The sequence below is a fragment of the Cytobacillus dafuensis genome (assembly GCF_007995155.1).
GTDB lineage: Bacteria > Bacillota > Bacilli > Bacillales > Cytobacillaceae > Cytobacillus > Cytobacillus dafuensis.
The window spans coordinates 689,420-747,090 of sequence record NZ_CP042593.1 but is presented as its reverse complement, the minus strand read 5'-3'; the positions used below and the strand labels follow the sequence as shown (position 1 = coordinate 747,090).

Annotated in this window: 42 protein-coding genes, 3 rRNA genes and 3 riboswitches (2 of these 48 running past the window's edge); of the genes, 3 read left to right on the top strand and 42 right to left on the bottom strand. The window is 39.7% G+C overall.

The features are described from left to right. The 13 genes from purD to FSZ17_RS03715 all read right to left on the bottom strand — a co-directional run. Nucleotides 1-15, bottom strand: the start of a protein-coding gene (purD, locus tag FSZ17_RS03775; protein WP_057776928.1) for a phosphoribosylamine--glycine ligase. 1,260 nt of this gene lie to the left of the window's left edge; only the first 15 of its 1,275 coding nucleotides appear in the window; it begins with the start codon at nt 13-15; the stop codon falls past the left edge of the window. Nucleotides 16-308: 293 nt separating this feature from the next. After that, nucleotides 309-1,844: a bifunctional phosphoribosylaminoimidazolecarboxamide formyltransferase/IMP cyclohydrolase gene (purH, locus tag FSZ17_RS03770; RefSeq protein WP_057776929.1), complete on the bottom strand. Its 1,536-nt coding sequence runs from the start codon at nt 1,842-1,844 to the stop codon at nt 309-311. Nucleotides 1,845-1,874: 30 nt separating this feature from the next. Continuing rightward, on the bottom strand, nt 1,875-2,441 hold the full coding sequence (gene purN, locus FSZ17_RS03765; protein WP_057776930.1) for a phosphoribosylglycinamide formyltransferase: 567 nt from the start codon (nt 2,439-2,441) through the stop codon (nt 1,875-1,877). After that, entirely contained in the window at nt 2,438-3,463 is a 1,026-nt protein-coding gene (gene purM, locus FSZ17_RS03760) for a phosphoribosylformylglycinamidine cyclo-ligase (RefSeq protein ID WP_057776931.1), read from the bottom strand. The genes purN and purM overlap by 4 nt, the downstream gene beginning before the upstream one ends. A gap of 415 nt (nt 3,464-3,878) precedes the next feature. Continuing rightward, a complete protein-coding gene (gene purF / locus FSZ17_RS03755) occupies nt 3,879-5,294 on the bottom strand; it encodes an amidophosphoribosyltransferase (protein WP_057776932.1) in 1,416 nt (471 codons plus the stop codon). Beyond that, entirely contained in the window at nt 5,279-7,495 is a 2,217-nt protein-coding gene (gene purL, locus FSZ17_RS03750; RefSeq protein WP_057776933.1) for a phosphoribosylformylglycinamidine synthase subunit PurL, read from the bottom strand. Before purL ends, purF begins: the two co-directional genes overlap by 16 nt. Continuing rightward, nucleotides 7,479-8,165, bottom strand: a complete 687-nt coding sequence (purQ, locus tag FSZ17_RS03745) for a phosphoribosylformylglycinamidine synthase subunit PurQ (protein ID WP_057776934.1) — start codon at nt 8,163-8,165, stop codon at nt 7,479-7,481. Before purQ ends, purL begins: the two co-directional genes overlap by 17 nt. Further along, nucleotides 8,162-8,416 (bottom strand): phosphoribosylformylglycinamidine synthase subunit PurS, encoded by a 255-nt coding sequence (gene purS / locus FSZ17_RS03740; RefSeq protein ID WP_057776935.1) that lies wholly within the window; start codon nt 8,414-8,416, stop codon nt 8,162-8,164. The genes purQ and purS overlap by 4 nt, the downstream gene beginning before the upstream one ends. Next, nucleotides 8,404-9,129 carry a phosphoribosylaminoimidazolesuccinocarboxamide synthase gene (purC, locus tag FSZ17_RS03735; protein WP_057776936.1) on the bottom strand — a complete coding sequence of 242 codons (726 nt, stop codon included), beginning with the start codon at nt 9,127-9,129 and terminating at the stop codon, nt 8,404-8,406. Before purC ends, purS begins: the two co-directional genes overlap by 13 nt. A gap of 134 nt (nt 9,130-9,263) precedes the next feature. Next, nucleotides 9,264-10,556, bottom strand: coding sequence for an adenylosuccinate lyase (purB, locus tag FSZ17_RS03730; RefSeq protein ID WP_057776937.1), 1,293 nt, complete (start codon nt 10,554-10,556; stop codon nt 9,264-9,266). Nucleotides 10,557-10,559: 3 nt separating this feature from the next. Then, nucleotides 10,560-11,714, bottom strand: coding sequence for a 5-(carboxyamino)imidazole ribonucleotide synthase (gene purK / locus FSZ17_RS03725; RefSeq protein ID WP_185150664.1), 1,155 nt, complete (start codon nt 11,712-11,714; stop codon nt 10,560-10,562). Next, nucleotides 11,701-12,189, bottom strand: a complete 489-nt coding sequence (gene purE / locus FSZ17_RS03720; protein WP_057776938.1) for a 5-(carboxyamino)imidazole ribonucleotide mutase — start codon at nt 12,187-12,189, stop codon at nt 11,701-11,703. Before purE ends, purK begins: the two co-directional genes overlap by 14 nt. A gap of 150 nt (nt 12,190-12,339) precedes the next feature. Further along, a riboswitch (purine riboswitch) is annotated at nt 12,340-12,441 on the bottom strand. A gap of 94 nt (nt 12,442-12,535) precedes the next feature. Further along, complete coding sequence (locus FSZ17_RS03715; protein WP_057776939.1) at nt 12,536-12,739, bottom strand: NETI motif-containing protein; 204 nt, start codon at nt 12,737-12,739, stop codon at nt 12,536-12,538. Between the two features lie 407 nt (nt 12,740-13,146). Here FSZ17_RS03715 and FSZ17_RS03710 point away from each other — a divergent pair, with 407 nt between their 5' ends. Next, a complete protein-coding gene (locus tag FSZ17_RS03710) occupies nt 13,147-13,446 on the top strand; it encodes a hypothetical protein (RefSeq protein ID WP_057776940.1) in 300 nt (99 codons plus the stop codon). A gap of 590 nt (nt 13,447-14,036) precedes the next feature. On the opposite strand, the gene rrf is transcribed toward FSZ17_RS03710, so the two are convergent. The 10 genes from rrf to FSZ17_RS03660 form a co-directional block, all read right to left on the bottom strand. Then, nucleotides 14,037-14,153, bottom strand: a 5S ribosomal RNA gene (gene rrf, locus FSZ17_RS03705). Between the two features lie 66 nt (nt 14,154-14,219). Beyond that, nucleotides 14,220-17,154, bottom strand: a 23S ribosomal RNA gene (locus FSZ17_RS03700). Between the two features lie 311 nt (nt 17,155-17,465). After that, a 16S ribosomal RNA gene (locus FSZ17_RS03695) occupies nt 17,466-19,016 on the bottom strand. Together the 16S, 23S and 5S rRNA genes form the textbook arrangement of a ribosomal RNA operon. A 386-nt stretch (nt 19,017-19,402) precedes the next feature. Then, nucleotides 19,403-20,728, bottom strand: coding sequence for an NCS2 family permease (locus FSZ17_RS03690; RefSeq protein WP_057776324.1), 1,326 nt, complete (start codon nt 20,726-20,728; stop codon nt 19,403-19,405). Nucleotides 20,729-20,873: 145 nt separating this feature from the next. Beyond that, nucleotides 20,874-20,975: riboswitch (purine riboswitch) on the bottom strand. Nucleotides 20,976-21,066: 91 nt separating this feature from the next. Beyond that, entirely contained in the window at nt 21,067-22,602 is a 1,536-nt protein-coding gene (gene guaA, locus FSZ17_RS03685) for a glutamine-hydrolyzing GMP synthase (protein WP_185150697.1), read from the bottom strand. Between the two features lie 361 nt (nt 22,603-22,963). Further along, a riboswitch (purine riboswitch) is annotated at nt 22,964-23,065 on the bottom strand. Between the two features lie 86 nt (nt 23,066-23,151). Continuing rightward, complete coding sequence (locus FSZ17_RS03680; protein WP_057776322.1) at nt 23,152-25,341, bottom strand: DUF4129 domain-containing transglutaminase family protein; 2,190 nt, start codon at nt 25,339-25,341, stop codon at nt 23,152-23,154. Beyond that, nucleotides 25,338-26,552, bottom strand: a complete 1,215-nt coding sequence (locus tag FSZ17_RS03675) for a DUF58 domain-containing protein (protein WP_057776321.1) — start codon at nt 26,550-26,552, stop codon at nt 25,338-25,340. Before FSZ17_RS03675 ends, FSZ17_RS03680 begins: the two co-directional genes overlap by 4 nt. Nucleotide 26,553: 1 nt before the next feature. Beyond that, a complete protein-coding gene (locus tag FSZ17_RS03670) occupies nt 26,554-27,510 on the bottom strand; it encodes an AAA family ATPase (protein ID WP_057776320.1) in 957 nt (318 codons plus the stop codon). Between the two features lie 296 nt (nt 27,511-27,806). Then, nucleotides 27,807-28,172, bottom strand: a complete 366-nt coding sequence (locus tag FSZ17_RS03665; RefSeq protein ID WP_057776319.1) for a DUF4064 domain-containing protein — start codon at nt 28,170-28,172, stop codon at nt 27,807-27,809. A 108-nt stretch (nt 28,173-28,280) separates the two neighbouring features. Further along, nucleotides 28,281-29,735 carry a vWA domain-containing protein gene (locus FSZ17_RS03660; RefSeq protein WP_057776318.1) on the bottom strand — a complete coding sequence of 485 codons (1,455 nt, stop codon included), beginning with the start codon at nt 29,733-29,735 and terminating at the stop codon, nt 28,281-28,283. A 326-nt stretch (nt 29,736-30,061) separates the two neighbouring features. Between FSZ17_RS03660 and FSZ17_RS03655 the strand changes: the two genes are divergently transcribed. Continuing rightward, nucleotides 30,062-32,005, top strand: coding sequence for a DUF2207 domain-containing protein (locus FSZ17_RS03655; protein ID WP_057776317.1), 1,944 nt, complete (start codon nt 30,062-30,064; stop codon nt 32,003-32,005). A gap of 117 nt (nt 32,006-32,122) precedes the next feature. Here the strand turns inward: FSZ17_RS03655 and FSZ17_RS03650 are convergent, their stop codons facing one another. The 5 genes from FSZ17_RS03650 to FSZ17_RS03625 all read right to left on the bottom strand — a co-directional run bounded on the left by FSZ17_RS03650 (nt 32,123) and on the right by FSZ17_RS03625 (nt 39,638). Beyond that, nucleotides 32,123-33,565 (bottom strand): vWA domain-containing protein, encoded by a 1,443-nt coding sequence (locus FSZ17_RS03650; protein ID WP_057776316.1) that lies wholly within the window; start codon nt 33,563-33,565, stop codon nt 32,123-32,125. Between the two features lie 50 nt (nt 33,566-33,615). Next, nucleotides 33,616-34,956 (bottom strand): vWA domain-containing protein, encoded by a 1,341-nt coding sequence (locus FSZ17_RS03645; RefSeq protein WP_228460275.1) that lies wholly within the window; start codon nt 34,954-34,956, stop codon nt 33,616-33,618. 535 nt (nt 34,957-35,491) lie between these two features. Continuing rightward, nucleotides 35,492-38,161 carry a pyruvate, phosphate dikinase gene (ppdK, locus tag FSZ17_RS03635; RefSeq protein WP_057776314.1) on the bottom strand — a complete coding sequence of 890 codons (2,670 nt, stop codon included), beginning with the start codon at nt 38,159-38,161 and terminating at the stop codon, nt 35,492-35,494. 2 nt (nt 38,162-38,163) lie between these two features. Further along, nucleotides 38,164-38,979 carry a pyruvate, water dikinase regulatory protein gene (locus tag FSZ17_RS03630; RefSeq protein ID WP_057776313.1) on the bottom strand — a complete coding sequence of 272 codons (816 nt, stop codon included), beginning with the start codon at nt 38,977-38,979 and terminating at the stop codon, nt 38,164-38,166. 23 nt (nt 38,980-39,002) lie between these two features. Next, nucleotides 39,003-39,638: a transcriptional regulator CcpN gene (locus FSZ17_RS03625; RefSeq protein ID WP_185150663.1), complete on the bottom strand. Its 636-nt coding sequence runs from the start codon at nt 39,636-39,638 to the stop codon at nt 39,003-39,005. A gap of 452 nt (nt 39,639-40,090) precedes the next feature. Between FSZ17_RS03625 and adhE the strand changes: the two genes are divergently transcribed. Beyond that, nucleotides 40,091-42,694 (top strand): bifunctional acetaldehyde-CoA/alcohol dehydrogenase, encoded by a 2,604-nt coding sequence (gene adhE, locus FSZ17_RS03620; RefSeq protein ID WP_057776312.1) that lies wholly within the window; start codon nt 40,091-40,093, stop codon nt 42,692-42,694. Nucleotides 42,695-42,928: 234 nt separating this feature from the next. On the opposite strand, the gene pflA is transcribed toward adhE, so the two are convergent. The 14 genes from pflA to FSZ17_RS03550 form a co-directional block, all read right to left on the bottom strand. Then, complete coding sequence (pflA, locus tag FSZ17_RS03615) at nt 42,929-43,657, bottom strand: pyruvate formate-lyase-activating protein (RefSeq protein ID WP_057776311.1); 729 nt, start codon at nt 43,655-43,657, stop codon at nt 42,929-42,931. Between the two features lie 94 nt (nt 43,658-43,751). Continuing rightward, complete coding sequence (gene pflB, locus FSZ17_RS03610) at nt 43,752-46,001, bottom strand: formate C-acetyltransferase (protein ID WP_057776310.1); 2,250 nt, start codon at nt 45,999-46,001, stop codon at nt 43,752-43,754. A 506-nt stretch (nt 46,002-46,507) separates the two neighbouring features. After that, a complete protein-coding gene (locus FSZ17_RS03605) occupies nt 46,508-46,717 on the bottom strand; it encodes a hypothetical protein (RefSeq protein WP_057776309.1) in 210 nt (69 codons plus the stop codon). Nucleotides 46,718-46,959: 242 nt separating this feature from the next. Then, nucleotides 46,960-47,520 (bottom strand): hypothetical protein, encoded by a 561-nt coding sequence (locus FSZ17_RS03600; RefSeq protein ID WP_228460274.1) that lies wholly within the window; start codon nt 47,518-47,520, stop codon nt 46,960-46,962. An 86-nt stretch (nt 47,521-47,606) separates the two neighbouring features. Further along, entirely contained in the window at nt 47,607-49,685 is a 2,079-nt protein-coding gene (locus FSZ17_RS03595) for a PrsW family glutamic-type intramembrane protease (protein ID WP_057776307.1), read from the bottom strand. 250 nt (nt 49,686-49,935) lie between these two features. Further along, complete coding sequence (locus FSZ17_RS03590) at nt 49,936-51,402, bottom strand: VWA domain-containing protein (protein ID WP_057776306.1); 1,467 nt, start codon at nt 51,400-51,402, stop codon at nt 49,936-49,938. Between the two features lie 137 nt (nt 51,403-51,539). Further along, a complete protein-coding gene (locus tag FSZ17_RS03585; RefSeq protein ID WP_057776305.1) occupies nt 51,540-52,256 on the bottom strand; it encodes a hypothetical protein in 717 nt (238 codons plus the stop codon). 15 nt (nt 52,257-52,271) lie between these two features. Next, nucleotides 52,272-53,126, bottom strand: a complete 855-nt coding sequence (locus tag FSZ17_RS03580; protein ID WP_057776304.1) for a hypothetical protein — start codon at nt 53,124-53,126, stop codon at nt 52,272-52,274. Between the two features lie 10 nt (nt 53,127-53,136). Then, nucleotides 53,137-54,480 (bottom strand): hypothetical protein, encoded by a 1,344-nt coding sequence (locus tag FSZ17_RS03575; RefSeq protein WP_057776303.1) that lies wholly within the window; start codon nt 54,478-54,480, stop codon nt 53,137-53,139. Between the two features lie 48 nt (nt 54,481-54,528). Continuing rightward, a complete protein-coding gene (locus FSZ17_RS03570) occupies nt 54,529-55,212 on the bottom strand; it encodes a hypothetical protein (RefSeq protein WP_057776302.1) in 684 nt (227 codons plus the stop codon). Further along, entirely contained in the window at nt 55,213-55,605 is a 393-nt protein-coding gene (locus tag FSZ17_RS03565; protein ID WP_057776301.1) for a TadE family protein, read from the bottom strand. It lies immediately after the preceding gene. 17 nt (nt 55,606-55,622) lie between these two features. Continuing rightward, entirely contained in the window at nt 55,623-57,017 is a 1,395-nt protein-coding gene (locus FSZ17_RS03560) for a VWA domain-containing protein (RefSeq protein WP_057776300.1), read from the bottom strand. Nucleotides 57,018-57,052: 35 nt separating this feature from the next. Continuing rightward, nucleotides 57,053-57,295, bottom strand: coding sequence for a hypothetical protein (locus tag FSZ17_RS03555; protein WP_057776299.1), 243 nt, complete (start codon nt 57,293-57,295; stop codon nt 57,053-57,055). Nucleotides 57,296-57,405: 110 nt separating this feature from the next. After that, a protein-coding gene (locus tag FSZ17_RS03550; protein ID WP_057776298.1) for a type II secretion system F family protein crosses the window boundary here: on the bottom strand, nt 57,406-57,671 show its 3' end. Its footprint extends 673 nt past the window's final position; only the last 266 of its 939 coding nucleotides appear in the window; the start codon falls outside the window, past its right edge; it ends in the stop codon at nt 57,406-57,408.

The window sequence follows — 57,671 nt, the reverse complement described above, 5'->3', positions numbered from 1 at the left end:
GACTAATACATTCATTTAAAACAACCTCCACAAGGTTTTTCTAAGCTAATAGGAAAGTTCAAATTTATTAACGTACTAAAGTGATGTCAATTTTCTATTAGATTCCCTGCAAACAATATCGCATAAGCAAAACTAAGGCATTCACCAAAAAGGAATTGGCGAATGCCAAGTTTTTCTAAGCTAATAGGAAATTTTAAGTTTATTAAAGTCTAAGGTAAAGTGTGTTTTTAATTAAATATCTGCTAATAAGATCGCATAAGAAAAACTAAGACATTCGCCAAAAAAGACTTGGCGAACGCCAAGTTTTTCTAATGTTTAAAATGTCTTACTCCTGTGAACACCATGGCAATTCCATATTCGTCAGCTTTTTTAATCGAATCCTCGTCACGAACAGAACCACCTGGCTGAATAATTGCCGTAATCCCCGCTTTTGCAGCTGCTTCTACCGTATCATCCATCGGGAAAAAGGCATCTGATGCCATCGCTGCTCCGACTGCCTTTTCTCCAGCTTGGTCAAGGGCAATTTTTGCTGCTCCCACACGGTTCATCTGGCCTGCTCCAATACCAAGAGTCATGTCTGCATTATTAACGACAATCGCATTAGATTTCACATGCTTAACCACTTTCCAACCAAGCTTTAGTGCTTCCCATTCTTCCTTAGTTGGCTCTCTTTTCGTTGGAATGGAAACTTCCGCATCTTCAAGCGTTAATTGATCGTATTGTTGGATAAGCAATCCGCCTTCAATTGAAGTTAGCTTTACTTCTTCTTTTTCCTGTACATGAAAAGGAATTGTTAATAGACGAAGATTCTTTTTGCCTGTCAAAATAGCTAAAGCTTCTTTTGAAAAAGATGGAGCAATAATAATTTCAAGGAAAATGTCATAAAGTTTTTGTGCTGTTGCATCATCTACTTCCCTATTTAGAGCAATAATTCCCCCAAAAATAGAAACTGGATCTGCCGCAAATGCTTTTGAGAAAGCATCGAAAATGGTTGCACCGCTTCCAACTCCGCATGGATTCATATGCTTAACAGCGACTGCCGCTGGCTCTGTGAATTCTTTAACGATTTGGAGAGCTGCATCTGCATCGTTAATATTATTGTAGGATAACTCTTTTCCGTGTAATTGTTCCGCGTTGGCAATCGAAAATTCCGAACCTAAAGGCTTGCGATAAAAAGCCGCTTTTTGATGAGGGTTTTCTCCATATCTTAATGATTGCTTTAGTTCATAAGTGACCGTTAGCTTTTCAGGAGCTTCCTCGTTTGCTAGCTTTGTCATATAGTCAGCGATCATGGCATCATAAGCAGCAGTATGGCGGAATACCTTTGCAGCAAGCTTGCGGCGAGTTTCCTTTTGTACCTCTCCTGCATCCTTTAATTGAGCTAAGACGATTTCATAATCAGCTGGATCGACTACAACTGTAACGTACTCATGATTTTTAGCAGAAGCACGCAGCATAGCTGGACCGCCAATATCGATATTTTCAATCGCATCCTCAGTCGTTACATCAGGTTTTGCTATCGTTTGCTGGAATGGGTATAAATTGACACAAACGACATGAATTGGCTGAATTTGATGCTCTTCCATTTGTTGTTGATGGGAGGACTCACCAAACTTTGCAAGCAATCCACCGTGAATCATCGGATTTAACGTCTTGACCCGCCCTTCCAAAATTTCTGGAAATCCTGTTACATCACTTACACCGATTACAGGTACATCACTTTCCTCTAATGCTTTTTTCGTACCGCCTGTGGAAATGATCTCAAAGCCGAGCTCATGTAATTGCTTGGCAAATTCTGTTACACCTTTTTTATCGGAAACACTGATGAGTGCACGCTTTTTCATCGAATATCCTCCCTATTTTATGAGCTGCTTTTATTTGGAAAATAATTTCTTCAGAACTGCAGGATATAGCTGATGCTCAATTTCATGAATTTTTTCTTGAAGGCTCTCTCTTGTTTCAGCTGAATCTATATCGACCTCTTGTTGAGCAATGATTGGGCCAGTATCCATACCCTCATCTACGAAATGAATGGTCACGCCACTCTTTTTCACATTAGCGTTTAGAGCTTGACCAATTGCATCCTTGCCTGGGAAGGCTGGAAGCAGTGAAGGGTGGATATTCACGATTCTCCCTTCAAACTCTTTAAGAAGTATTGGTCCAATAAGTCTCATATAGCCTGCTAGCACAATAAATTCAATCTTATTTTCTTTTAATTTTTTTAGGATTTCATTCTCATACTCTTCTTTTCCAGCATAATCCTTTGCTGAAAAAGTAAAATAAGGAATGTCTTCATTCGTCGCTCTCTCAATACAAAATGCATTTGGCTTGTCACATACTAATAGCTTTAAGTTAGCTTGAAGCTCACCCTTCTTCACTTCATCTATAATGGCCTGAAAATTTGAGCCGCTTCCGGAAGCAAATACTGCGATATTCTTCATTTTATTTCAATACCTTCCTGCTCGGCTACTGTCCCTAGAAGATATGCTTTCTCGCCGAGTTCGTTAAAATGATGAATAACCTCATCTGCCTCTGCCTTGTCAACAGCCACAACCATACCTGTTCCCATGTTGAAAATATTGTACATTTCTTTCCAGTCCAAATCCCCAATTGATTGCATAAGCTTAAATATTGCAGGCACTTCCCAATTTTTTTCAATAAGCTCAGCACCTAATCCATCCGGCAGCATACGCGGGATATTTTCAATAAAACCACCGCCTGTAATATGCGCCATTCCTTTAATTTTGAACTTTTCTAAGGCAGATAAAATTGATTTTACATAGATTCGAGTGGGGCGCAAAAGCTCCTCGCCTAAAGTGCAGCCTAATTCATCCACATAATCTGTTAAGGCCATATTGGCTTTCTCGAAAAATAGCTTTCTCACAAGGGAGTATCCATTGCTGTGAATCCCGCTTGACGCAAGACCAATTAAGGCATCTCCCGCCTTGATATCCGCACCAGTGATCATATTTTTTTTTTCACAGGCACCTACAGAAAATCCAGCAAGATCATATTCTTCCTCGCTGTACATGCCTGGCATTTCTGCCGTTTCCCCGCCAACAAGAGCGCAGCCTGCCTGCTCACAGCCATCTGCAATTCCTTTGACAATGGCTTCGATTCTAACAGGATCGGCTTTACCGCAAGCAATATAATCTAAAAAGTAAATTGGCTCAGCACCTTGAACGACAATATCATTCACACACATGGCAACCGCATCAATCCCGATCGTATCATGCTTATCCATCATAAAAGCCAGCATCAATTTTGTCCCAACACCATCTGTCCCAGATACTAAAACAGGCTCCTTTAAATTCAGAACAGATAAATCAAACATTCCACCAAAGCCGCCTAGGCCGCCAAGCACTCCAGGGCGAATCGTTTTCTCTACATGTTTCTTCATACGAGATACTGCTTCGTAGCCTGCTTCAATATTTACTCCGGCTTGTTTATAAGCATTTGCCATCCTTGTTCCTCCTAATATAGAAAAGCGCAAACGCCTTGCTCACCCCCGACAAGCATAAGACAGGCTGACTAGAAGGTTGTTCTTTAACCTTCTTGGTGGACTGACTTATGACCTCGAGGTCGACAAAAGCGCGACGTCCTGTCGCATTGTCGACACTAGTACGTCCTGTACGTCGGGGGGAGGCGCTGGAGCTAGACATTTCTCTAATTTGAAAAAAGTTAAACTTTCTATCTTTTAAAACAGGAATTTTAGTAAGACTATGTTAAACTTCCCTGTTGATTTCCGCTCCAATCAACAACAAATTAGCATTATTTATTTTCCGAGTACACAAATGTAAAACCATTTTACATAAAGTTACAATTACTTTTGAAAAGAAAAACGACATCTTACAATGCCGCTTTCTTTTATCATGTCATTAGCAAGTAGGGACTTGATTATCAATAGATGAAGGATAAATTTCTGTCGGGTATTTGCCTGTGAAGCAAGCAAGACATTGACCACAAGTATCTCCTACTTCTTTTCGTCCAATTGCCTTAACGGTACCCTCTACACTAAGGAAGGATAATGAATCGGCCCCGATCATTTGTCTTATTTCTTCAATTGAATAATTAGCTGCGATTAATTCCTCTTTTGTTGATGTGTCTATTCCATAGAAGCATGGATGTTGAATTGGAGGGGAGCTGATCAGAACATGAACTTCAGTTGCTCCTGCCTCTTTCAGCATGTTAACGATTCTACGACTAGTCGTGCCTCGTACAATCGAATCATCGACCATTACAACCCTTTTCCCTTCGACGACACCTCTTACCGGAGAGAGCTTCATTTTTACCCCTTGTTCCCGTAAAGATTGAGAAGGCTTAATAAAGGTTCTGCCGACATAACGGTTTTTAATTAAACCCATTTCATATGGAATACCTGCTGCTTCTGCATAGCCGATCGCAACAGAAGTACCCGAATCAGGGACACCTGTTACAACATCAGCTTCAATTGGAAATTCAAAGGCTAATTGTTTTCCTAAATTTTTACGAGCTGTATGAACATTAATCCCGTTAATATTGCTATCAGGGCGGGAGAAATAAATATATTCCATTGTGCACATGGCGATATTAGACGCCATAGCAAACATTTCTGAACGAACACCATTGTCGTCAATGATCAGTAACTCACCTGGCTCTACATCGCGGATAAATTGGGCACCAACAATATCAAAAGCGCATGTTTCAGACGCCACGACATAAGCATCACCAATTTTCCCTAAGGAAAGCGGCCTCATTCCATTTGGATCTAGGGCAACCATTAATTCTGTCTCTGTCATAACGAGAAAGGCATAAGCACCTTTTAGCATGGACAAAGCATATTTTACCCTGTCCTTGAAAGAGGCATATCCACCCCTTCTGATCAAATGGGCTAATACCTCTGTATCTGAGCTTGTTTGGAAAATGCTCCCTTGTCCTTCAAGCTGATTTCTTAAAGCAGTAGCATTGATTAGATTCCCATTATGGCAAAGTCCCATGCTTCCGCTTTGGAAATGGAACAGCAATGGCTGAACATTTTCATAGCCGCCGCCACCCGCTGTCGAATACCTTACATGTCCGATGGCAGCTTTACCATTCAGCTCATTGATATCTTCAGCTGAAAAAACCTCATTAACGAGGCCTTCCCCTTTTTTTCCTTTCAGCTTCTTGCCGTCCGTTACGACCATCCCTGTTCCTTCTTGCCCGCGATGCTGCAAACTATGAAGGCCATAATACGTGATTTGAGAAGCATCTGGATGACCCCAAACGCCAAAGACGCCACATTCTTCGTTTAACCCTTTTATTTCAGCAAGCATGAGATGGCTCCTTTCCAAGCCTGCCCTAGCGCTTCAACCTGCTCAGCTAAGACAAGCCCTTCTTCTGAAGAGATAGTAAGAACTGGTTGCTCCGAGACTTCTCCTATTAGCTTTGCATCTACTAAGCTTTCAAACTGTTGTTGGTTTTCTTTTTTGACAGTTAATAAGAAGCGTGATTGGGACTCACTGAATAATGCCGAAACTTTATTTCCTGAAATTTGAACATTCGCACCAAGGCCATTTGAACCGATCAAGCTCTCAGCGATTGCAACGGCTAATCCGCCTTCTGCTACATCATGAGCAGAAGCCACAAGACCTGAACGTATAGCATTTAACACTTGCTTCTGGTTCTTTCCTTCGATGTCAAGATCGATCTCAGGTGCTTTTCCAAATATCTTTCCGTATGTCAGCTTTTGCAGCTCACTTCCACCGAATTCATCCTTTGTTTCTCCTAAAAGATAAATAAGGTCTCCCGCTGCTTTAAAAGCTTGAGTTGTAACATGATTTAAATCTTTAACAAGGCCAACCATTCCAATGATTGGTGTAGGATAAATCGCTTCACCATTCGTTTCATTGTATAAAGAAACATTTCCGCCAATTACAGGAGTATCTAAGGCAAGACAGGCTGCACTAATTCCATCTGCTGCTTTTTCAATCTGCCAGAAGATTTCAGGCTTTTCTGGGCTTCCGAAGTTAAGGCCATCTGTAATTGCTAAAGGCTCTCCACCTGAGCAGACGATGTTTCTTGCTGCTTCCGCTACAGAAATTTTTCCGCCTGTTTCTGGATCAAGGTAAATATAGCGAGAGTTACAGTCTGTTGTCATCGCTAGTCCTTTTTTTGTATCGCGGATTCGAATAACCGCCGCATCAGAACCAGGTGAAACAACTGTATTTGTGCGTACCATATAGTCATATTGGTCATAAACCCACTCTTTACTTGCAATAGTAGGCTGCTGCAATAGATTAATTAATGTTTCTTTATAGTCTTCTACTGCTGGAACATCATTTTCCATGTCCTGATATTCACGATAGTAGGCTGGCTCTTGTGATGGTTTATGATAAACCGGAGCCTCCTCAGCAAGAGCATCCGCTGGAACATCCGCAACAATTTCTCCATTATGAATAAGACGCAGCATTTTATCATCTGTAACTTTACCAATTGCAACTGCTTCAAGATCATATTTGGAGAAAAGGTCTACAATTTCTTGTTCTCGGCCTTTTTTCACAACGATTAACATTCTCTCTTGTGATTCGGAAAGCATCATTTCATAGGCTGTCATGCCTGTTTCCCGTTGCGGTACAAGATCAAGATTCATCTCAATGCCTGAACCCGCTTTACTTGCCATTTCTGCAGAGGAGCTTGTCAGTCCAGCAGCTCCCATATCTTGAATTCCAACAAGTGCATCCGATTTAACAAGCTCGAGACATGCTTCTAATAAAAGCTTTTCCATAAACGGATCGCCAACTTGAACGGCTGGGCGATTTTCTTCCGATTGATCTGTTAATTCTTCTGAAGCGAAAGTTGCTCCGTGGATTCCATCTCTCCCCGTTTTCGCTCCTACATACATCACAGTATTTCCAACACCATGTGCTTGGCCTTTTTGAATATCTTTATGGTCAATTAAGCCGACACACATTGCATTGACTAGCGGGTTTCCTTCATAGGCTGGGTCAAATTGTATTTCTCCACCAACGGTTGGAATCCCAATACAGTTCCCATAGCCAGCGATACCAGCCACTACTTCTTTAAAAAGGTATTTCGTACGTGCATTATCTAATTCTCCAAATCTTAATGAGTTCAGCATCGCTACTGGTCTTGCACCCATTGAAAACACATCGCGAATAATCCCGCCTACACCCGTTGCTGCTCCTTGATAAGGCTCAATCGCAGAAGGGTGATTATGGCTTTCGATTTTAAAGACAACTGCTTGTTCATCACCGATATCAACAATTCCAGCTCCTTCACCAGGACCTTGAAGAACTCGTTCACCCTTAGTAGGGAATTTTTTTAGAACAGGCTTGGAATTTTTATAACTGCAGTGCTCTGACCACATAACAGAGAAGAGGCCGATTTCTGTGTAATTCGGCAGACGCCCAAGAATTTTTTCAACCATCGCAAACTCTTCGTCTGTTAAACCCATTTCTTTATATACTTTCATTTCCTTTAATTGCTCCGGACTTGGCTCAAGCATTAACGACATGTGCTTCCCTCCATTGTTTTACGATTGATTGAAAAAGCTTCAGACCATCTGCACCACCTAATAGCTCATCAACAGCTCTTTCAGGGTGAGGCATCATTCCAAGGACATTTCCTTTTTCATTGATAATACCCGCAATATTTTCAAGGCTTCCATTAGGATTAGAGCCGTTATAAGTAAAAACAATTTGATTATTTTCTTTTAATTTGGCAAGTGTTTCTTCATCACAATAGTAATTTCCTTCACCATGTGCGATTGGAATCGTAATGACTTCATCTTTCTCATAAGCAGTGGAAAACATTGTTTCGTTATTTTCGACTTTTAATTCAACTGGGCGGCAAATGAATTTTAAGCTTTCATTTCTTCTCATTGCACCTGGTAGAAGACCAGCCTCTAATAAAATTTGAAATCCATTACAAACGCCAAGTACTGGTTTCCCCGCTTCAGCTGCTTTCATAACTTCCTTCATGACATTGCTAAAACGTGCAATTGCTCCTGAGCGAAGATAATCCCCGTATGAAAAGCCTCCTGGAAGAAGGATGCCGTCAAATTCATCTAAGTTTTCAGCATCATGCCAAACATATTCTACATCAGCACCTAGCTCATCCTTCACAGCATGATACATGTCTACGTCACAATTCGATCCTGGAAATACGATAACCGCGAATCTCACTGAGCAACAGCCTCCTCGATTTCAAAACGGTAATCTTCAATAACGACATTTGCTAATAAACGCTCACACATTTCTTTAACGATTTCTTCTACATCACGATCAGACTTTTCAATATTTAATTCCATGAATTTCCCGATGCGGACATCTGATACTTCGTTGTAATTCATTGTGTGTAAGGAGTTTTTTACAGCTGTTCCTTGTGGATCTAATACACTTTCTCTTAATGTGACGAATACCTTTACTTTGTACATACTTTTTGGCCTCCTAGTCTGGATAAAATATTTTCATAGGCATCTGTTAAACTTCCAAGATCACGACGGAATACGTCTTTATCTAGCTTTTCATTTGTAGCGATATCCCAAAGTCGGCAAGTATCTGGAGAGATTTCATCAGCAAGCAGAATAGCTCCGCTTTGATCTTTTCCAAACTCGAGCTTAAAATCCACTAGTCGTATTCCTAACTCTTTGAAAAATTCCGTTAATACTGAGTTCACTTTTAGTGCTTTTTCTTTAATTATTTCAACTTCTTCCTTGCTGGCAAGCTGAAGGATTTCAATATGGTCTTCCGTCAATAACGGATCTCCTAGGTCATCGTCTTTATAGTAAAATTCCACAATCGTTCTTGTGAGAGGTTTTCCTTCTTCCACCCCTAATCTTTTCGCAAAGCTTCCGGCGGAAACATTTCGGACTACTGTTTCAAGCGGGATAATGGCTACTTTTTTTACAAGCTGCTCCGTTTCTGAAATCTTGCTTATGAAGTGAGAATCAATGCCTAATTCTTTAAGCTTCGAAAATAGCAAACTTGTAATCTCGTTATTCAAACGACCTTTTCCGTCGATGCTCGCTTTCTTTTCACCATTAAAGGCAGTCGCTGAATCTTTATACTCGATCCAAACAATATTTTCATCATTTGTCTCGTAAACCTTTTTCGCTTTCCCTTCGTATAACAATGATCCTTTTTCCATGACGGAAGCCTCCTTAGTTTGAAGATTAGGAATTTTTTTACTAATATTTTTACACGTATTGGTTAAAAAAAAAGGCAAAGGACAACCTTTACCTCTTTTCAATTTTCATGTCGTGCGAGTCGCTTGCGCTTTTCTTATAAACCTAAGCGATCAAAAATCGTGTCTACATGCTTAATATGGTAGTTGTAATCAAAGCAGTCATCTATTTCAGCAAGGGATAGATTTGATGTAATTTTTTCATCCTGCTCAATTAGACTGCGGAATGGAACCTGTTTTTCCCAAGCTTCCATTGCACGCGGCTGGACTGTGTCATAAGCTTCTTCACGAGGAAGCCCTTTATCGATAAGAGCTAGAAGAACTCGTTGAGAGTAAATCAGTCCTAATGTACGATCCATATTGCGCTTCATATTCTCAGGGAAGACTGTTAAATTCTTCACGATGTTTCCAAAGCGATTCAGCATGTAGTTTAAGGCAATCGTAGCATCTGGAATAATGATTCTCTCAGCTGAAGAATGGGAGATATCCCTTTCATGCCATAGCGGCACATTCTCATATGCAGTCATCATGTATCCACGAATTACTCTTGCCATCCCTGTCATATTTTCAGAACCTATTGGGTTGCGCTTATGCGGCATAGCAGAAGAGCCTTTTTGACCTTTAGCAAAAAATTCTTCAACTTCACGCGTTTCACTTTTTTGCAGACCGCGAACTTCTGTTGCAAATTTCTCGATCGATGTAGCGATTAATGCAATCGTGCTCATATAATGTGCATGACGATCACGCTGTAAAGTCTGTGTAGAAATTGGTGCAGGCTTAATGCCAAGCTTCTCACATACGTATTTCTCCACAAAAGGATCGATGTTTGCGTATGTTCCTACTGCCCCAGAAATTTTTCCAAATTCAACGCCTTCTGCAGCGGCTTTAAAGCGGTCAAGATTTCGCTTCATTTCCTCGTACCATAGCGCAAGCTTAAGTCCAAATGTTGTTGGTTCAGCATGTACCCCATGAGTACGGCCCATCATTACTGTATACTTATGTTCTTTTGCTTTATTTTTTAAAATCTCAACAAATCGTTCTAAATCTTTTAACAGAATATTATTAGCCTGTTTGATTTGATAGGATAATGCTGTATCCACAACATCTGTTGACGTTAATCCGTAGTGCACCCATTTGCGCTCCTCGCCTAGCGTTTCAGAAACAGCGCGAGTAAATGCAACAACATCATGTCTTGTTTCTTCTTCAATTTCTTTAATGCGATCAATATCGAAGGAAGCTTTTTCGCGGATTTTTTGAACATCCTCTTTTGGAATGTCGCCAAGCTCTGCCCATGCTTCACAAGCAAGGATTTCAACCTCTAACCACGCTTGAAAGCGATTTTCTTCTGTCCAAATTGCACCCATTTCAGGTCTTGTGTAACGTTCGATCATTTTTTATCCTCCGATCTTTTCTATCACATTGGACCAAATGTCGCTTTTATTTATCTCTGAAAGTGCTTCTTCAATCGAGTCTCGTAAAAGTGTGACATGGCCCATCTTGCGTTTATATTTGGCTTCCTTTTTCCCGTATAAATGTATCTTCCAGTCATTTAATAAAGGTAATTCCTTCATTAATGGATCCACATGTTCTCCTAGTATATTAACCATTACTGCTGGTTTTAATAGCCCTGTTTTTCCGAGTGGCCAATTACAAATGGCTCGGATATGCTGCTCAAACTGGGAGGTTTCACATGCCTCAATGGAATAATGTCCCGAATTATGTGGCCGAGGTGCAAGCTCATTAATGTAAATATGCTCATCTGTTGTAAGGAACATTTCAACTGCCAAAGTTCCTACAAGATCAAGAGCTTCTGCAAGCTGTTCTGCTGCATGAATCGCTTTTTCCTCTGCATTCTTTGAGATTCTCGCAGGAACAATTGTCTGGTGCAGGATATTCTCCTTATGAATGTTTTCACCAACAGGCAACACGGCAGTTTCACCTGAGACACTGCGGCAAATGATTACGGAGATTTCCTTTTCAAATGGAATCCATTTTTCAAGGACACAGACTCCATGATCAAGTAGTTTTGCTGCTTCATTTATATCCTGCTTATTTTTTATGACAACTTGTCCTTTTCCATCATATCCGCCTCTAGAAGTCTTTAATACCGCTGGAAGTCCAAGCTTTTCTATATTAACATAAATCTCTTCTGCCGTTTCGATTACGGCATACGGAGCAACCTCGGCACCAGCCTCTTGAATAGCTGCCTTTTCCGTTTTTCGATCCTGAGTAACTTGAAGTAATTTAGATCCTTGAGGAACATATGTGTTTGCACATAGCCACTCCAAGGCTTGAGCATTAATATTTTCAAATTCATAGGTAATGACATCACTTACTTTTGCCAATTGTTTGATTGAATCGATATTGTCATATTCACCAATGATTTTATTATCCGCTACTTGTCCACAAGGTGAGTCCTCTGTCGGGTCCAGCACTGCAATTCTAAAGCCCTGTGCTTTTGCAGCAATGGCCATCATTCTCCCTAATTGGCCTCCGCCTATAATTCCAATGGTTTGTCCTGGCAAGATGACTTTATTAGACAAGCTCATCACTACTTTCTAAAACTTCTTGTTTAGTCTTTTCTCTTTTTTGTTCTAGACGATCTGCAATCTTTAAATCAAATGCACCTAATATTTGTGCAGCAAGAAGGCCCGCATTGACTGCGCCTGCCTTTCCAATTGCAACGGTTGCTACAGGTACTCCTCCTGGCATTTGCACGATTGATAGGAGTGAGTCAAGCCCGTTTAATGCCTTTGATTGGACAGGTACTCCAATAACCGGAAGTGTTGTTTTTGCAGCAACCATTCCTGGAAGATGAGCTGCTCCTCCAGCTCCGGCAATAATCACCTTAATGCCTTTTTCCCTTGCGTTTTCTGCATATTCAAACATGAGATCTGGAGTGCGATGAGCTGAAACAACCTTCTTTTCATATGAAATTTCAAGCTCGTCAAGAATTGCGCAAGCATGCTTCATTGTTTCCCAATCAGATTTGCTTCCCATGATTACTGCTACCTGTGCTTTCATCTTTCTCCTCCAGATGTTGATTTTTCTCATCATTTTCAATAAAAAAGCCCAGACAGATTCTTTCTACATGGAGAGAAAGCAATCTGACTGGGCTATCAAGCACATAGGGAACACACCTTAATAGAACAGGATGAATTCCTATTTACGCCAGGCATATCTACTTTCCCTCATAGTCCGACAATTTACGGTCATCAGGTAGAAACTTATGGGCCATATTCCCATTATTATACGAGGGGGTAATTTCTTTAATTTATAACTTATATTCACATATTAACAACTTATCTGCAGTCATGTCAACCTAAAATCGAACAATAAAAATTAGCAATTATTAATTGTTCGTGTTTTGTTATTCTATCGCTTTCGCTTCAAAGAGAATCTGGCGTCCTACTGGTTCATAGGAAACTGTACCGCCCGTTTTTTTCTCCTCAAAAATTGGCTTTTCCGTTCTTCTCACAGGTACATAACCTGCTTTTTTTATTCTATCTAGACACATATCAATTGTTTCATTTTCCTCTACTTCAAAAATCATCTTCTTTTTTCCATTACTCATGAATATAACTTCCCTTTCTAAACTGATTTTACCCAGAAGCTACCATTAATGGTTTTCGGCTCATTAGTGATAAAATTTTTACAAACAAATTTAATCACAAGAATAATGATACCCATTATAAAGCTATTTTCTAACAATGCAAGTCCTCTGCTAATCTACCCTTATTCATAATTATTTTACTTCTATTATTAAGCTGTACAAAAAATAATGACCTATTTATCGGAGTGTAAGGAAAGATCTTGTTCCAATTGTTTTTAATGCTTGGAGTGCATTTATGATTTCGAAACAAAATAGAAGAACTATTAGAACATTATTTAAACAAGCGATTTAATTGATATTGAGTTTTCAGAAACATTTTGGGGAATATTATAAAAAACTTCCAATCAATACATCTTAGGGGGAAGCAAATGGATAAAAGATTAGCTGACATTGAACAAAGATTAACGAAGGAATACAAGGACATAGCAATTTTCGTAAAACATGTTTTTGATGAATACGACATAAAAACAGACGAGCATCGACGTCTAATCGCATCGAACGCATTGGCTGGAATAAAAACATCTGGAGTTGAAGAAAAAGTATTCTACGATATGATACAAGAAACTAAACGATGGATGCTTGATGTCTTGGAGCGTACTGCTCAAGACTTTGAGCACAAAGGGGATAAATACTGGAACAAAAATTTCCCGGATGGCACACATAAATAACTGAATCATTACAATTAAGCCCTTCTCAAGGTGAGAAGGGCCCTTTTCTATAAGTTTAGAAGTTGAGTTCTTTCCTATTGAGCAAGCTTTAGAATCTCTGCGTCGGCTGCGCTCGTTCCGTCCTCATGTGCATCGCACATTCCGGGCGTCACTCCCTTGCTTCCTTGATCTCCTTGCTTCTTCAAACCCTCGGGGTTTGCTTTCTAAATATCTTCTCATTTTTATACAAATTTTCAAATGTTCTTCGAACATAAATAAAAAAGAACAGCTTTATTTAGCTGTTCTTCATTTCGCTTGGCGACGTCCTACTCTCACAAGGGGACAGCCCCTAACTACCATTGGCGCAGAAGCTTAACTTCCGTATTCAGCCTCGGCTTTGAATAAGCTGCGGATCTCTGCGTCAGCTGCGCTCGTTCCGTCCTCATGTGCATCGCACATTCCGGGCGTCACTCCCTTGCTTCCTTGATCTCCTTGCTTCTTCAAACCCTCGGGGTTTGCTTTCTAAATATCTTCTCATTTTTATACAAATTTTCAAATGTTCTTCGAACATAAATAAAAAAGAACAGCTTTATTTAGCTGTTCTTCATTTCGCTTGGCGACGTCCTACTCTCACAAGGGGACAGCCCCTAACTACCATTGGCGCTGAGAAGCTTAACTTCCGTGTTCGGGATGGGAACGGGTGTGACCTTCTCGCTATCGCCACCAAACTGTATAAAATTGAGGTTTGTTCCCTCAAAACTAGATAATGCAGAAGAAGAATTCGAGTAATCAATTTGGTTAAGTCCTCGACCGATTAGTATTTGTCAGCTCCACGTGTCACCACGCTTCCACCTCAAACCTATCAACCTGATCATCTTTCAGGGGTCTTACTAGCTTGACGCTATGGGAAATCTCATCTCGAGGGGGGCTTCATGCTTAGATGCTTTCAGCACTTATCCCTTCCGCACATAGCTACCCAGCGATGCTCTTGGCAGAACAACTGGTACACCAGCGGTGCGTCCATCCCGGTCCTCTCGTACTAAGGACAGCTCCTCTCAAATTTCCTGCGCCCACGACGGATAGGGACCGAACTGTCTCACGACGTTCTGAACCCAGCTCGCGTACCGCTTTAATGGGCGAACAGCCCAACCCTTGGGACCGACTACAGCCCCAGGATGCGATGAGCCGACATCGAGGTGCCAAACCTCCCCGTCGATGTGGACTCTTGGGGGAGATAAGCCTGTTATCCCCGGGGTAGCTTTTATCCGTTGAGCGATGGCCCTTCCATGCGGAACCACCGGATCACTAAGCCCGACTTTCGTCCCTGCTCGACTTGTAGGTCTCGCAGTCAAGCTCCCTTATGCCTTTACACTCTTCGAATGATTTCCAACCATTCTGAGGGAACCTTTGGGCGCCTCCGTTACTTTTTAGGAGGCGACCGCCCCAGTCAAACTGCCCACCTGACACTGTCTCCCACCCCGATCAGGGGTGCGGGTTAGAATTTCAATACAGCCAGGGTAGTATCCCACCGATGCCTCCACCGAAGCTAGCGCTCCGGCTTCCAAGGCTCCTACCTATCCTGTACAAGCTGTACCGAAATTCAATATCAGGCTACAGTAAAGCTCCACGGGGTCTTTCCGTCCTGTCGCGGGTAACCTGCATCTTCACAGGTACTATAATTTCACCGAGTCTCTCGTTGAGACAGTGCCCAGATCGTTACGCCTTTCGTGCGGGTCGGAACTTACCCGACAAGGAATTTCGCTACCTTAGGACCGTTATAGTTACGGCCGCCGTTTACTGGGGCTTCAATTCAGAGCTTCGCTTGCGCTAACCCCTCCTCTTAACCTTCCAGCACCGGGCAGGCGTCAGCCCCTATACTTCGCCTTACGGCTTCGCAGAGACCTGTGTTTTTGCTAAACAGTCGCCTGGGCCTATTCACTGCGGCTCATCCGGGCTATTCACCCAAATGAGCACCCCTTCTCCCGAAGTTACGGGGTGATTTTGCCGAGTTCCTTAACGAGAGTTCTCTCGCTCACCTTAGGATTCTCTCCTCGCCTACCTGTGTCGGTTTGCGGTACGGGCACCTTTTCCCTCGCTAGAGGCTTTTCTTGGCAGTGTGGATTCAGGAACTTCGGTACTTTATTTCCCTCGCCGTCACAGCTCAGCCTTTATGCAAGCGGGATTTGCCTCGCTTGCAGCCTAACTGCTTGGACGCGCTATTCCAGCAGCGCGCTTACCCTATCCTCCTGCGTCCCCCCATTGCTCAAACGGTAAAGAGGTGGTACAGGAATATCAACCTGTTGTCCATCGCCTACGCTTTTCAGCCTCGGCTTAGGTCCCGACTAACCCTGAGCGGACGAGCCTTCCTCAGGAAACCTTAGGCATTCGGTGGATGGGATTCTCACCCATCTTTCGCTACTCATACCGGCATTCTCACTTCTAAGCGCTCCACCAGTCCTTACGGTCTAGCTTCAACGCCCTTAGAACGCTCTCCTACCACTGACATCGTAGATGTCAATCCACAGCTTCGGTGATACGTTTAGCCCCGGTACATTTTCGGCGCAGAGTCACTCGACCAGTGAGCTATTACGCACTCTTTAAATGGTGGCTGCTTCTAAGCCAACATCCTGGTTGTCTAAGCAACTCCACATCCTTTTCCACTTAACGTATACTTTGGGACCTTAGCTGGTGGTCTGGGCTGTTTCCCTCTTGACTACGGATCTTATCACTCGCAGTCTGACTCCCATGGATAAGTCTTTGGCATTCGGAGTTTGTCTGAATTCGGTAACCCGATGAGGGCCCCTAGTCCAAACAGTGCTCTACCTCCAAGACTCTTACTACATGAGGCTAGCCCTAAAGCTATTTCGGAGAGAACCAGCTATCTCCAAGTTCGATTGGAATTTCTCCGCTACCCACACCTCATCCCCGCACTTTTCAACGTGCGTGGGTTCGGTCCTCCATCCAGTGTTACCTGGACTTCAACCTGGACATGGGTAGGTCACCTGGTTTCGGGTCTACGACCACATACTCATTCGCCCTATTCAGACTCGCTTTCGCTGCGGCTCCGTCTCTTCAACTTAACCTCGCATGTAATCGTAACTCGCCGGTTCATTCTACAAAAGGCACGCCATCACCCGTTAATGGGCTCTGACTACTTGTAGGCACACGGTTTCAGGATCTCTTTCACTCCCCTTCCGGGGTGCTTTTCACCTTTCCCTCACGGTACTGGTTCACTATCGGTCACTAGGGAGTATTTAGCCTTGGGAGATGGTCCTCCCTGCTTCCGACGGGATTTCACGTGTCCCGCCGTACTCAGGATCCACTCTGGAGGGAACGAAGTTTCAACTACAGGGCTTTTACCTTCTATGGCCGGCCTTTCCAGACCTGTTCATTTACCTCGTTCCTTTGTAACTCCGTGTAGAGTGTCCTACAACCCCAAGAGGCAAGCCTCTTGGTTTGGGCTAATCCCGTTTCGCTCGCCGCTACTCAGGGAATCGCGTTTGCTTTCTCTTCCTCCGGGTACTTAGATGTTTCAGTTCCCCGGGTCTGCCTTCAATACCCTATGTATTCAGGTAAAGATCCTATCCCATTACGGATAGGGGGTTCCCCCATTCGGAAATCTCCGGATCAAAGCTTACTTACAGCTCCCCGAAGCATATCGGTGTTAGTCCCGTCCTTCATCGGCTCCTAGTGCCTAGGCATTCACCGTGCGCCCTTTCTAACTTAACCTACTTCGGCTAACGATCAACTTCGAATCTCTGCGTCAGCTCTCTCACTGTGCTCCTCACGTACTAGGTACGTTCCGGTGCTCGTTCGGTCGCTTCCTTGATCTTCTCGCTGCTCGTCATCCTCATGGTTTGTACTCTTACTTTATTTTAAAAAATAAGAGAGAAAACTAAAATGGCGATTACTCGGTTATTCTTCTTCATTTCATTATCTAGTTTTCAAAGAACAAAAGTTTTGAGAGATTATTCTCTCAAAACTGAACGAACAAGAAACGTCTTATTTAAGAAGTATGAAATACTTCTATATATCCTTAGAAAGGAGGTGATCCAGCCGCACCTTCCGATACGGCTACCTTGTTACGACTTCACCCCAATCATCTGTCCCACCTTAGGCGGCTGGCTCCTTACGGTTACCCCACCGACTTCGGGTGTTACAAACTCTCGTGGTGTGACGGGCGGTGTGTACAAGGCCCGGGAACGTATTCACCGCGGCATGCTGATCCGCGATTACTAGCGATTCCGGCTTCATGCAGGCGAGTTGCAGCCTGCAATCCGAACTGAGAATGGTTTTATGGGATTCGCTTAACCTCGCGGTCTCGCAGCCCTTTGTACCATCCATTGTAGCACGTGTGTAGCCCAGGTCATAAGGGGCATGATGATTTGACGTCATCCCCACCTTCCTCCGGTTTGTCACCGGCAGTCACCTTAGAGTGCCCAACTGAATGCTGGCAACTAAGATCAAGGGTTGCGCTCGTTGCGGGACTTAACCCAACATCTCACGACACGAGCTGACGACAACCATGCACCACCTGTCACTCTGTCCCCCGAAGGGGAACGCCCTATCTCTAGGGTTGGCAGAGGATGTCAAGACCTGGTAAGGTTCTTCGCGTTGCTTCGAATTAAACCACATGCTCCACCGCTTGTGCGGGCCCCCGTCAATTCCTTTGAGTTTCAGCCTTGCGGCCGTACTCCCCAGGCGGAGTGCTTAATGCGTTAGCTGCAGCACTAAGGGGCGGAAACCCCCTAACACTTAGCACTCATCGTTTACGGCGTGGACTACCAGGGTATCTAATCCTGTTCGCTCCCCACGCTTTCGCGCCTCAGTGTCAGTTACAGACCAGAAAGTCGCCTTCGCCACTGGTGTTCCTCCACATCTCTACGCATTTCACCGCTACACGTGGAATTCCACTTTCCTCTTCTGCACTCAAGTTCCCCAGTTTCCAATGACCCTCCACGGTTGAGCCGTGGGCTTTCACATCAGACTTAAGGAACCACCTGCGCGCGCTTTACGCCCAATAATTCCGGACAACGCTTGCCACCTACGTATTACCGCGGCTGCTGGCACGTAGTTAGCCGTGGCTTTCTGGTTAGGTACCGTCAAGGTACCGCCCTATTCGAACGGTACTTGTTCTTCCCTAACAACAGAGTTTTACGATCCGAAAACCTTCATCACTCACGCGGCGTTGCTCCGTCAGACTTTCGTCCATTGCGGAAGATTCCCTACTGCTGCCTCCCGTAGGAGTCTGGGCCGTGTCTCAGTCCCAGTGTGGCCGATCACCCTCTCAGGTCGGCTACGCATCGTTGCCTTGGTGAGCCGTTACCTCACCAACTAGCTAATGCGCCGCGGGCCCATCTGTAAGTGATAGCCGAAGCCATCTTTCAGCTTCCCTACATGTGTAGGAAAGAATTATCCGGTATTAGCTCCGGTTTCCCGAAGTTATCCCAGTCTTACAGGCAGGTTGCCCACGTGTTACTCACCCGTCCGCCGCTAACTTGCGAGAGCAAGCTCTCACAAGTCCGCTCGACTTGCATGTATTAGGCACGCCGCCAGCGTTCGTCCTGAGCCAGGATCAAACTCTCCAATAAATTGTGAGTTGATTAGCTCATAGTGTCTTTTTAATAAAAAGACTAAAAAATAAACGTTGACGTTTTTGTTCGTTCAGTTTTCAAAGAACAATGTTTCTATCAATATTATCGCTCAGAAGCGACTTTATTAATATATCATTTTTAAATCGCGGTGTCAACAACTTTTTTTACTATCAAAATGTTGTTAACATGTCAGCGACTGTTTTTATATAATACCACCGCCTACATATAGGCGTCAACAAAAAACGTGAAATTTATTTATGTTTCCTCTCTCCAATTTTAACCAATAAAAACCCGGCCACACATGAGTAAGGCGATTCATATGCTTTGGATAAATGAAAAAAGCTTCAGGAACCTATTCATAGGCACTGAAGCTTTGCAAGATATTATAAGAAAATGAAGTAAAGAACAAATATAACAAAGAAGAAATACATGATTGGATGGATTTCTTTCGTACGTCCTTTTACGATCATTGTAATTGGATAAAAGATAAATCCAACTGCGATTCCTGTTGCAATACTATAAGTAAGCGGCATTGCAATCATCGTAAAAAATGATGGAACGGCAATCTCGAATTTCGACCAATCAATCTTCCCTAAAGATGAAACCATTAATACTCCAACAATTATTAATGCAGGTGCAGTAACTGGTGGTGTGATTACAGATAATAATGGGTAGAAGAATATAGAAAGAATAAAAAGTGCCGCAGTAACAAGTGAAGCAAATCCCGTTCTTGCTCCAGCAGCTACCCCTGCAGAAGATTCTACAAAGGAAGTGACCGTTGATGTTCCAAAAATCGATCCAGCAATTGTAGCAATCGAATCCGAAATAAGCGCTTTTCCTGCACGTGGCAGTTTATTATCTTTCACAAATCCTGCTTGGTTTGCAACAGCAACTAATGTTCCTGCATTATCAAAAAAATCTACAAATAAAAAGGTTAATATAACTCCAAGCATTGTTGTTGTATAAAATGAACTGTCTCCAAAAGAGGAAAATAAAGCACCGAAAGTTGGTTCAAGACTTGGAACCTTATCTACAACTTGAGTAGGAACCTCGATTAATTGGAAGACCATACCTACTATTGTGGTGATAACCATTCCATAAAATACGCCGCCTTTAATTCCCTTCACCATCAAAATAACAGTAACAATTAAGCCGAAGATAGCTAGTAATGTATTGCCGTTAGTAAAGTCTCCTAAGCCTACAAGCGTAGCATCATTATTGACGATAATTCCTGCATTTTGCAGTCCGATAAATGCAATAAATATTCCAATTCCCGCCCCAACTGCTAATTTTAACTCAATCGGAATGGCATTTATTAATTTTTCACGAAGCCCAGTAAGGGTTAAAAGTAAAAAGAATACTCCTGAAATAAAAACTGCTGCTAGTGCATGCTGCCACGGGCTTCCATTAACTAGTACAACAGTATAAGCAAAGAACGCATTTAATCCAAGCCCCGGCGCAAGACTTAATGGATACTTTGCTACTAGTCCCATAATGATAGAACCTACAGCAGCAGATAATGCAGTTGCAACAAACACTGCACCATAATCCATTCGTAGTGAATCTGGAAAGTCTGGTACTGTTTGAAGAGTTAAAGTCATCGGATTGACAACCAAAATATAGGCCATTGCCAAAAATGTAGTTAGACCACCTAAAAATTCTCTGCGATAGTTTGTTCCAAGTTCTTCAAACTGGAAATACTTTTTCATCTTTTTTCCTCCTAGAAAAGGTTTGTTACTTTAAATTTCACTAAGCACAAAAAAACGCTCCAGACATTATCCGGAACGTTGACGTTGAGGCTGCGCAGTAGTAAACGGGAAAATTAGAATTAATAAGGACAGTTAACAATACCCGATTCTATTACACTTACCTCGTAGTCAAGCTATTTCCGGTAGCTCGGTAGAAACTTTTGGGCCATATCCCCAACATTATACGACGTAATATAACAATATTTAATTCACTTTTATTTTACCAGTAGGACAAAAGTCCGTCAATACAAAAAACGAACATTATTATGTCCGTTTTTTGTATTGTTCGTATTTTATTATTACTCCCACTCAATTGTAGCTGGCGGCTTGCTTGTAATATCGTACACAACACGGTTTACATGAGCTACTTCGTTTACAATTCGCGATGAAATAACTTCAAGTACATCCCAAGGAATTCTTGCCCAGTCAGATGTCATTCCATCAATGGAAGTTACGGCACGTATGCCGATCGTGTAGTCATAAGTACGAGCATCTCCCATAACGCCTACACTTCTGATGTTAGGCAGTACAGTGAAATATTGCCATACATCACGGTCAAGTCCTGCCTTTTTGATTTCGTCGCGTAAAATAAAATCTGATTCACGAACGATTTCAAGTTTATCATCAGAGATTTCTCCAAGAACACGGATACCTAGACCAGGACCTGGGAATGGTTGTCTCCAAACAATTTCATCTGGAATTCCTAGCTCTGTTCCTAATGCTCTTACTTCATCTTTAAATAAAGTGTTTAATGGCTCAATTAACGTAAATTGCATATCTTCTGGAAGTCCGCCCACATTATGATGGGACTTGATTGTTTGAGCAGTCGCTGTGCCGCTTTCGATAATATCTGTATAAAGTGTTCCTTGCGCTAAAAACTCAATACCCTCAAGCTTAGCTGCCTCATCATCAAAGACATAAATAAATTCATTTCCAATAATCTTACGCTTCTGTTCTGGATCAGCTACGCCCTTTAGCTTACTTAAGAAGCGCTCTTGTGCGTCAACCTTAATGACATTCATATGGAAGCCTTCTGCAAAAGTCTTCATAACACCTTCTGCTTCCTCTTTACGAAGCAGACCATGATCAACAAAGATACATGTTAACTGATCACCAATGGCTTTATGAATAAGTACAGCTACCACGGAGGAATCAACACCGCCGCTTAAAGCGCAAAGTACTTTTTTATCTCCAACAGTTTGACGGATTTTTTCCATTTCAACTTCAATAAAATTCTCCATCGACCAATCGCCTTTACACTCACATACACCGAAAACAAAATTCTTCAGAATATCATTTCCATATACAGAGTGTAGAACTTCTGGATGGAATTGAACAGCATACATACTACGTTCTTCATTACTCATGGCAGCAATCGGACATGAAGGATTTATTCCATCGACAGTAAATCCTTGAGGAGCTTCAACAACTAAATCACCATGACTCATCCAAACCGTTTGTACAGTCGGTAAATCAGCAAATAGCTTTGATTGATTTTCAATTTTAATCTCTGCTTTACCATATTCACGATGTTTCGCCTTTTCTACCTTACCACCGAAATGCATCGTCATTAATTGCATTCCATAGCAAATACCGAAAATAGGCAAGCCAAGCTCGAAAATTTCCTCGTCACAGCGAAAAGCACCTTCCTCGTATACGCTGTTAGGACCGCCAGAAAAAATGATTCCTTTAGGATTCATCTTTTTAATTTCCTCAGCGGTAATCGTATGAGGATGCAATTCACTATAAACACCAAACTCTCTAATTCTTCGTGTAATTAACTGGTTATACTGACTTCCAAAATCTAAAACAACAATCATTTCTTGACCTTGCATTTCTGGTTTCGCCGTCACGTAAGTTCACCCCATTAAGTTATTTGAATGCATATGATTATGCATAGTGTTCACAGTTTCATAAATATTAACGCATTTACAATCTCCATTTGAATGCAAAAACATACTTCATAAAGTGAAACTTCCATCAGTGGGGGTTCTCTATCATCCCCCACTGATGGTTAGTTGAACCAATCGGGCCTTTACGGGCAGTTGATCCCCCACTTAGGTTTCTTTGATTCTCTCGCAACCTTGAAGTGGGGGTCTTACTGCCCGTTAATCTGCGATAAAAAGAAAAAACCAGAATCCCCTCCCCAAATAAAAATGGTGAAGGCAGAGATTCTAGTTTTTATAAATATAAAACAACAGAATTATCTGCCTTCATAGTCAAATCATTTACGGTGATCTGGTAGAAACTTTCGAACCATATTATCGAGGATATATGAAGTCATTTGCATTCAATTTATTATTTAACTTAAGAACGATTGAAAATTACGTTAAATATAGCTCGTTCACTAATGAACCTATTTTAACAACAGGTCTTTTTTCCGGTCAAGCGATTGTTTTTTTGATTAAATTTTCCCACAATTTCTTTGTCTCTTTCCAGCTTCCCTCATTTAATTCGCCTCGATAAATTAATTTCTCATAACGGGCAGTTAATCGGGTCATTTCAGTAGTCGAAAAGAAACGATCAACGTATTCTGCATAATCTCTTAATGTTTGCCCTTCTTTTCGCGGCAAGCCGTAGCGTTTCAGTTCACGTAATAATAGTAAATAAGCCCGCTGGAAGTTATCATCCTTCTTCGACCATTTATATCTTAAAGCTAAGTAGTAGGGAAGCCATTTACCACGGACACGATAAATGACAAAAGCCAAGACAATTAATGCGATTATAAATCCTACTAGCCACTTCCATTTTTTCTCCCAAAACACCTTAAATGAACTGATAAGCTTTTTAAAAGAAAAGGAAGTGGACGCTTTCTCTTCTTTTTCTTCTAATAGATCCGGCTTGTCCTTCACTTCACTTTTTGGCTGTTCTAACGGAGTCTGAGAATTACTTTGGGTAGAATAATCATAATTAAATTGAACACTATTTGAAAAGCTTTTCGTTGGTTCAAACGGAACCCAGCCAATACCAGGGAAAAACACTTCTACCCATGAATGGGCATTATTGTTCGTCACTTCAAAAATTTTACGGTTGTTTTCAGCCTGTCCCTTATATTCCCCTTCTGTATATCCTTTGACCCATCTTGTAGGAATCCCAAGCGATCTAGCCATGATAACCATTGACGTAGAGAAGTTATCACAATATCCTATTTGCGTATCAAATAAAAACTGATCGACATAATCATCTTCTGGACCAGGGATAGCAACCTCTTTTTGGTCATAAGTAAAATTGGAGCCCTTTAAATAGTCTTCTAATGCTTTTGCTTTTTCGTACCAAGTGTTCTTTCCAGCAGTTATTTCTAATGCCAAGTCTCGAACTCTTTGGGGTAGTTCTTCAGGAAGCTGTGTGTATCGATCAAGTAACTCACTTTCTATCGCTGCCCCTTCACTTGCTTTCATTAGAGCAGTTACACTGAACTTCGGTGCATCAAAAACAACGGAATAATTAAAAATCGAAGCGGAATGAATTTTTTCAGTATAATTTTCCAATGAATAAGTACTGTTAGGATGGAGAGGTGTATCAATTCTCTTAATTCCTAAAGGATAAACAATATACCTGTCATGGATATTAGCATTTAGAATACTTCTCTCCTCTTCTTTTTCCACCCCATCATGTTCAAAAAACGAAAAGATAGGAACTTCGTCTTCTCCAGTAAATGGAGATCTATATTCCCTAGATCCTGATGTATCCCACCCTTTACCAGTATAAATATCCTTTGTTTCTACCTTCCAATAATGACGAGACTCCACCTGAGCTGTAAACACAAGCTGATCATTCCCTATGAATGGCCCGCCAAGCCGTGAATCATCCTCGTCGTACCCAATACTGCGAACACCGCCGCCCTCGCCTCCACTTCCCTTTCCATACGATTTAAAAAATGGAACAGGGTCTGGCCATATCGGTTCTGCCTTTGGAGCAGCTAGTCCAAAACTAACACTTATAACTATCATAATCGTTAAAGGGATCATCCATTTTCGGGATAATGTAGGCTTTTTTTGTACAAATTCTTTATCAAGAAGCCTGTAAAAAGTCAGCATACCCATAATCGCAAAGCCAGATATAACCGTTCTTATTATTGCTGCTCCTGCTTCATACGGACTGAATGTGTCAAGAACCGTAATATAAATTAATGTCATGAAGAAAAAGATAAAAATTTGTCTTCTGGCAATCAGCCAATATTGAATTAAATACGCCAATAACCATAGAAGCACAAAAAATAATAAGCTTCTAAAGATATTGCTCAAATTAGACCAATCTCTCTCTACGACTACTCCGATGTTCTCCAGAAGATCCTTAATGAACAGAGATACCCATTCTGTTTGAAAAAAAGAGCCCTCAAAGTATAAAAAGTGTATGGCAAAGACAATAAACACACATTTAATAAAACTACTAATAAATAGAGGTGCCCCTATATAAGACAAGAATAGGGAAACGATAATAAAAAGAATAAATATAATAATATTCGATGTATCTGTTAGCTGTTCGAGCGGTCTTAACCACTCCCAAAGCAGCAGGAAGCCAAAAGCATATAATAGAAAGCTGGCTAAATCCTTTGGAACCTTTCGGGAAGTCATCTTCTGGCCACCTCCGAAAACACTGCTTTAAAATCCCCTTTATGAACTAAAACAATGCGCAAACCTCTTGAATTGGCAGCGGACATTAGGGCAAGCTCATTTTGTGAGAGAATTTCCGCCTCATTCTTAAGGATAAAAATCGTGACTGCGTTATTTTTAGATGTAAGTAAACCTGCTTTTTCAATTAAGCTTCTAGTCAATTGTCCAGTAACGACCATGAGGTTATTTTGCTGAAGTAAGAATCCTTCTACTTCAAGGACTCGGTCAATCGAAACAGGACTATTATCTTTTACCTTGGCAAGATGATAAAATAATTGCAGCTGCTGACCTTCCCCTCCCCTAATTGGAAAAGCTACCCGCTCAGATGCAGAAGAAAGAAAACCAACCTGAGCTCCTTTTTGAAGGATCGCTCGAATAATGGAAGCAGAGAAGGAAACGATGGTCTCGAAACGACTATTCGGTGCACAATCCATTAGAATATATACGTCATGGGATTGCCGCTGTTCGAATTCCTTCGTCATAATTTCATTCCGCTTCGCTGTCGCCTTCCAGTTAATCCATGAAAAACGATCCCCAGGCTGGTACTCCCTAATCCCAATCGCCATTGAAGTATCCCTTTGAACACGCTCTTTTGACGCAGTCATTCCTTGATCAAAATGGTTTTCCAGCGGTCTGTATATGAGTTCTTCATAGGCAGGATAAACAATTATTTTATTGTCTGTTTGAACTAGTATTTCTTTTTCAATTAACCCTAGTGGATCCCCGCTTTTCAGCCTCACATACTGAAAAAAATGCTCTCCTCTCTGCAAATCATTGACTTGATACTCCCAAGTGATCTCCTTTTGAAAGCCAGGAAACAAGAATGCCTTCGTCTTATTCCTTTCTTGTAATAATAGGAGCTGATCACTAAGACAATCTTCAATGACTAAAAAGAATAATGGAAACACTGATTTCCTACTTATAGTAATAGAAACCTTTAATGTTTCACCCGCATTAAATTCAGTTTTTTGGAAAACACGTACGGCTTGAAAATGAGTAAGCGGGTAAAAGGAAAGGGACAGCGCATATATAGCAAACGGGAGAAAGCTATAAAATAAAAACCAGCTTACAAATCCCCCCTGAAACATAGCATAGGAAAAGGTAATCCCGATTAATAGGAACAGAACAATTAATTTCCATACCTTTTTCAATACTGAGAGTATGCTCCTCATCCTACTTCACATACCTTTGTACTGGAACCGGAGTCCTTGCTATAACTCGGTTTACAACATCTTCTGCAGAAATCCCTTCAAACTTAGCCTCAGATTTTAAAATAATCCGATGTACAAACACAGGTCCAGTTAAATACTGAATATCATCTGGGAGAACATAGTCCCTGCCATACATAAATGCATATGCTTGCGCGGCCTTCATTAAAGCAATCGAACCCCTTGGACTTACCCCAAGATAAACACTAGCATGTGTTCTCGTCCGGTTAGCGAGGTCAACAATATAACGTTTTATCGTATCATCTACATGCACTTCTTTTATTTGTGCCTGCAAATCTCTTAATTCCATTAAATCAATAACAGGCTCCAAATCATCAATTGGCCGGACCTTTTGGGCTCGGTCCAATACTTCAATTTCCTCCTTCATGTCCGGGTAACCCATTTTCATTTTTAATAAAAATCGATCTAATTGCGCCTCTGGGAGAGGATATGTACCCTCATATTCAATTGGGTTCTGGGTCGCCATAACGAAAAACGGTTTTTCTAAACGATGAGTGACCCCATCAATGGTTACACTGCTTTCCTCCATCCCTTCAAGGAGAGCAGATTGTGTTTTCGGAGAAGTTCGGTTGATTTCATCCGCTAAAATAATATTCCCCATAATTGGCCCTGGTCTGAACTGGAACTCCATTTCCTTCGGATTATATATGGAAACACCTGTTACATCTGACGGCAGCAAATCCGGAGTAAACTGAATTCTTCTGAAATTTGCCCCAACAGATTTCGCAAGTGCGCGGACCATCATTGTTTTTCCAACACCCGGAACATCTTCTAGTAATACATGCCCTTCAGCCAGTAAAGCGATTATGCTCAATTCCGCAACATTTCGTTTCCCGATCATGACTTTTTCAATATTGCTTATTACTTTCTCTATCATAGGATGCATGTAATTTCGATTCATATAATACCTCCTGTAATCTATAAAAATACTTATACTAGCAATTTTTTTACTGCTAGCTGTCTCCTTCTATTTAATTCGATATATTCTGTCAAATTCCTGTAATATTCTTCTAAACTTTTACATTATTAAAAATGGATTCATTAATGTAAGGTCAACATAATTGGCTGAACTCATTAGAAAAGCCAAGCAGTACCTTATATAAATTCATTTTCTCTTTCGTACAATCATTTGAATATTTCTAGCTCCTAAAAAAAATGGAGTCTCTGAAAATTTTTTTCGGAGATTCCATTTTTACATTAGTAGGTGTCTAATTCCATGGACTTTGGTTCTGCTTCAAGTACTCGCAAACCAAGCGCACCGGATATGATGTAAAGAACGCTTGGAATAAACATAAGGAAGATTGAGACCGGGAACGATAGGATCCCACACGTAATCATTAATCCCCCAAAAAGCTTATGGTCCATCCGATTCACAAGGCAGCTCATAATAAGTGCAGCCACTTGAATAATTAAAAAAATAAATGCAATGATTACAATCACCGTTGCAGCCCCTGCATCATCGGCCAAAAAGCCGATAAATGCAACAAATAATGCTGAAAGTGCTACAAGGATGCCAATAATTCCACCTACTAGGCCTAATACAAACTCTGCTGTTCTCTTCATGATTTCCCCCAGTATTTCTGTTTTCATCTCATTATATGCCTATATTTATGTGAAAACACAAACCATTTCCACTTCTATATATCCCCCTTATCCTGTCCTCCTTATTTATTATTTTTTATTTTCCTCTCGCAAGAGCTCCATCCGTTTTGCCCAATCATTGATTTTCTGATCAATTCGATTGACCTCAGCATCAATTTCCATTTTCTTTTGCTCTTTTAATTGCCCATTAAGCTGTTCCAATTTTTCCTTATGCTCCTCAATTTTGTTTATTAACCTATCTTTTTGTTCCTCAGTAATCATTTTCTCTATTAGCATCACATTAGCTGCATCCCTGAACCTGCCTTGTTCTACATTGATTGCATAAGAAATTTTCTGAGACATTTTATCAACATCCATATCCTGCCAAAATATTGCAAATGTCCCCTTTGGAGAGGCCCATTGCTTCCCCATAATTTCGATCATGCCTGGAGGTACCCATTTTTGGATAACTGTATTCTTTAGCTCCTCTGTATTCTTTGCTGAGAAATACTCGCCTTGACCTGCCTCCGCAACAGCTTTTAATTGATTCTCATGTTTTTCATCCACATCAAATCCGATAATATTTACTTTGCGATTCTCTTCACCTTGAACAAATTGTTTTGCTTCTTCAACGGGATTCCCATCACATGTCTCAGCGCCATCACTCACAATATATAGTGTTATATCTCCATCCATTGATTGACTGACTTCATTTGCTTTATTAAGAGCTCCTGCTAAAGGCGTCCAGCCTTTAGCCTCAACGCCATCAACTGCTTTATAAAAGTTTTCTTCGTGATATTTTTGTAATGGATACACCTCTTCTATCTTTGAGCACGATAATTGCTTATCCTTATTTTCCTGTGACCCAGCGTGTCCATAAACATAAAGCGAAACCTCACTCGTTGCGCCAATTGTTTTAGCGAAGCTGCGAACAGCACTTTTGGCAATTTTCATTTTCTGTTCTCCGTCTACGTTAAGCAGCATACTCGAGCTGGCATCTAGCATGATAATTGCCTTTGAAGGAGCTGCTTTCTCTTGAATAGCTTTGTTTTCTGATACTTCCTCAGGTTCAGGCAAGTACGGCTCATCAAACTGTGGTTTAAATGCCATGAGCTCAGGAACAACCTCATCGTATGCACTGTTTCCTAAGTAATAAATGAAAGATTTAAATAGAATATCGGTATCACCCGTTGCTTTTGCTGCAGCACGTAAATGCTCAGTTAATTCATCCTCTATTCCTTTTAATGTGTTCGTACTTGGCCATGATGCTGTTTCTTTATCGTATGGAAAATCCTTCGTTAATTGCCCCGACATCGAGCTTGCAAATTCCTCAATTGTAGCAGGTATTTTCACTGCCTCTATTTCTGTTAATGCCGTTTCTTCCTTCACTTCCGGCTGCTTGTTTTCTTCTTTCTTTTGCGGTGCTGTCACTGCTTCTACGTCTGTCTCTGCTTCTGGCTTCTCTTTGCTGACGTCCTTCTTGTCAGAGCAGCCTGTAAGGAATAGCAGTAAAATACTCGTCACCGTAATAGCACGTTTAATCATAGTATCACCTCAATAAATATAATATTTTTGTTTATTTACGCTTTTGATTTAGCTATAGATTCTATGAATATTTCACTATTTTTTTCCTGTAATGACAGATACTTCGTGTCACACGTTCAATTTTACTCCATTTTCCATTTATTTTTATTAAATTTACTAAAATAGTAAATAAGTAACAAGAACTCAATTGTAATATTTAGGATAAAAGATAGAACAGAACTTCCGAATTTAGGAATAAAGATTCAAAATGGTTTTGTGCATATTCACAAGCTCTTCATTACTTTATAATAAATTTTATAAAAATTGGAAATTGGAGGGAATGTCGGTTGAAGCTCACTTATTCGATTTTTTGCTTATTAGTGATTGTATTATTATTTCATCCGATGCTAGCGGAGGCAGAATCCTTCTCAATTGATCAGGTAGATATCCATGCTTTTTTACTAGATAATGGTGACTTATATGTCGAGGAACTATTTACTTATCATTTTGAAGGCGAATTTAATGGAACGACTCGAACGATAGGAAATGATGATCATCAAGGTGTTAAATTTTTTGAAGGATATCTCGCTCCAAAAGATATGAAGCTATTAAATTATGACCCGAAAACGTTAAAGCCATTAAAGGTGGAAAGGGAAGACTTAACCTATAAGGTTCATACAGCCTCCAAAGATGAAACGAAAAAGGTTTTTTATCGTTATTTGATTGAGGGTGCAGCAACTAAATATGAAGATACTGGGCAATTTTACTGGCGTTTTTTCGATGAAATGAATGAATCCGATTTGCATCATTTAACAATTCGAATGGCTCTTTATCACGACCTGTCCACAACATTAAAAGGCCAAGCCTTCTTACATGACTTAACTGGCGGAAGCCTCAAAAAGTCTTCGCAGTATGGGTTTATTTACGAAAATAAACTTTTACCAGCAGAGAAAACAGTAGAAATTCGCTATCTTTTTCCTGAAGATTTCTTAAAAAATGCAAGTTTTACAGAAAAGGAACCTATGCTTTCAACCTTTTTAAGTGAAGAAGAGGCTTATCAAAAATGGTTTGCAAAGAGAAGCCGCTGGGAGCCAGTTGTTGAAAATATTAATGATGTATTTTTAGGAATGGCTATCCTCTTATTATTCATAACAATCTTCTATCCAAGAAGGCTTTATCGGTTATTTCATAAAGGCGTTCCAATCGCTAATCTTGGGGAGATGGATTCATTTACCCTTGCTGTCCTTCATCGCAAAAGTCAGCTGCAGCATAGTGACATAATCAGTTCTTTATTCCGTCTCCACCAAAGCGGGATTATTTCAATGGAACACACATTAGCTAGAGCTTCTTATTTGGAGGATGAAGAGGCACCAGATCACACTTATCACTTTACCCTTTTAAAGGATGAACAGAAGCTAAGACATTATGAGAGAGACATTATTGACTGGTTATTTACAATAGATAATACAGGTAAAAAAAGCTTCTCCTTGGATCAGCTCCCTTTTCCAACAAAAACAGAAAGGCAGAAAAACTGGCGTTTAGAAAAAGAGTATAAACAAGCTGAAAAAAAATTTCATCAGACTTTTAAAAAATGGAGAAAATCTGTCCTTCATGATCAGGAATTAAAAAAATATGTTAGAGTCAATCCAATAAGAAAATGGCTAAACATTGCGGGATATCCACTATGGATCCTTTATTCCCTATTAAGCGCCTGGATGGGCAAGGCCGATCTATATAATATTGTCTTAATCCTTCTGTTTTTAACAGGCGGCTTGGCAATTATGTATATTAAAAAAGAAAGACGATTTGCCTTATTAGCTTATTTGTTTATCGGTTCCATCATTACTAGTATATTTACCTATGAAATAGATTTTATGTATATCACGGTTTCTACTGCCCTCGTGATTACCGCCTTATTCATTCCGGTACTCGATATTACGATGAAAGGTGTGCCCTATTTTAAAGGAATTCAATCATTTAAAAAGGCGATTCGTTCCGGTAACTTTGATTTTGAAAGTTCAAAAGGGAAAATGGAAAAATGGTATCAGCACGCACTCTCTCTAAATCTATTTATAGAATTAAAAATTAGATATGCAAACATCTTTTCAGAGCAGATAGAGGGGCTATCACCACTTTTAAAGATTCCTGCAGAAGCAGCAGATATTTTCCAATATCCACACCAATATTACTACCGCACATACTCATCGCAAAGCTCAGGAGGATCTTCCGGAAGCGGATCAAGCGGTTCAAGCGGTGGCTCTGGCGGCGGTGGGGGAGCAGGCGCGTTTTAAAACTTAGCTCCTCTCCCTTTCTCAATTAGGAAATTCATTTGTAATATTAATAGGTAATAAGGCCATTCCCTGCCTAATGGTAAGGAATGGCCTTTTCGTGAAAGACTATTTTATGCCCTATTCATTTTCCAGCTCTTTTAACCATTTATCCTTCCACGCTTCCACCTTTGCATCAATCTCGTCAGAAGCCTGTTTTGCTTCCAATTCCTTTTCCTCTTTAATTGCCTTGAAGTGATCATTACGCAGATCACGCATTTCCTCTGCCTTTTCTCTAACTGCTGATCCTATTTCACGACTGACAAGCTCTTTATTCTGTAAATAAAAAGTAGCCATTATAATTCGACTGGCTTCTCGCTCAGAAGCATTATAAAGAGGACTATGAATATCAATTAGTCTTTTTTGTTGATCCACATATTCATTGAGCAAAATTCCTTGCTGGCTGAAAACCTGCATAATACTCGGCTTCCACTTTTTCAGGATCACATCCTCGAATTCCGACCTATCACGAACTGTAGCATAATCTCCTCCACCAGCCTCCGCTACTTGCTTTAGCTGTTTTTGACCCACATCATCCACATCAAAACCAATAATATTTACCTTCGCTTCAATTTTACTTTCATTTAGCTTTTTAGCCGCTTCTACAGGATTGCCGCCACAGGTTTCGATTCCATCACTTACGATATAAACGATATTCTTGTATTCTTCATGAGGATAGTTAGATAGAAGTTCATTTGCTTTTTCAATTGCTCCTGCTAAAGGTGTCCAGCCACTAGCCTGAAAAGAATTCATTGCTTCATTGAACTTATTTCCTTCATAAGAGCCTAATGGATATAGGGATTCAATTGATTGACATGACTTTTCTTTATCCGAATCCTTCCCTGATCCTATATGGCCATAGGCAAAGAGTGAAACATTTACGTCCTCCTCAAGCTGGTCTGTAAACTGTTTTATCGTCTCTTTTGCAAGGTCCATTTTCACTCCACCAGGGACATTTGCTTTCATACTTCCGCTCGCATCCATTAAAATGACCACATTTGTTTTCTGTTTCTTTGCTAATTCAATTTCATCCTCCCCGTCTGGAAGTTCAGGCATGACATAGCCATGCTCGTATGAAATTAATTTCTCATAATTCGACTTGTACTGTCCTGAGGCAAGCTGGTATACAAGATAATCATAGACTTGATCACTCGTTAAATCTTTATTTTTCTCAAAATAAGCCTGGAGCTCTTCATTTACAATCGGAGTAAACTTCTCATCAATAAATTTACTGTATTTAAAATAATCCCAACCATCAAGAATCTCTAACTCCGGATCCATATGCTTTTCAACAAGCTTTCCAGGTCCTTGGGCGATCATTCCCTCCAGATCTCTTGGTGCTTTTGGAATTTCTTCGTCTGCTTTTTCCTCCTCTTTGTCCTTATTAACGATTTCCTTTTTTACCTTTGTTTCGTCCTTTTCATTCGATGATGGTTTTGCCTGTTCGGAACATCCAGTTAAAAGGAGAAAGCATAGAATAATAAAAAAATAGCATCTCGGTTTATTAGATTGAATATTTCGCATATTTAACGCGCTCCTTTCACATGCGCAACCTTTTATAAATGAAATAATTCTTACTTCTTATTCTTTTTATCTATCGTTTCATTAATTTTTTTGTTTCCTTCGTCAACATAGTTACTCCATTCTTGGTTGCCATTGTCTACGCTTTCACTCCAAGCTTGGTTACCCGTATCTACTGCATATCTCCATTTTGCATCTCCATAATCAACGATCATGGAAAACATATTGGCAGCTGGATGATTATAATCTTCAAATCTTTCCTTCAAATGGGCCTGAGCCAATTTCATCCGCTCTTTTTCTCGAATGCTTTTTTCTTTCATGCTTTCTTTTGTATCAATTGAAAGCTTTTTCTTTTCTTCTTTTATTTCTATAGCTTGCGATTTTCCTGCTTCCTTCCACTCAAGCCAATTCCTCTGAATTTCTTCGTATTGAGCTCTCAGATACCTTTTTAAGTCACGTTCAGAATTTACATAAGTAAATTCTCCTTTTCCTGCACTCGCTACTTCTTTTAACAATTTTTGCCCTTCATTGTCCACATCAAATCCAATGATATTTACGACTGTTTCAATGTCAGCAGAAACTAAATCCTTAGCTGCTTGAGCAGGATCACCGTCGCATGTTTCGATTCCATCACTTACGACGTATACGATAACATCTTCCGTATTTTCTGGAATATCTTCTTTAACTGTTTCCAATGCAAGGGCAATAGGAGTCCATCCAACTGGTTTTACTTTGTTCAATGCTTCATTAAACTTCGATTGATCAAAATTTCCATTGTAAAAATTCTCCGAACTGCTGCATGATAATTTCTTATCTGAATTACTTCCTGACCCTTTGTGACCATAAACACGCAGTGATATTGTTGCATGTTCTGGGATTTGCTCAGCAAATTCTAAAACAGCTGCTTTGGCTGCTTCCATTCTTGATTTATTGCCAGATGGCGCTTTCATACTCCCACTTGCATCAATTAATATCGCGTAATGAGCGGTCTTCAAAGTTGGAGCATTAACCGCCTCATCTGGACGTTCAATATCAACATTAACTGACGAGTCAAAATGAATGAGAGTTTCCATTTCTTTATGATAATCCTCAGAAAGCAAATAAATCAGTTCCTCCATATATTGCTCTTTCGTTAAATGATCAGGTAATTGATCCAATGCCTCTTTCACTTTTTCCTCATCGTATTGATCACCACTGTATATACCAGGATATCGAAGCAATTCTTTTTCAATATCCATTAACTCTCGGCCAGGGTTCTCGATTTCATAATACTTAACTTCTTTTGAAACGTATTTATCCTCCGTTTCTTTTTCCACCTGTTTTGGTTCAGTCGTTTGAGATTTAACCGATTGATTATCCTTTTGAGAACAAGCTGTGAGCATAATTGACAGCATAATGATTCCGTATAGAAGCTTCTTAATATTGATTCCCTCCTTATTTGACTACGACAAAAGAGTGAACTTGAGGATCAGCTCCTCTGTATTTTTCCAGCAGCTTAAGATTAGTTCTGACCTTTCTTTTATACAAGTTTTATTTTACATTATTACCAAAATTTGTACCTCTTATTATACAAAAATAGGAAATTAGTAATATAATCTAAAGAAACTAGCATAAAATTACCCAAAACAAAAACCTTGAAAGGCTAAATGCCAATCAAGGTTTTTTCTGCACCGTAATAATTATTTTAAAAAGTTTCTAAGACTACTATTCTCTTTAATATCCACTCAGTAATAAAAAACACAAAGAAGAGTCAATCAACATTTATTACGATAAAGTGAAACTTCCATCGGTGGGGGCTTTCTTTCATCCCCCACTGATGGATAGTTGAACCAATCGGGCCTTTACGGGCAGTTGATCCCCCACTTAGGTTTCTTTGATTCTCTTGAAACCTTGAAGTGGGGGTCTTACTGCCCGTTAATCTGCGATAAATTATGCTGTTGTAAAAACCTCTTCTTTATTAAGCTCATGGCGAATCGTTGCTTGTGCTGCTGCTAAACGAGCAAGAGGTACACGATATGGCGAACAGCTTACATAATCTAAACCAGTTTTGTAGCAGAACTCAATGGAACTCTTCTCGCCGCCATGTTCTCCACAAATACCTGTTTTTAGCTTAGGTTTTGTTGTACGTCCTAGTTTTACACCTGTTTCAACAAGCTTTCCGACACCATTCTGATCAAGTACGGCGAATGGATTTTCTGGAAGAACTTTGTTTTCAATATAGGCCTGTAGGAATTTACCTTCTGCATCATCACGGCTGTAGCCGAATGTCGTTTGCGTTAAATCATTTGTACCAAATGAGAAGAAGTCCGCTTCCTCTGCAATTTGGTCAGCTGTTAATGCAGCACGTGGAATTTCAATCATCGTACCGACCGTATACTCAATTGCTTTACCTGTTTCTTCTTGTACAAAATGAGCAGCGTCAATAACTACCTGGCGCATTTGCTGTAATTCATTCACATGACCTACTAGCGGGATCATGATTTCTGGCTGAACTTCAATTTCTCTTTCAGCTAGCTTTGCGGCAGCATAAAAAATTGCCTTTGCCTGCATTTCATAGATTTCTGGATGCATCATTCCAAGGCGGCAGCCGCGAAGACCTAGCATTGGATTATACTCATCCAATTGGCGCACCTTTTTCAGCAACTGCTCTTTTTTCTTCAATTCCTTTGATTGTGGGTCTAATATTTGTAACCTTGTTACTTCAACCAAAAGCTCCTCTTTTTGAGGTAAAAATTCATGAAGAGGCGGATCTAGTAAGCGAACTGTGACTGGGTATCCTTGCATCGCTTCAAAAATCCCTTCAAAATCGCCTTGCTGCATTGGTAAAAGCTGTTCAAGTGCTTCCATTCTCTCTTTGGTATTTTCCGCTAAAATCATTTTTTGAACAATTGGAATTCGTTTCAGGTCCATAAACATATGTTCCGTACGGCATAATCCAATTCCACCTGCACCAAATTCAAAGGCTTTCTTCGCATCTTCTGGAGTATCAGCATTAGCACGAACGCCAAGTTTACGTTCTTCATCCGCCCAAGCCAGTAAACGTTGGAATTCATCGGATAGTTCTGGATCAATCATTGGTACTTCCCCTAGAATAATTTCACCAGTAGAACCATCAATTGTAATAATATCTCCATAATGAACGACAGTTTCACCAACCACAAATTGTTTCGCTCTTAAATCAATTTTTATTGCCTCGCATCCACAAATACAAGCTTTTCCCATTCCTCTGGCAACAACCGCTGCATGACTTGTCATCCCACCGCGGCTTGTTAAAATGGCTTGTGAAGCCACAATGCCATGAATATCATCTGGTGTGGTTTCTGGTCGGACAAGGATCACCTTTTTGCCTTCATTCGCTAATTGTTCTGCTTCATCAGCATCGAAGACAACCTGACCAGTAGCAGCACCCGGAGATGCAGGCAATCCCTTTGCTAAAATGGCTTTTTGGACAGAATCATCGATACGGCGATGAAGAAGCTGATTTAATTGATCAGGGTCCACACGAAGGAGAGCACTCTTTTTATCAATAATTCCTTCATCTACCATCTCTACCGCAATCCGAATAGCTGCTTGTGCAGTACGCTTGCCATTACGTGTTTGGAGAATGAAAAGCTTGCCGCGTTCTACCGTAAACTCGATATCCTGCATTTCTTGATAATGTTGTTCAAGAAGATGACATGTATCTGTAAATTGCTTATAAACGTCTGGCATTTCATTCTGTAAAGTAGCAATCGGTTGCGGTGTACGAATACCTGCAACGACGTCTTCTCCTTGGGCATTGATTAAATATTCACCATAAAGCTTTCGTTCACCAGTCGATGGATTTCTTGTAAAAGCAACTCCAGTACCCGAGTCATTCCCCATGTTTCCAAATACCATACTTTGAATATTCACAGCAGTTCCAAGATGGTCAGGAATTTTATTCAGACGGCGGTAAACAATGGCACGCTGATTATTCCAAGAATTAAACACCGCATTAATAGCAAGAAAAAGCTGTTCCTTTGGATCTTGTGGGAATGCTTTTCTCATATGTTTTTTTACAATTTCCTTATAGCCTGCAATGACTTCTTTCCAATCTTCAGCCGTTAATTCAGGGTCAGAGGAGTAACCCTTTTGCTCACGCACTTCTTCTAATAATTGCTCGAAATAAAAAGTATCGATTTCTAGAACAACATTACTGAACATTTGAATGAAACGGCGGTAAGAATCGTATGCAAACCGTGGATTATTCGTTAATTTCCCCAATCCGATAACAGTTTCATCATTCATACCAAGATTTAATATCGTATCCATCATACCAGGCATTGAGAAAACAGAACCTGAGCGTACAGAAACAAAGAATGGGTTTTCAGAGTCTCCAAGCTTTTTGCCCATTTTCTCTTCTAAACGACTTAGAGCTTCAAGAGTCTGCTGTTCTACTAAAGAAGGTATTGTTTTTTCAGCTTCATAGTAAGCATTACAAGCTTCTGTTGTAATCGTAAAGCCATATGGGACCGGTAAGCCAATTCTAGTCATTTCAGCTAGATTTGCTCCTTTCCCTCCAAGTAAATCTTTCATATTCCCTTGACCTTCATGAAATAAATAAACAAATTTTCTCATGATTAAAAGCTCCTCTCTTTTTTTAACACTTCTAAAATTAATCCAGCCGTTTCTTCTACTGCCTTATTTGATACATTGATAATAGGACAGCCTACACGCTTCATGATTTTTTCAGCATAATCTAGTTCGTCAAGGATCCGCTCATAGCTTGCATAATTTGCTTGTGAACCTAATCCTAAAGCCTTTAGCCGTTCTTTGCGTATGTCATTTAATTTATCCGGAGAAATGATCAAGCCAATACAATTCTTTCTGGGGATTTCGAATAATTCATCCGGTGGCGGAACCTCTGGAACTAGCGGAACATTTGCGACTTTAAACCGTTTATGCGCCAAGTACATTGATAATGGCGTTTTTGAAGTCCTTGAAACACCAATTAAAACAATATCTGCCTTTGTAATTCCTCTTGGGTCACGTCCATCATCATATTTCACGGCGAATTCAATTGCTTCGATTTTTCTAAAATATTCTTCGTCCAATTTTCGCATTAATCCGGGACTATGATGAGGCACTTTGTTAAACCTAGTTTCAAACGCATTCATTAATGGATTAAGCAAATCAACCGCTAATATCCCCTCTTCTCTTGCTCTTTTGTCTAAATATTCCTTTAATGCAGGAATGACAATTGTATAAGCAATTATCGAATAATCTTTATTAGCTAACATAATGACATCTTCAATATCTTCAATGTCATCCACATATGAATTTCGGCGAATTTCAATTTGTCCTCCGTTAAACTGTGTTGCCACTGCTTTTACAACAAATTCAGCCGTTTCTCCAACCGAGTCAGAAACTACATAGACCACTTCTTTCCGTTCCAATATTTCAGCACCTCCCCTGAGTCTTATTTGCCTTCAATTAATTCTAAATAACCTCGTGTTATCGTCGTTTTCGTGATTCGTCCTAATAATAAATATTTATTTTTTTCCCCTTTTACTTCCTTTACTACAGGCAAGGAATCAATATGATAATTAATCATTTTCTTTGCCGCCTCTAGCAAGGTTTCTTCGGGATAAATGGTAGTAATATTCGGCATCCTCGTCATGATCACACTTACAGGCACTTCTTGAAGATCCCTATTTCCGAGCGCAGCCCTTAGTAAATCCTTCCGTGAAACAACACCAGCCAAATGGCCCTCTGAATCAACTGCATAAAGTGTACCAACATCCTCTAAAAATAACTGGACAATGGCATCATAAGCAGAAGTTGATGTTTCAACGACAATCGGATGCGCTTTAAAATCCTTTACTTTTTGTTTGATAAACTGTTCCGACTGAGCCATCATTCGAAATTCTTCATTATAAAAATAACCAACTCGAGGTCTTGCATCTAAATTACCGGATCTCGTTAAAATAGCGAGATCTGGTCTTAACGCTGCCCTTGAAACCGAAAGCTTCTTTGCAATTTCGTTCCCCGTTATTGGTCCGCTTCGCTTTACGATTTGAAGGATTTCATCCTGGCGATTAGATAGCTTAATCATTATCACCCTCTTCACGATAATAAGTGTGTTATATTTTATAGATAAACTGTAAATAAGTTATACTTTTTTTATATAGTATAACATATTTGATAAAAATTAAAGATAAGAAAATTTGACAATATATCAAACTGGCTCTACCGCCTTTGAAATTATTTATTATATTGTTTAGGTTGGCTATCCTCTGCATTTTTTGCCTGCAACAAGCAGCCAAGTTATATCATGGGGGATATAATTTTTTATTAATATTCATCATTTGTTCAATACTTCACAAACTATTGTATTTTTTCCATGATATTCTAAAAATATAAAAGCTTAAAGGAGTGATAATGAATGATGATCTGTGAATGGAAAGCTTTTTCAGCTGATTTAAAAACATATACGAAGGACTTGTTTGAGATTTAATTTTTTTTTAAATTTTATGTGAAACATTTCACAAATGAGGTGAATAGACAATGGCGGTTAAAGAAAAAGCATTAAATGAAAAAAAGGCTGAAACAAACATGATCGATCTTCTTGTAAAGAATGGTCAGGAGGCTTTAAAAGAGTTTCAAGATTATGATCAGGAAAAGATTGATCACATCGTCAAGCAAATGGCATTAGCGGGTCTCGATCAGCATATGCCTCTTGCCAAACTCGCTGTTGAAGAAACAGGCCGAGGTGTATATGAAGACAAAATTATTAAAAATATGTTTGCAACAGAATATGTGTATCACAATATTAAATACGATAAAACGGTTGGAATTATACATAAAAATGAACATGAAGGAATCTATGAAATTGTCGAGCCTGTTGGGGTCATTGCGGGGGTAACACCGGTAACGAATCCAACTTCGACAACCATGTTCAAGGCGCTTATTTCAATCAAGACGCGAAACCCAATCATTTTCGCCTTCCATCCATCTGCACAAAAATGCAGCAGTGAAGCAGCCCGAGTCTTAAGAGATGCTGCTATAATGGCGGGGGCTCCGGAGAATTGTATCCAGTGGATTGATAAGCCTTCATTGGAAGCAACTCAGCAGCTAATGAATCACCCGAATATATCACTCATCTTAGCTACTGGCGGAGCAGGAATGGTTAAGTCAGCCTACAGCTCTGGCAAGCCTGCCCTTGGGGTTGGACCAGGAAACGTCCCTTGCTATATTGAAAAAACAGCGAACATCCAACGGGCGGTTAACGACTTAATTTTATCAAAAACTTTCGATAATGGAATGATTTGTGCTTCTGAGCAGGCTGTTATCGTTGATAAAGACATCTATGCTGAAGTGAAAAAAGAGATGATAGCGAATCACTGCTATTTTTTAAATGAAGAAGAGCGGAGAAAAATAGAGAAGCTTGTCATTAACGAACACTCTTGTGCAGTTAATGCCGACATTGTCGGAATGCCAGCTGCAAAAATTGCTAAAATGGCAGGACTTACGGTTCCGGAAGAAACAAAAATTTTAGTAGCAGAACTAAAAGGTGTTGGACCGCAATATCCGCTTTCCCGTGAAAAGTTAAGTCCAGTGCTTGCATGCTATAAGGTTAATAATCTGGAAGAAGGCTTAAAAAAAGCAGAAGAAATGCTGGAGTTTGGCGGATTGGGCCACTCGGCTGTTCTGCATTCGGCTGATCAAGAAGTCATGAATGCTTTCGGCAAACGAATGAAAGCCGGGCGTATTATTTTGAATGCTCCATCTTCACAGGGGGCCATAGGTGATATTTATAATGCCTATATGCCTTCATTAACACTAGGCTGCGGCACATACGGAGGCAATTCAGTCTCTGAGAACGTCGGAGCCATACACTTGGTCAATATTAAAAAAATGGCGAAAAGGAATGTAAATATGCAGTGGTTCAAAGTACCGCCAAAAATTTATTTCGAGAAAAACTCAACTCAATATTTGGCAAAAATGCCAAACATCTCAAAAGCATTCATCGTAACAGATCCAGGAATGGTAAAATTAGGATATGTCAATAAAGTCTTATACTATTTACGAAAACGTCCAGATTATGTCCACTGCGAGATATTTTCAGAAGTAGAACCTGATCCATTAATCGAGACCGTGATGAAAGGCGCTGAAAGGATGGCAAGCTTCCAGCCGGATGTCATTATCGCGCTGGGGGGCGGATCCGCAATGGATGCCGCAAAAGGAATGTGGCTGTTCTATGAATATCCGGAAACAGAATTCTTTGGACTCAAACAGAAATTCTTAGATATAAGAAAACGAGTTGTCAAATATCCGAAGCTTGGTGAGAGAGCTCAATTTGTTGCTATTCCAACAACATCTGGAACTGGTTCTGAAGTAACTTCTTTCTCGGTCATTACAGACAAAAAAGCCAATATAAAATACCCTCTCGCTGACTATGAACTAACGCCTGATGTCGCAATTATTGATCCGCAATTTGTTATGACGGTGCCGAAACATATTACGGCAGATACAGGAATGGACGTATTAACACATGCAATAGAAGCCTATGTTTCTGTTATGGCGAATGACTACACAGATGGGCTTGCTATGAAGGCTATTCAGCTTGTTTTTGAATACTTGCCGATTGCTTACCGAAATGGCAGTGATGAAATCGCACGCGAAAAAATGCATAATGCGTCAACGATAGCCGGGATGGCGTTTGCCAACGCATTCCTTGGCATAAACCACAGTCTAGCACATAAGCTTGGAGCTGAATTCCATATCGCTCACGGACGCGCCAATACGATTCTTATGCCACACGTTATCCGTTACAATGCGACAAAACCGAAAAAGTTTACAGCATTCCCTAAATACGAGAAATTTGTTGCTGACGTACGCTATGCAGAAATTGCCCGAACACTTGGATTGCCTGCCCGTACGACAGAAGAAGGCGTGGAAAGCTTAATTCAAGCAGTTATTAAGCTGGCTAAAGAACTTGATATTCCAATGAGCATCGAAGCGAATGGTGTAGAAAAAGCGGAATTTGAAAGTAAAGTAGACTGGTTGGCAGAACGGGCATTTGAAGACCAATGCACAACAGCCAATCCAAAACTGCCGTTAGTCGCCGAGCTGGCAGAAGTGTACCGCCAGGCCTTTAAGGGCGTGTAGAATAAGTTTTAAACAGTCCCTTCCGCTAGGGACTGTTTTTTTACGACGTGCTAACGTATTGGAAAAACCCGGCATTCGCAAAGTCCTTTTTGGCGAATGTCTTAGTTTTACTTATGCGATCTTATTAGCAGATATTTAATTAAAAACACACTATACTTTAGTACGTTAATAAACTTAAACTTTCCTATTAGCCAAAAAGATTGTCCCAAATTACAGCATGGGACAACCTTCGTTTTAGTTTTTCACTAGTATTTGATTTGCGAATGCGATCGTCTCAGCGGCAGGAGGTTGTACCCCTTTTAGAGGATATTTATGGCCTAATTGTTCCCATTTATATACTCCAAGCTGATGATATGGCAGTACTTCTACTTTTTCTACATTTTTCAGTGTATCAATAAATGCTCGTAGATGACGTAAATCCTCTTCCTCATCTGTAATCCCAGGTACAAGAACATGACGGATCCAGACTGGCTTTTTCTTATCAGACAGATAGCGGGCAAACTTTAAAATATGCTCATTTGGCTTGCCAGTTAATTTCTGATGGCGCTTTGGGTCAATATGCTTCAAGTCTAGCAGCACTAAATCGGTATACTCCATTAATTGATCTAATTTAGCTTGGAATACCAGCTCATTCGTGTAACAACCACCCGATGTATCAATGGCTGTGTGCACTCCGATTTTTTTACATTCCTTTAATAACGCAATCAGGAAATCAAGCTGTAAAAGGGGCTCTCCACCGCTTACAGTAATACCGCCTCTGGAAGCTTCTATAAATGGAATATACGATTGCAGGTCATTAATGATTTCTTCCACCGTCATGCTTTTTCCTTTTCCTATTTCCCATGTATCAGCATTATGGCAATATTGACATCGCAACAAACAGCCTTGAGTAAACACGATATAACGGATACCTGGCCCGTCCACTGTTCCGCATGTCTCTATGGAATGAATATGTCCTTTCATTGCATTTCCCCCTATACCAAGTAGGAGTTAGTAATTTCTCACCATTAATATAAGGCAATCTTTCTGCCAATCAGAGAGATTGCCTTTCCTCCTATTACATGCTTGCATGCATCGTACGATTAACCACGTCAATTTGCTGTTCACGAGTTAATTTTATGAAGTTTACTGCATACCCGGATACACGAATGGTTAATTGTGGATATTTTTCCGGATGTTCCATCGCATCCATCAGTGTGTCACGATTGAACACGTTGATATTCAAATGATGCCCTTCTTTTTCTGCATAGCCATCGAGTAAAGCAGCCAAGTTCTTGATTTGTGTCTCTTCTTCATTTCCGAGCGCTTTTGGAATAATAGAGAATGTGTTTGAAATTCCATCTAACGCCTGCTCGTATGGCAGCTTCGCTACAGAAAGCAATGATGCTAAAGCCCCTTTTACATCACGCCCGTGCATTGGGTTTGCACCCGGTGCAAATGGTTCTCCTGCACGTCTTCCATCAGGTGTATTTCCCGTTTTGTTGCCGTACACCACGTTAGACGTGATTGTTAAGATCGACATAGTGTGTACAGAATTACGATACGTTTTATACTTGCGCAGCTTTTTCATGAAGCATTCTACAAGTTCAACTGCGATAGAATCCACTCGGTCATCATTATTGCCGTATTTCGGGAAGTCACCCTCAATTTGAAAGTCGACTGCAATGCCGTTTTCATCCCGAATTGGTGACACTTTTGCATATTTAATGGCACTCAAAGAGTCTGCCACTACAGAGAGACCGGCTATACCCGTTGCCATTGTACGAATGATTTCCGTATCATGAAGAGCCATTTCTACACGCTCATAGCTGTATTTATCGTGCATGTAATGGATGACGTTTAATGTGTTGATATAAAGCTCTGCCAGCCATTCCATTGTCATATCAAATTTACGCATAACTTCATTGTAATCCAATATTTCGGATGTGATTGGCGCAAACTCTGGTCCTACTTGCGCTTTAGATTTTTCATCTTTTCCGCCGTTAATCGCATATAACAGTGCTTTTGCCAAATTTGCACGGGCTCCAAAGAACTGCATCTGCTTACCGATTCTCATTGCCGATACACAGCATGCAATACCGTAATCGTCTCCAAATTCCGGACGCATGATCTCGTCGTTTTCATATTGAATTGCAGATGTTTTAATCGACATTTTTGCACAATAGTTCTTAAAGCCTTCCGGTAAGGTTGGAGACCAAAGAACGGTCAAGTTTGGTTCCGGAGCAGGGCCTAAGTTATCTAATGTATGAAGGAAACGGAAAGAGTTTTTCGTCACTAACGGACGACCGTCTAACGCGATACCTCCAATCGATTCTGTTACCCAAGTCGGGTCGCCGGAGAATAGTTCATTATAGTCCGGTGTTCTTGCAAATTTTACAAGACGAAGCTTCATTACGAAATGATCTACAAGTTCTTGTGCTTCTTCTTCCGTTAACGTACCGTTTTGAAGGTCGCGTTCAATATAAATGTCTAAGAAGGTAGATGTACGGCCTAAGCTCATCGCAGCTCCATTTTGTTCTTTAATAGCTGCAAGATAAGCAAAGTATAGCCATTGGAATGCTTCTCGGGCATTTGTTGCCGGTTTCGAAATGTCAAAACCATGTGCAGCTGCCATTTGTTTCAGTTCCATCAAGGAACGAATTTGTTCAGATAACTCTTCGCGAAGACGTATTACATCATCGCTCATTGTTTTACTCGTCAATTGCAAATCGTTTTTCTTCTCTTCAATCAGACGATCTACTCCGTATAATGCTACACGACGATAATCGCCGATAATGCGGCCGCGTCCATAAGCATCAGGTAGGCCTGTAATAACGCCAGACTTTCTTGCCGCTTTCATTTCTTCGTTATAAATATCAAATACACCTTGGTTATGCGTTTTGCGCCACTCCCTGAAAATCCGGCTTATTTCCTCATCTACTTTAAATCCGTAAGACTCACATGATTGCTCTGCCATGCGAATTCCGCCAAATGGCTGCATGGAGCGTTTGAAAGGTCTGTCCGTTTGAAATCCAACTATTTTTTCTAATCCTTTATTTAAATATCCTGGTTCATGGGAAGTGATCGTGGACACGATTTTTGTGTCCATATCTAACACACCACCGTTTTCACGTTCCTGTTTCGTCAGTTCCATCACTTGCTTCCAAAGTACGTTTGTTGCGTTGGTTGCATCAGCTAGAAATGATTCGTCTCCGCTGTAGACATTGATGTTTTTTAAAATAAAATCTCTTACATCAATTTCTTTTTTCCACTTGCCGCCTCTAAACTCTTGCCATGCATTCACAACATTTTCAAGTACTTGTGTCATAACGAAATCCTCCCTTTTTTATAAAGTGAAACTTCCATCAGTGGGGGTTTACTTTCATCCCCCACTGATGGTTAGTTGAACTAATCGGGCCTTTACGGGCAGTTGATCCCCCACTTAGGTTTCTTTAATTCTCTCGCAACCTTGAAGTGGGGGTCTTACTGCCCGTTAATCTGCGATTAATACAGGATGTTATTTTTGTATATAACAGCTTCTACTTTAAGCATACTATTAATTTGGCTTTAGTTACTCTTTCAATTATTAAATGTTTGTGAAAAATTGAGCATGTAACTCTGTACTACAAATGTTTTGGATATTCTACAGAAACATTGGTGGGGAGGAAGACTGTTATTGCATGGGAATGTTGGCTCTGGTTTTAGAGTATCGAGCTTTAGTTTTTTCTAAGGTGTTGTGTTTGTTTTGCAAAGAGGGTAATAGTTCGTCTAGTGTTCTTGTTATAGGAAAACGTTTGATTAGTGCATCAAGCAGGACAATTACAGCTGCAATGATTAGTTCTTGTGGCGGGATTTGTTTTGCTTTTTCCATCCACTGGCCGAACTCGCTTTTTGGGTTTGATCATATTGGCGATGGTACCCCGAACTATCGAGCACATCTTTGGCAACCATCGCAGCACCAAAGCCTGTAAATCCTGCTGCAATGATTCCCCCGCTAGATGCTAGCGTAAATAAAGCAATGGTTAGAGCCGTTGTGACAAGCACTCCGGTATATCATACCAGATGAGTTTGTTCTACTATGTCGAAAGGTTCTCGAATAAGCCTGCAAGATAATGGAGAGAGTCAGCTGCCATTTGCGAGAAAGTCCCCAAAATGAGAACTAAAAGAACAATAACTGCAAGAGTTTGGTACATTACTGTCATTCTTTTCTGTTAGTTGGTAATTATGATATATTTTTTTGTTATAAAAACCTTGAAAGCATTTAGCTATTCAAGGTTTTAAAATCACTATTTGATTAAATTCCTTACTTTTTTGTAAAATCTTTCAGCATCACTTTTGTTTTTAGTAGTAAGCAGAAGATTATCCAAGAAATCATCAATAAAATGTCTAACAGTAGAATTAAATATATCAATTGAGATATAGTCAACTCCAGTTGGATATATAAAATTTATTCCATCGGAGGAATACATTAATTCATTATTCCATGCAATCTCTATTTCACCGTCAACCCTTCTGAAGAAAATATCTGGTAAAAAAGAGCCTGCTCTATTGGAAAACCAGGAGTGTTTAAACTCCCATTCTTGTTTTGTATCGAACCATGTGTCAAATTCATCGTCATCGTCTGTCTCAAACAACAAACAATTATCTAAAAGCTCAAGAGAGTTATCCCCTGCCACTGGGAGAGGAAATGGCTCATCACTCAATATATACTTAAGATTTTCACTGAACCATTCAACAATGTAAATTAAATTCCATTGATAGGTCTTCACAATGTTCTCTCTTTCATATTGGCAAACATCTTTTCCTTTAACAGATAGTTTAAGTGTCCCCCATGTTTCTCCAATCAAACTATTTTCATAAAAAGGATTAGTAAGCAACTCATATTCAATACCAAATATGTCTTTATTACCGAACGTCTTCAGAGATATGCACCTCACTTATTTTTTAATAGTTTATTGTATTCCACTTTTGTAATCTTACCATCTTTAAGCAACTGTCTTAACACATCGGCAGGTACTTCCTTAGCAGGATTCTTAACTTCATATGGATGCCAACCTGTATCTCCATCTGGTTGAAATTTAATAAGCTTTCCCTCATATATATTGTAAAGTTGCTTATTTTTATAAGAAGAGTAAGCATTGTCCAATAACTCTTGCCCTATTTTAGTATTCGGGATAGGGTTTGGACTCCCCCAACCACTTTTCGGGTCATGTTTTGGACTAGGCTCATATGTTCTCTTAGGAATTTCACCCGTACCCTTACCAGAATCCCCTTTTCCCGAATCACCATTGTTCTTCGTGTGACTCCCACTCCCCTCACTAAAAGTGGTATGGGTTTGATGTGGTGGCAGGTGGCTAGTGCCTGCCAATGCTGGCTCTGGTCCGTGAGTATCGAGCTTTAGTTTTTTTCCGAGGTGCTGTGCTTGTTTTTGTAAGGAGTTTAATAGTTCGTCTAGTGCTCTTGTTGCAGGAAAACGTTTGATTAGGGCATCAAGCAGGACGATCGCAGCTGCAATGGTGAGTTCTTGCGGCGGCATTTGTTTTGCTTTTTCCAGCCACTTGCCGAACGCGCTTTTTGGGTTTTTGATCATATTGGCGATGGCGCCCGAACTATCGAGCACATCCTTGGCAACCATCGCAGCACCAAAGCCTGTAAATCCTGCTGCAATGATTCCACCGCCAGATGCTACCGTGAATAGAGCAATGGCAAGAGCAGTTGTTACAATCACGCCGGTTTTTTCATACCAGTTTAGCTTGTTCCACCAAGTCGACAGGTTTTCAAACAAGCCAGCAAAATAATAGGTGGAGTCAGCTGCCATTTGCGAGAAAGTCCCCAAAATGAGAACTAAAAGAACAACAACTGCAACAGTTTGGTAAATGGCAGTCATCCTTTTCTGCAGCTTATTTCTTTTTCCCTCCCTCTCTTTTAAAAGAAGGGCGAATCCGAAAGCTCTCCTTTCCCGGAAAAAGCCCATCATACTTCCCCACTGCTTGGGTCCTTTAAAAAAGGACTGAGTCAATGTTGCTAGTTCGGTAAACGGTTCGATGAGCTGCTCACTTGGAAGCAGAGGCAAAGAAGCTTTCACGCGATTTAGTTGTTTATAATCCAAGTATACTGCTAGTAAAAGAGCCAGTACAAATGTCCACTTATACCAATGTCCCTGACCTGATAAAAAGTGGGCTAATTCCACGAAAAGAACTGGTTTTAACACTGAAACTTGTGCATTATACATAGCATGATCAAAGATGGCCCATAATAATAGAAAGCTAGGCAGAAGCCAAATGATTCGACCGAAACGCTTCCTATATATTATGGCGGCACCAATTCCTAACGCGACAAAGGCTGTCCACACATGGTGACCAACTGCTACAATGCTGCCTGCTTGAAAATATCCAGGAAACAAAGTGTCAAATCCCCAAACCTTTTCCGCTGAAGTTAATAGAGTTTTAAATAAAGAGGCTAGCAGCGATTCACGTGAGCTTACCCATGCTCGCAATACTTCTTCTATAAATTGGAAGCCCGTACCAAGAGCAGCACCAATCAAAGCATAATCGGCTAAACTGAATTGTCTTTCTTTACCCGTAAAAAATAGAAAAATCAATAGTGGCAGTAGTTTTACAACTTCTTCAACAATAGGGCCTATAAAGGAAGAGCTCCAAACATCATTTATCGATGAAGCACCATCTGCAAAAACAAAGTGAATTGACCACATGATTAGTGCAGCAATAGGCCCTGCCACCCATGTTCCAACTAGAAAAAAACGAGAAAAGAGTGCCCATGTAATTGTTTTACTGCGCGAAAGCATCCAAAATTGCCATAGAGCATAATAGCTCCAAAACAAAATAATGACCATACTACGGCTAACAGGGATAAACAGCCAGAAAAAAATTGCAATTGGCAGTAGCACCCAAATAAGATATATATATATTTTTCTAATAGTCTTTAATAATAAAGCACGCTCTTCTTTCCACTTTTCAAATCTCTCAGCTACTTGTTCATTACGATTAATCATCCTTTCCCGAAATTGAAGAAAAATGATCTTTCCCCTCCTTTAATAGATTGAGTAATGATTACTGCATAGCCTTTCTGAGTAACCTTGTTACAATTTGATATTCCAAAAAGTGAATCACTTAGGGGTGTAACAGCCCGATAAATGCGATAAACCATCTGTACTAATTAATAGTTTTTTATTTTCCATGCTTATATAATAAAAAGTCATAAGCATTTAAAACTTATGACTTTGATGTTTTTTACGAAAAGATTCATTTTTTCCTATTTTTTATCCGCTCTACATTTTCGTCAAATAGCTTATCAATTTCTTCCTGAACTTCTTCGTATTTTTTATCTTTGAGAACCCAAAGTCCATCTCTTAAATCAGTGCTTAGCTTTAATATCTTCCTTGATTGATCATTAGCCTTTTCTTTTATGATCTCCGCCGATTCCTTACTAATCTGTCCGCTTTTATGTAAATCATCTGCAACATCAATAATGTTCATTCGTTGCTGCTTATTCTTTTCCATCCATATATTTGAAGCATTAAAAATGTTATCCCATTGCTGATTATTTTCATCTTCTAACTGCTTGACAGCATCTGCAGCCCATTCTTCCCATTTTTGAGCTATTTCTTTGGAGCGGTCGAATTCATCAGATAATCCTTCTTGGTTTAATACCGTTGTATATGTTCCTTTTGCAGCATCTGCAATCTCTTTTAATTGTCTTTGACCTTCGCTATCAACATTGAAGCCAATAATATTCACGATTGGTGTAATATTTGAATCTGCAAGTTCTTGTGCTGCCTTTACAGGGTCACCCCCACACGTTTCAACCCCATCGCTAACTAAATAAATGATATTTGTGTGGTTTTCACCGTTATACGCTGATAAATCACTTTTTGCTTCTTCGATCGCTTTAGCAAGTGGTGTCCATCCTGATGGCTTAAACCTCTTTAATGAGGACTTTAAACTATAGGCATTATATTTTTTTAAAGGATAAACAAGTTCATTACTAGCGCATGAAAGCTGTTTATCTTGGTTAGACCCGCTTCCTTTATGTCCATAGACCCGAAGAGCTACATTTGCATCCTTTGGTAAGTCTGCAGTGAACTCTTGAATTGCTTCCTTTGCCATATCCATCATTGTTTTTCCGTCAATTTTTTTGGCCATACTGCCGCTAGCATCTAGAATAATTTCAACATTCAGATGCTCCTTAAAACGATAGCGATCGTCCTCTAAATCTGGTCTCCCGAACAATATTGTATTTAATTCTTTTAAAATATCATTCGGCCCTGGATAGTCTTCATGAAACAATGAATAAACTAATCGCCAATATGGCTCGATTTCTTCATCTGTTGGCTGATCCTTCTTCGGATCTGAATCTCCTATTTTAGGGAGCTTATCAAAATGTTCAAGAATATATAACTTTTCATCTTCTGTCAAATCACGGTATTGTCTACCTGAAAATGCCCCAACTGGATAGGCAACAATTTCATCAATCTTTTCTAAAGTTGATGGAAGATTAGCCAAAATTTCTTCTGCATCTAATTGCTTTGGCCTGTTCTCTTCTAATAAATCATCCTCAATCTCCTCATACTCTTCTTTATTACTTTGCGGCTTCTCCGATGCTTCTTTTGTGGAATTTTCAGTTGAACTTATAACAAATAAAAATGCTGAGATGAAAGAGACGAGCAAGATAAATATGATTACATAGCGCTTATTAATGTGTTTTATCATCCAATTACAAGCTCCTTTTAATGAATATTTTCGTCTCAGCATTCTTAACCTTTTTATAGAAAAAATTAATTTCTACATAGTCTACTATTTTACGTTAAATAGCTTTCCCTCATTACATTAGAATTCCAACGTTTTCCTTAACTTTTTAAAAGTGTATGCGTTGGAATTTCATTCGTTTGATCGATCTTAATATCAATGAACATATTTGTAACAAGAATAACTTGGAATGGCAGGATAAACATTTGTAAAACAATTTTTGTAAACAAAAATACGAAATACGTATCAGTATAGAAAGAAATAAATGCAAATAGAACATTTTCAAATAATAATTGAATGGCAGTAATGGCTCCAATTATTACTAATATAATTAAAAATCTCTTTTTTACTAAGCTAACCGACTTCCTAATTGCTACTTTATATGACTTAACACCATCCGCAATAAAATATGGAACATAATAAAAAAGAAATAATACGATTAAACCTGGAATAACAAAAAGTAATCCGCCTAAAAATACGCATAATGCATACAGACAAGCAAAGACGTACATGGAAATCATTCTATCCATTGAAAATCCTAATGATTTCTTAAATATCGATTCCTCATCCTCATGATACAAAATGGTTAGCTTAATAAATGGAACTTGGGCAATTGTTAAAAAAACGAGCATAAATATCCCATTAGCTGCATCTCCGACAACACCCGGATATTCCATAAAACGTGATTGACTATAGATAATATTCACAATAAATGTATGCAAAAATAGAAGCGGTACGTACGTTATTAATGACAAGCAACTAAGAGGTACAAATTTACTCGAATATAAATAGATTGAATTAGATAAAATTCTTTTCATGTACTTAACCTACCATTATTTTGGATTTCTAATTTTAGGACCTATTTTTTCTTCAAATGCCTTCACTCTACTTCTCTCCATCTTTTTATCAAATGATTGTTCTAGGTTTGCATGATCTATATGAACATTCATTTCCTTAAATTCATCCTCAAAGACTTTCATTGTCTTTGTCAGTGCCCCCTTATTTGATTGTATAGAAGCAGTTAAAAGGGCGATTATCTTTTTCTGTGCTGATGATGGGATATCGGAAGGTTTCTCATTTAAGTTCTTTATAATCTTCTCATAATCATCCATTAATTCGAATTCATTCAGACCATACTCATACATCATGACATTATACTTTATACATTCATTTCTCATCTCATTTAGAATTTCATTATTAAAATACCCTTGTTCCTTCGTTGCAATATTCTGTAAGTGGCCTAAAGTGTTTACGATATCTTCAGTTCTTTTACTGATTCCGAGGGCATGTGTAGTATAGCGTATTACCTTTTCAATAGACGATGCAAGTTCAGGATCTCTCCAAATCAAATCCGATTTATGCTGTGTTAGTAAGGAGACCACCTCCTTATATGGATCCATGTTTTTCAACATTTGTGGCACCATTTCCTGCATAGCACCATGGATCATCGTATTAAATCTATTCAGTGCGGTAGCCGGAACTTCAGCCTTTTCAAAAGGAAGGACATTTCCTTCATAATCTAATATTAAATAACCTGAAATTCCTTTTAACATGTGGTCGTAAAGAGTAAGAAAATAATAGTCATTTCCATCAAAATAGGCAAAGTCCCACATATCCCACTTTTCTAATAGGTTCTTGTACTGTTTGATATTTTTTATATGTAGTTTTGTAGGTTTTGTATTAATCAAAACTATCTACTCACCCCTTAAATTTCGATGTTAACCAATTCCACGCTTTCTTACCCTTTTTCGTAACATTTTCCCAGATTTCTTTGCGGTTTTTCCAAAGCTTTCTACCTAAGCTAACTGCACTTATCGCTGTTCCTACAACAATCATGCCTGCCGCAATCGGTTGAGCGCCTGGAATCATCGCCACAAAAGGTGCTGCTCCTGTTATAAAACTGCCAGCATTATCGACCAATCCCCATTTTGCATCAGTTTTTTCTTCGGCAGTTTTAGCATTATTCAACTTATTAACATTATCTACAGTATCCCAGATGGTTAATGGCATTGTAATAGCAGAAACTACAGGATTTCCCGCTGAGAAGGATTTTCCTGCTTCGGCCAATTCCTGAGTTTGCCTTGCATATTCAATTAAATTTCCAGCTTTTCTTAAATTATCTAATTCTTTTACACTTTTATAGGTTTTGTACTTATCATAGGTTTCTTTTGACTTTTTAACTAAGTCATACCCATCATAAAGTGCACCAACCGTCGGATCACCTTTAGTAATTAATTTAAAACCGGAAATCCCCATTTTATTTCTGTTTTTAAGATAGTCCTCAAGAGTTAAATTCTCATTCAGACCTTTGGAGATAAATTCAATATTTCCGCCTACAATATCCTTTGCGATAAATTTTATTGCATCTTTATCGGTAACAGGCTTAAAATCCCAAAAGGGAGCTTCCGAGTCATCAGTCGAGTTATCGGCATTGTCTTTATTAGTATTATTTTTATTATCCTTATCCGAGTCTACTTGATTATTAGTCTGGTCTTTTGATTGTGGATTATTTTGATCATTAGGTGGTATTGGGGAGTTTTGATCACCCGGTACATTTGGCTGTAATCCATCTGGAGATGTGGGGTCATGACTATTGCTTCCATCGCTATTTTGACCTGGCGGTTGATTCGATCCAGAATTCTGCCAATTAGGATCTTTCCAGTTCGGTTCGTTCCAATTTGGTTGATTTCCCCATGATGGCTGGTTTTCCCATCCAGGCGATTGCCAATTGGGCTGGTTTTCCCACGACGGCTGATTTTCCCACCCAGGGTTCTGCCAATTTGGTGACGATTCCCATCCTGGGTTCTGCCAATTTGGTGATGTTTTCCATGATGGCTGTGTATTCCACCCAGAAGATTTCCATTTAGGAGACTCCCATTTAGGCGGGGTTTTCCATGTTGGCTCATTATTCCAGGATGGCGCAGTATTCCACGTTTTCGAATCTTCCCAAGCAAAGGCATGCATAGTGAAAGCTCCGACATTAATAAACAATAAAGTAAAGGTTGCTATAACAGCAAACACTATTCTTGTTAATCTCTTCATTTTTTCACTCCTTTCTACCAATATAAATTATGAAAGAATTCATGCTTTTTACGGGAAGGTATATTCCCAATTGTAATTGCCAAAACCATTTAGAAATTCAAATTTTAGCCCTTCACCTTTTTGCTTTATCTTTCTTTTATCATCTGGAAACAATTCGTCATACTTGACAGCTTTATATTTTGTTGCAGTAATGACTTCAACTCTATTATTATCATTAAATAACTTAATTTTTGTTCCAGAAAGTTCACCTTTGTTGGATTCAATATTTTCGCTTACAACTTGATGGACTCGAACAGTCGAACTTGCAAGTTCACTGCTTACAAATCCTTCTAAAGCACCTGCAATTCCAGGCAACTTTGATTCGATAACTTTATTTACCGCCTTATGAGTTATTTCTATTTGTGATAAATCAGGGTTAGAGCCCCTAAATAGTTCTATATATTTTCCTAATTGAATTTTAATAGAGTCTTCAAGATACAAATCATATCTTTCCATCGCTGTATAATGTATTAACTGATAGGCATCATATAATTCGATAGCATTTTTTAAGCCATCTAACACTTCTCCCGATGCTGCCATGCTTGCCTGTTCAGCATTATTTGACGCTTTTTCCTTTATTATAAAAACATTTGCAAAGCTTCCAATAATGACAAACATTAATACTAGCATGCTTAGAGAACCGAGCATGAATATCATGGTATTGCCCTTTTCATTTGCTATTACATTTTTCACTTACTCCACCGTCCTACCGCTAATTGATTTTTCAAAGGTTATCGGTGGAACGGCGCCCAAAAACTTTTTGGGTAAAAACTTTAGGGTCATATCTACTTTTACTTTTGCTTCAAAATTCCTTGAACCCGAGGAATTAATGACATTATCTCCACTTAGTTTTAACGTAGCTTTTGCTGAATTGATAATCTTTTCTGCAGCATGTTTTGCTTCTGTGCTATCTTTTGTAACAGAATACACCTTTGCTGCTTCATTTGCAGCAGATTGAGTAATGATTACTGCATAGCCTGCAACAAGAAATTGCCAAAGAATCATCATTAAAAGTAAGACAAGGGGCACCATTGAAACGAATTCAATGATGGCTGACCCCCGTTCATTTTTAAGTAATTTCTTCATCTACTCATCAAGTCCCCCTACTCTTTTTTTCCTGGAGAGACATTTTTATTGTAAAGTTCTTTTATTTCTTCCAATGACGAAGCTAAATTCTCATCCCTTGCATCTATCAATGTATTTTTCATCTCTTCAACTAAACCGTAATGAAGATCATAGAATTCCTCTGCCTTTTTATACGTTGTTAATTCCTGCTCTTTTGTAATCTTCTTCTTTGTATAGAGACTTTGAAGAGAAAAAGAAATTAAATATTTTTCTTTAGAAATATTATTTTTCCAAGAGTTTGAAAGTTTGTAAATAGACGTCTTCTGTTTATCTGCATTTTTAAAAATTCCTGACTGTTCTTTTTGATACCAAGTCATCCATTTATATGCGTCTGCTGAGGCCTGATTGAATTGGCTCTTTAATTGCTCTTGATTACGGACATTTACATAGGTTCCGCCAGCTGCTTCAGCTACTGCCATTAATTGCTGCTCATCCTTACCTTCTAAATCAAATCCAATAATATTCACAACTGGGGAAATCTCCGAAGCCTTTAAACTTTTTGCTGCAGCGATCGGATCACCATCACAGGTTTCAACCCCATCACTTACTAAGTAAATAATATTCCGATGATTTTCACCCTTATATTGGGATAAGTCTTGCTGTGCTTCAATTAATGACTGTGCAAGAGGTGTCCAGCCCGCTGGATTAAATTTTCCTAGTGCATCTGTCAACCCCGATTTATTGTATGGCTGAATCGGATAAACTAGTTCATTTGCAGCACAGGACATTGCTTTATCAGCATTAGAACCTGTCCCTTTATGTCCATATACTCGCAAACCAACATTTGCTTCTTCAGGTAATGACGAGGCAAATTCCTTGATAGCCTCCTTGGCAATGTCCATCATTGACTTGGAACCTATCATTTTCTTCATACTGCCACTAGCATCAAGAATAATTTCTACATTAAATGTTTCCGTTTGTTCTTCTTTTGAGATTTCATCTGAATCAGGTGTTGTAGCAATACTTAATGAATCAATGATTACTTTTGGATCATCGTAATCCATCTTGTAAAGTGAGTATACATATGCTAATAAACTCGACAGCTCCTCATCACTAGCCGTTTCAGAAATAGGAGGGATTGCATCTAACGCTTGTTGAACAGCTTCATCTTTTACTTTGGTGTCCTTAGATGCGAACAATCCTACTGGATAGGAAACAACTTCCTCAAGAGTACTAGGCATTTTTGGAGCATTTAAATTAAACGGGCTTTCCACTGGCTCCGTTGTTGTTTCTTCATCTGGTTCTTTTTCAACTTCAACCTTCGTAACCTCTTTATCTTTTACTTCATCAACGTTTCCCTTTTTTTCTTGGCAACCAACCAAAAAGATAAAGCAAATAAATATAATAGCTGCAGGAGTATAAAATCTAGGCATGTTTTCCCTCCTCTCACATTATTTCTATAAAATAATCAAGTATTGATGCCTTCAATCATTTCTCTCAATTTATTAATGATAGTTTCTGCTAAATCCCCACCACTGCCCTTCATTGCTGTAGCAAGAGCGAACATTAATGCAATAATGACAGCTGCCAATCCAACCCACTCAATCGTGGAAACTCCCTTTTCATTGGCCACTCTTCCCTTAATGCCAACATACATTGCTGTTAATTGGTTATTCATTCTTTCTCTCATTTCAATCAGTTTCTTTTTCATTTTTTTCCTCCTCAAATACTATTAGTTTTCAATCAAATAAAATAGCCTTCCCAAATGCATTAAGTATTAGAGTTTAATACTTGAAGCATCACCCCTTTCAATGATTCATACTAGTTTGAAAATAGTTTAAATATGCTATCTTCCCCATAAATCATATTAAGAATGATTAACCCTAATATCATTAACATGATTAATGGCGCAATAATGAATGATGTAATAAGGGTAACCTTTGGAGATGCTTTAGCCGCTTTCTCCTTTACTTGCTCTAAGCTTATTCTTCTCATTTCATTCGCTTGGTTTCGAAAGGTTGTAGCGACTGGCACTCCCAATCTTGACCCTTGAATTAGCGATTTAATGACATTTTGGAAATCCACAT

Excerpts from the sequence above, each read along its gene's own strand:
- purH (WP_057776929.1), bottom strand. The coding sequence starts at position 1,844 with ATGAAAAAGCGTGCACTCATCAGTGTTTCCGATAAAAAAGGTGTAACA.
- purN (WP_057776930.1), bottom strand. The coding sequence starts at position 2,441 with ATGAAGAATATCGCAGTATTTGCTTCCGGAAGCGGCTCAAATTTTCAG.
- purM (WP_057776931.1), bottom strand. The coding sequence starts at position 3,463 with ATGGCAAATGCTTATAAACAAGCCGGAGTAAATATTGAAGCAGGCTAC.
- purF (WP_057776932.1), bottom strand. The coding sequence starts at position 5,294 with ATGCTTGCTGAAATAAAAGGGTTAAACGAAGAATGTGGCGTCTTTGGC.
- purL (WP_057776933.1), bottom strand. The coding sequence starts at position 7,495 with ATGTCGTTAATGCTTGAGCCAAGTCCGGAGCAATTAAAGGAAATGAAA.
- purS (WP_057776935.1), bottom strand. The coding sequence starts at position 8,416 with ATGTACAAAGTAAAGGTATTCGTCACATTAAGAGAAAGTGTATTAGAT.
- purC (WP_057776936.1), bottom strand. The coding sequence starts at position 9,129 with ATGGAAAAAGGATCATTGTTATACGAAGGGAAAGCGAAAAAGGTTTAC.
- purB (WP_057776937.1), bottom strand. The coding sequence starts at position 10,556 with ATGATCGAACGTTACACAAGACCTGAAATGGGTGCAATTTGGACAGAA.
- purK (WP_185150664.1), bottom strand. The coding sequence starts at position 11,714 with ATGAGCTTGTCTAATAAAGTCATCTTGCCAGGACAAACCATTGGAATT.
- purE (WP_057776938.1), bottom strand. The coding sequence starts at position 12,189 with ATGAAAGCACAGGTAGCAGTAATCATGGGAAGCAAATCTGATTGGGAA.
- FSZ17_RS03715 (WP_057776939.1), bottom strand. The coding sequence starts at position 12,739 with ATGAGTAATGGAAAAAAGAAGATGATTTTTGAAGTAGAGGAAAATGAA.
- FSZ17_RS03710 (WP_057776940.1), top strand. The coding sequence starts at position 13,147 with ATGGATAAAAGATTAGCTGACATTGAACAAAGATTAACGAAGGAATAC.
- FSZ17_RS03690 (WP_057776324.1), bottom strand. The coding sequence starts at position 20,728 with ATGAAAAAGTATTTCCAGTTTGAAGAACTTGGAACAAACTATCGCAGA.
- guaA (WP_185150697.1), bottom strand. The coding sequence starts at position 22,602 with ATGCAAGGTCAAGAAATGATTGTTGTTTTAGATTTTGGAAGTCAGTAT.
- FSZ17_RS03680 (WP_057776322.1), bottom strand. The coding sequence starts at position 25,341 with ATGACTTCCCGAAAGGTTCCAAAGGATTTAGCCAGCTTTCTATTATAT.
- FSZ17_RS03675 (WP_057776321.1), bottom strand. The coding sequence starts at position 26,552 with ATGAGGAGCATACTCTCAGTATTGAAAAAGGTATGGAAATTAATTGTT.
- FSZ17_RS03670 (WP_057776320.1), bottom strand. The coding sequence starts at position 27,510 with ATGAATCGAAATTACATGCATCCTATGATAGAGAAAGTAATAAGCAAT.
- FSZ17_RS03665 (WP_057776319.1), bottom strand. The coding sequence starts at position 28,172 with ATGAAGAGAACAGCAGAGTTTGTATTAGGCCTAGTAGGTGGAATTATT.
- FSZ17_RS03660 (WP_057776318.1), bottom strand. The coding sequence starts at position 29,735 with ATGATTAAACGTGCTATTACGGTGACGAGTATTTTACTGCTATTCCTT.
- FSZ17_RS03650 (WP_057776316.1), bottom strand. The coding sequence starts at position 33,565 with ATGCGAAATATTCAATCTAATAAACCGAGATGCTATTTTTTTATTATT.
- FSZ17_RS03645 (WP_228460275.1), bottom strand. The coding sequence starts at position 34,956 with ATGCTGTCAATTATGCTCACAGCTTGTTCTCAAAAGGATAATCAATCG.
- ppdK (WP_057776314.1), bottom strand. The coding sequence starts at position 38,161 with ATGAGAAAATTTGTTTATTTATTTCATGAAGGTCAAGGGAATATGAAA.
- FSZ17_RS03625 (WP_185150663.1), bottom strand. The coding sequence starts at position 39,638 with ATGATTAAGCTATCTAATCGCCAGGATGAAATCCTTCAAATCGTAAAG.
- adhE (WP_057776312.1), top strand. The coding sequence starts at position 40,091 with ATGGCGGTTAAAGAAAAAGCATTAAATGAAAAAAAGGCTGAAACAAAC.
- pflA (WP_057776311.1), bottom strand. The coding sequence starts at position 43,657 with ATGAAAGGACATATTCATTCCATAGAGACATGCGGAACAGTGGACGGG.
- pflB (WP_057776310.1), bottom strand. The coding sequence starts at position 46,001 with ATGACACAAGTACTTGAAAATGTTGTGAATGCATGGCAAGAGTTTAGA.
- FSZ17_RS03595 (WP_057776307.1), bottom strand. The coding sequence starts at position 49,685 with ATGATTAATCGTAATGAACAAGTAGCTGAGAGATTTGAAAAGTGGAAA.
- FSZ17_RS03590 (WP_057776306.1), bottom strand. The coding sequence starts at position 51,402 with ATGATAAAACACATTAATAAGCGCTATGTAATCATATTTATCTTGCTC.
- FSZ17_RS03585 (WP_057776305.1), bottom strand. The coding sequence starts at position 52,256 with ATGAAAAGAATTTTATCTAATTCAATCTATTTATATTCGAGTAAATTT.
- FSZ17_RS03575 (WP_057776303.1), bottom strand. The coding sequence starts at position 54,480 with ATGAAGAGATTAACAAGAATAGTGTTTGCTGTTATAGCAACCTTTACT.
- FSZ17_RS03565 (WP_057776301.1), bottom strand. The coding sequence starts at position 55,605 with ATGAAGAAATTACTTAAAAATGAACGGGGGTCAGCCATCATTGAATTC.
- FSZ17_RS03560 (WP_057776300.1), bottom strand. The coding sequence starts at position 57,017 with ATGCCTAGATTTTATACTCCTGCAGCTATTATATTTATTTGCTTTATC.
- FSZ17_RS03555 (WP_057776299.1), bottom strand. The coding sequence starts at position 57,295 with ATGAAAAAGAAACTGATTGAAATGAGAGAAAGAATGAATAACCAATTA.